General features: G+C 70.6%; 55 protein-coding genes and 1 riboswitch (1 of these 56 cut by a window edge). Of the genes, 29 read left to right on the top strand and 26 right to left on the bottom strand.

Annotation, left to right across the window (positions count from 1 at the left end):
• Positions 1-112: 112 nt before the first annotated feature.
• A riboswitch (glycine riboswitch) is annotated at positions 113-210 on the top strand.
• A 192-nt stretch (positions 211-402) separates the two neighbouring features.
• Positions 403-3288 (top strand): aminomethyl-transferring glycine dehydrogenase, encoded by a 2886-nt coding sequence (gene gcvP / locus GTY67_RS03305; RefSeq protein ID WP_161277724.1) that lies wholly within the window; start codon positions 403-405, stop codon positions 3286-3288.
• Between the two features lie 94 nt (positions 3289-3382).
• On the opposite strand, the gene GTY67_RS03300 is transcribed toward gcvP, so the two are convergent.
• A complete protein-coding gene (locus tag GTY67_RS03300) occupies positions 3383-3589 on the bottom strand; it encodes a DUF5999 family protein (protein ID WP_030567238.1) in 207 nt (68 codons plus the stop codon).
• A gap of 316 nt (positions 3590-3905) precedes the next feature.
• Positions 3906-4490 (bottom strand): hypothetical protein, encoded by a 585-nt coding sequence (locus GTY67_RS03295; protein ID WP_093694799.1) that lies wholly within the window; start codon positions 4488-4490, stop codon positions 3906-3908.
• A 497-nt stretch (positions 4491-4987) separates the two neighbouring features.
• On the opposite strand from GTY67_RS03295, the gene GTY67_RS03290 reads away from it, so the two are divergent.
• A complete protein-coding gene (locus GTY67_RS03290) occupies positions 4988-6493 on the top strand; it encodes a glutamate--cysteine ligase (protein ID WP_093694797.1) in 1506 nt (501 codons plus the stop codon).
• 232 nt (positions 6494-6725) lie between these two features.
• Here the strand turns inward: GTY67_RS03290 and GTY67_RS03285 are convergent, their stop codons facing one another.
• Positions 6726-8516, bottom strand: a complete 1791-nt coding sequence (locus GTY67_RS03285) for a substrate-binding and VWA domain-containing protein (protein ID WP_202461304.1) — start codon at positions 8514-8516, stop codon at positions 6726-6728.
• Between the two features lie 195 nt (positions 8517-8711).
• Here GTY67_RS03285 and GTY67_RS03280 point away from each other — a divergent pair, with 195 nt between their 5' ends.
• Positions 8712-9491 carry a CPBP family intramembrane glutamic endopeptidase gene (locus GTY67_RS03280; RefSeq protein WP_161277723.1) on the top strand — a complete coding sequence of 260 codons (780 nt, stop codon included), beginning with the start codon at positions 8712-8714 and terminating at the stop codon, positions 9489-9491.
• Between the two features lie 71 nt (positions 9492-9562).
• Here the strand turns inward: GTY67_RS03280 and GTY67_RS03275 are convergent, their stop codons facing one another.
• The 4 genes from GTY67_RS03275 to GTY67_RS03260 form a co-directional block, all read right to left on the bottom strand.
• Positions 9563-10384, bottom strand: a complete 822-nt coding sequence (locus GTY67_RS03275; protein ID WP_161277722.1) for a PhzF family phenazine biosynthesis protein — start codon at positions 10382-10384, stop codon at positions 9563-9565.
• Between the two features lie 86 nt (positions 10385-10470).
• Positions 10471-10707 (bottom strand): hypothetical protein, encoded by a 237-nt coding sequence (locus GTY67_RS03270; RefSeq protein ID WP_161277721.1) that lies wholly within the window; start codon positions 10705-10707, stop codon positions 10471-10473.
• On the bottom strand, positions 10691-10942 hold the full coding sequence (locus tag GTY67_RS03265; protein WP_161277720.1) for a DUF6400 family protein: 252 nt from the start codon (positions 10940-10942) through the stop codon (positions 10691-10693). The genes GTY67_RS03270 and GTY67_RS03265 overlap by 17 nt, the downstream gene beginning before the upstream one ends.
• A 351-nt stretch (positions 10943-11293) precedes the next feature.
• Entirely contained in the window at positions 11294-12028 is a 735-nt protein-coding gene (locus tag GTY67_RS03260) for an alpha/beta hydrolase (RefSeq protein WP_161277719.1), read from the bottom strand.
• 298 nt (positions 12029-12326) lie between these two features.
• Between GTY67_RS03260 and GTY67_RS03255 the strand changes: the two genes are divergently transcribed.
• Entirely contained in the window at positions 12327-13001 is a 675-nt protein-coding gene (locus GTY67_RS03255) for an SUMF1/EgtB/PvdO family nonheme iron enzyme (protein WP_161277718.1), read from the top strand.
• A gap of 678 nt (positions 13002-13679) precedes the next feature.
• Here the strand turns inward: GTY67_RS03255 and GTY67_RS03240 are convergent.
• Positions 13680-14009: a DinB family protein gene (locus GTY67_RS03240; RefSeq protein WP_161277717.1), complete on the bottom strand. Its 330-nt coding sequence runs from the start codon at positions 14007-14009 to the stop codon at positions 13680-13682.
• Positions 14010-14217: 208 nt separating this feature from the next.
• Here GTY67_RS03240 and GTY67_RS03235 point away from each other — a divergent pair, with 208 nt between their 5' ends.
• The 7 genes from GTY67_RS03235 to GTY67_RS03205 all read left to right on the top strand — a co-directional run bounded on the left by GTY67_RS03235 (position 14218) and on the right by GTY67_RS03205 (position 23142).
• Positions 14218-14913, top strand: a complete 696-nt coding sequence (locus GTY67_RS03235; protein WP_161277716.1) for a hypothetical protein — start codon at positions 14218-14220, stop codon at positions 14911-14913.
• A 23-nt stretch (positions 14914-14936) separates the two neighbouring features.
• Positions 14937-16892: a transposase gene (locus GTY67_RS03230; protein WP_343238638.1), complete on the top strand. Its 1956-nt coding sequence runs from the start codon at positions 14937-14939 to the stop codon at positions 16890-16892.
• The gene (locus GTY67_RS03225) at positions 16892-18166 is read left to right on the top strand and encodes an AAA family ATPase (protein WP_161277715.1); all 1275 of its coding nucleotides are present in this window, start codon (positions 16892-16894) and stop codon (positions 18164-18166) included. Before GTY67_RS03230 ends, GTY67_RS03225 begins: the two co-directional genes overlap by 1 nt.
• Positions 18167-18868: 702 nt before the next feature.
• Positions 18869-20119, top strand: coding sequence for a hypothetical protein (locus GTY67_RS34765; protein WP_237502547.1), 1251 nt, complete (start codon positions 18869-18871; stop codon positions 20117-20119).
• Positions 20120-20425: 306 nt separating this feature from the next.
• Positions 20426-21022: a 2'-5' RNA ligase family protein gene (locus GTY67_RS03215; protein ID WP_237502546.1), complete on the top strand. Its 597-nt coding sequence runs from the start codon at positions 20426-20428 to the stop codon at positions 21020-21022.
• 166 nt (positions 21023-21188) lie between these two features.
• A complete protein-coding gene (locus GTY67_RS03210) occupies positions 21189-22331 on the top strand; it encodes a hypothetical protein (RefSeq protein ID WP_161277712.1) in 1143 nt (380 codons plus the stop codon).
• A 127-nt stretch (positions 22332-22458) separates the two neighbouring features.
• Positions 22459-23142, top strand: a complete 684-nt coding sequence (locus tag GTY67_RS03205) for a hypothetical protein (RefSeq protein WP_161277711.1) — start codon at positions 22459-22461, stop codon at positions 23140-23142.
• Between the two features lie 34 nt (positions 23143-23176).
• On the opposite strand, the gene GTY67_RS03200 is transcribed toward GTY67_RS03205, so the two are convergent.
• Positions 23177-24187 carry a DUF3800 domain-containing protein gene (locus GTY67_RS03200; RefSeq protein ID WP_161277710.1) on the bottom strand — a complete coding sequence of 337 codons (1011 nt, stop codon included), beginning with the start codon at positions 24185-24187 and terminating at the stop codon, positions 23177-23179.
• Positions 24188-24217: 30 nt separating this feature from the next.
• Between GTY67_RS03200 and GTY67_RS03195 the strand changes: the two genes are divergently transcribed.
• Positions 24218-24679, top strand: coding sequence for a hypothetical protein (locus GTY67_RS03195; protein ID WP_161277709.1), 462 nt, complete (start codon positions 24218-24220; stop codon positions 24677-24679).
• Between the two features lie 314 nt (positions 24680-24993).
• The gene (locus GTY67_RS03190) at positions 24994-25605 is read left to right on the top strand and encodes a PadR family transcriptional regulator (protein ID WP_093694783.1); all 612 of its coding nucleotides are present in this window, start codon (positions 24994-24996) and stop codon (positions 25603-25605) included.
• Between the two features lie 61 nt (positions 25606-25666).
• Here the strand turns inward: GTY67_RS03190 and GTY67_RS03185 are convergent, their stop codons facing one another.
• Together GTY67_RS03185 and GTY67_RS03180 are read right to left on the bottom strand one after the other, a co-directional pair.
• Complete coding sequence (locus GTY67_RS03185) at positions 25667-26110, bottom strand: SRPBCC family protein (RefSeq protein WP_161277708.1); 444 nt, start codon at positions 26108-26110, stop codon at positions 25667-25669.
• 62 nt (positions 26111-26172) lie between these two features.
• Positions 26173-26385: a hypothetical protein gene (locus tag GTY67_RS03180; protein WP_093694779.1), complete on the bottom strand. Its 213-nt coding sequence runs from the start codon at positions 26383-26385 to the stop codon at positions 26173-26175.
• A gap of 257 nt (positions 26386-26642) precedes the next feature.
• Between GTY67_RS03180 and GTY67_RS03175 the strand changes: the two genes are divergently transcribed.
• The 3 genes from GTY67_RS03175 to GTY67_RS03165 all read left to right on the top strand — a co-directional run bounded on the left by GTY67_RS03175 (position 26643) and on the right by GTY67_RS03165 (position 29372).
• Positions 26643-27194: a Clp protease N-terminal domain-containing protein gene (locus GTY67_RS03175; RefSeq protein ID WP_161277707.1), complete on the top strand. Its 552-nt coding sequence runs from the start codon at positions 26643-26645 to the stop codon at positions 27192-27194.
• Positions 27195-27225: 31 nt separating this feature from the next.
• On the top strand, positions 27226-28251 hold the full coding sequence (locus GTY67_RS03170; RefSeq protein WP_161277706.1) for an EamA family transporter: 1026 nt from the start codon (positions 27226-27228) through the stop codon (positions 28249-28251).
• Between the two features lie 158 nt (positions 28252-28409).
• The gene (locus tag GTY67_RS03165; protein WP_161277705.1) at positions 28410-29372 is read left to right on the top strand and encodes an EamA family transporter; all 963 of its coding nucleotides are present in this window, start codon (positions 28410-28412) and stop codon (positions 29370-29372) included.
• 69 nt (positions 29373-29441) lie between these two features.
• On the opposite strand, the gene GTY67_RS03160 is transcribed toward GTY67_RS03165, so the two are convergent.
• Positions 29442-30137 carry a pyridoxamine 5'-phosphate oxidase family protein gene (locus tag GTY67_RS03160; protein ID WP_161277704.1) on the bottom strand — a complete coding sequence of 232 codons (696 nt, stop codon included), beginning with the start codon at positions 30135-30137 and terminating at the stop codon, positions 29442-29444.
• 48 nt (positions 30138-30185) lie between these two features.
• On the opposite strand from GTY67_RS03160, the gene GTY67_RS03155 reads away from it, so the two are divergent.
• Positions 30186-31517, top strand: a complete 1332-nt coding sequence (locus tag GTY67_RS03155) for an aminotransferase class I/II-fold pyridoxal phosphate-dependent enzyme (RefSeq protein WP_161277703.1) — start codon at positions 30186-30188, stop codon at positions 31515-31517.
• A 144-nt stretch (positions 31518-31661) separates the two neighbouring features.
• Here the strand turns inward: GTY67_RS03155 and GTY67_RS03150 are convergent, their stop codons facing one another.
• The gene (locus GTY67_RS03150) at positions 31662-32681 is read right to left on the bottom strand and encodes a DMT family transporter (protein WP_202461303.1); all 1020 of its coding nucleotides are present in this window, start codon (positions 32679-32681) and stop codon (positions 31662-31664) included.
• A gap of 113 nt (positions 32682-32794) precedes the next feature.
• Between GTY67_RS03150 and GTY67_RS03145 the strand changes: the two genes are divergently transcribed.
• The gene (locus tag GTY67_RS03145; RefSeq protein ID WP_161277702.1) at positions 32795-33742 is read left to right on the top strand and encodes a LysR family transcriptional regulator; all 948 of its coding nucleotides are present in this window, start codon (positions 32795-32797) and stop codon (positions 33740-33742) included.
• Here GTY67_RS03145 and GTY67_RS03140 read toward each other — a convergent pair whose 3' ends face one another.
• Positions 33743-34216 carry a pyridoxamine 5'-phosphate oxidase family protein gene (locus tag GTY67_RS03140; protein ID WP_161277701.1) on the bottom strand — a complete coding sequence of 158 codons (474 nt, stop codon included), beginning with the start codon at positions 34214-34216 and terminating at the stop codon, positions 33743-33745.
• A 128-nt stretch (positions 34217-34344) separates the two neighbouring features.
• Here GTY67_RS03140 and GTY67_RS03135 point away from each other — a divergent pair, with 128 nt between their 5' ends.
• Positions 34345-35013, top strand: a complete 669-nt coding sequence (locus GTY67_RS03135; RefSeq protein WP_161277700.1) for a cysteine hydrolase — start codon at positions 34345-34347, stop codon at positions 35011-35013.
• On the opposite strand, the gene GTY67_RS03130 is transcribed toward GTY67_RS03135, so the two are convergent.
• The 4 genes from GTY67_RS03130 to GTY67_RS03115 all read right to left on the bottom strand — a co-directional run bounded on the left by GTY67_RS03130 (position 35000) and on the right by GTY67_RS03115 (position 38224).
• On the bottom strand, positions 35000-35446 hold the full coding sequence (locus GTY67_RS03130; protein WP_161277699.1) for a Rieske (2Fe-2S) protein: 447 nt from the start codon (positions 35444-35446) through the stop codon (positions 35000-35002). The genes GTY67_RS03135 and GTY67_RS03130 overlap by 14 nt on opposite strands.
• Positions 35447-35584: 138 nt before the next feature.
• Positions 35585-36160 carry a snapalysin family zinc-dependent metalloprotease gene (locus tag GTY67_RS03125; RefSeq protein WP_161277698.1) on the bottom strand — a complete coding sequence of 192 codons (576 nt, stop codon included), beginning with the start codon at positions 36158-36160 and terminating at the stop codon, positions 35585-35587.
• 195 nt (positions 36161-36355) lie between these two features.
• The gene (locus tag GTY67_RS03120; RefSeq protein ID WP_161277697.1) at positions 36356-37267 is read right to left on the bottom strand and encodes a LysR family transcriptional regulator; all 912 of its coding nucleotides are present in this window, start codon (positions 37265-37267) and stop codon (positions 36356-36358) included.
• A 177-nt stretch (positions 37268-37444) separates the two neighbouring features.
• Entirely contained in the window at positions 37445-38224 is a 780-nt protein-coding gene (locus tag GTY67_RS03115; protein WP_161277696.1) for a serine protease, read from the bottom strand.
• A gap of 241 nt (positions 38225-38465) precedes the next feature.
• Between GTY67_RS03115 and GTY67_RS03110 the strand changes: the two genes are divergently transcribed.
• The 7 genes from GTY67_RS03110 to GTY67_RS03080 all read left to right on the top strand — a co-directional run bounded on the left by GTY67_RS03110 (position 38466) and on the right by GTY67_RS03080 (position 44601).
• Complete coding sequence (locus tag GTY67_RS03110) at positions 38466-39344, top strand: HipA family kinase (RefSeq protein WP_161277695.1); 879 nt, start codon at positions 38466-38468, stop codon at positions 39342-39344.
• Positions 39341-39724, top strand: coding sequence for a DUF3037 domain-containing protein (locus GTY67_RS03105; RefSeq protein ID WP_093694751.1), 384 nt, complete (start codon positions 39341-39343; stop codon positions 39722-39724). Before GTY67_RS03110 ends, GTY67_RS03105 begins: the two co-directional genes overlap by 4 nt.
• Positions 39725-39950: 226 nt before the next feature.
• Positions 39951-40712, top strand: coding sequence for a 3-oxoacyl-ACP reductase FabG (gene fabG / locus GTY67_RS03100; protein WP_161277694.1), 762 nt, complete (start codon positions 39951-39953; stop codon positions 40710-40712).
• Positions 40713-40732: 20 nt separating this feature from the next.
• Entirely contained in the window at positions 40733-41488 is a 756-nt protein-coding gene (locus GTY67_RS03095; protein ID WP_093694747.1) for an SDR family oxidoreductase, read from the top strand.
• A gap of 118 nt (positions 41489-41606) precedes the next feature.
• Positions 41607-43187, top strand: coding sequence for an ABC transporter substrate-binding protein (locus tag GTY67_RS03090; protein WP_093694745.1), 1581 nt, complete (start codon positions 41607-41609; stop codon positions 43185-43187).
• Positions 43188-43302: 115 nt separating this feature from the next.
• Positions 43303-43986 carry a uracil-DNA glycosylase gene (locus tag GTY67_RS03085; protein ID WP_093694835.1) on the top strand — a complete coding sequence of 228 codons (684 nt, stop codon included), beginning with the start codon at positions 43303-43305 and terminating at the stop codon, positions 43984-43986.
• A gap of 99 nt (positions 43987-44085) precedes the next feature.
• On the top strand, positions 44086-44601 hold the full coding sequence (locus tag GTY67_RS03080; RefSeq protein ID WP_093694743.1) for a hypothetical protein: 516 nt from the start codon (positions 44086-44088) through the stop codon (positions 44599-44601).
• A gap of 27 nt (positions 44602-44628) precedes the next feature.
• On the opposite strand, the gene GTY67_RS03075 is transcribed toward GTY67_RS03080, so the two are convergent.
• Positions 44629-45105, bottom strand: coding sequence for a hypothetical protein (locus GTY67_RS03075; RefSeq protein ID WP_161277693.1), 477 nt, complete (start codon positions 45103-45105; stop codon positions 44629-44631).
• 170 nt (positions 45106-45275) lie between these two features.
• On the bottom strand, positions 45276-45788 hold the full coding sequence (locus GTY67_RS03070) for a DinB family protein (RefSeq protein ID WP_093694739.1): 513 nt from the start codon (positions 45786-45788) through the stop codon (positions 45276-45278).
• A gap of 168 nt (positions 45789-45956) precedes the next feature.
• Between GTY67_RS03070 and GTY67_RS03065 the strand changes: the two genes are divergently transcribed.
• Positions 45957-46865 (top strand): Gfo/Idh/MocA family oxidoreductase, encoded by a 909-nt coding sequence (locus GTY67_RS03065; RefSeq protein ID WP_161277692.1) that lies wholly within the window; start codon positions 45957-45959, stop codon positions 46863-46865.
• Here the strand turns inward: GTY67_RS03065 and lnt are convergent.
• From lnt to GTY67_RS03045, 4 genes are all read right to left on the bottom strand, one after another.
• The gene (gene lnt / locus GTY67_RS03060; RefSeq protein WP_237502544.1) at positions 46786-48507 is read right to left on the bottom strand and encodes an apolipoprotein N-acyltransferase; all 1722 of its coding nucleotides are present in this window, start codon (positions 48505-48507) and stop codon (positions 46786-46788) included. The two genes, GTY67_RS03065 and lnt, sit on opposite strands and share 80 nt — an antisense overlap.
• 123 nt (positions 48508-48630) lie before the next feature.
• Positions 48631-49110, bottom strand: a complete 480-nt coding sequence (locus GTY67_RS03055; RefSeq protein ID WP_161277691.1) for a nuclear transport factor 2 family protein — start codon at positions 49108-49110, stop codon at positions 48631-48633.
• A 162-nt stretch (positions 49111-49272) separates the two neighbouring features.
• Positions 49273-50139 carry a universal stress protein gene (locus GTY67_RS03050; RefSeq protein WP_093694733.1) on the bottom strand — a complete coding sequence of 289 codons (867 nt, stop codon included), beginning with the start codon at positions 50137-50139 and terminating at the stop codon, positions 49273-49275.
• A 35-nt stretch (positions 50140-50174) separates the two neighbouring features.
• The gene (locus tag GTY67_RS03045) at positions 50175-51194 is read right to left on the bottom strand and encodes a ferric reductase-like transmembrane domain-containing protein (RefSeq protein ID WP_161277690.1); all 1020 of its coding nucleotides are present in this window, start codon (positions 51192-51194) and stop codon (positions 50175-50177) included.
• Between the two features lie 221 nt (positions 51195-51415).
• Here GTY67_RS03045 and GTY67_RS03040 point away from each other — a divergent pair, with 221 nt between their 5' ends.
• The gene (locus GTY67_RS03040; RefSeq protein ID WP_202461301.1) at positions 51416-52066 is read left to right on the top strand and encodes a hypothetical protein; all 651 of its coding nucleotides are present in this window, start codon (positions 51416-51418) and stop codon (positions 52064-52066) included.
• A gap of 182 nt (positions 52067-52248) precedes the next feature.
• Positions 52249-52905: a sigma-70 family RNA polymerase sigma factor gene (locus GTY67_RS03035; RefSeq protein ID WP_343238637.1), complete on the top strand. Its 657-nt coding sequence runs from the start codon at positions 52249-52251 to the stop codon at positions 52903-52905.
• Here the strand turns inward: GTY67_RS03035 and GTY67_RS03030 are convergent.
• On the bottom strand, positions 52894-54108 hold the full coding sequence (locus GTY67_RS03030; protein ID WP_161277688.1) for an MFS transporter: 1215 nt from the start codon (positions 54106-54108) through the stop codon (positions 52894-52896). The genes GTY67_RS03035 and GTY67_RS03030 overlap by 12 nt on opposite strands.
• Positions 54109-54115: 7 nt before the next feature.
• A protein-coding gene (locus tag GTY67_RS03025) for an ATP-grasp domain-containing protein (RefSeq protein WP_161277687.1) crosses the window boundary here: on the bottom strand, positions 54116-55081 show its 3' portion. It continues 258 nt past the right edge of the window; 966 of the gene's 1224 nt are visible here — the last part of the coding sequence; its start codon lies beyond the right edge, outside the window; the stop codon is at positions 54116-54118.

The raw sequence follows: 55081 nt of genomic DNA, 5'->3' as shown, positions 1-55081 counted from the left end.
ACCGCAAGGTGATCCCCTGTCGCTCCACCAGCACCAGACAAGTGCAGATCCGTGGCGTCGGCCACTCGAGGGCTCCACCGGGATGGCCGCTGGTAGGCTGGCAGGTGGCTGCTGACCCCGTGCGGGAGAGTCCTCCGGTGCAGAATCCGGAGGCGCCGAAGGAGCAAATCCTCCCCGGAATCTCTCAGGCCCCCGTACCGCACGGACGAGGTCACTCTGGAAAGCAGGGCGGGTTCGTGCGGCGCATGCCGGGGCGGACTCGACCCTCACCGACGGTGAAAGTCGGCACGCCCCCGGGCGGGCCGGTGAAGCTCTCAGGTTGAGATGACAGAGGGGGAGGCCGTTCGGGCACCCGCGCCGTGGTGCCCCTCGCAGGTCGTGACAGACCAGGAGGCCTCCACCATGACCCCCCGTCGCACTCCGCTCTCCCAGCTGGAGCAGGGCATTCCGTTCGAGCAGCGCCACATAGGGCCCGACGCCGAGGCCCAGGCGAAGATGCTCGCCCAGGTCGGCTACGGCTCCCTCGACGAGCTGACCGCCGCCGCGGTGCCCGACGTGATCAAGAGTGCGGAGGCCCTGAACCTTCCCTCGGCCCGCACCGAGGCAGAGGTGCTCGCCGAACTGCGGTCGCTGGCCGACCGCAACAAGGTCCTCGCCCCGATGATCGGCCTCGGCTACTACGGCACCTTCACGCCGCCCGTCATCCTGCGCAACGTCATGGAGAACCCCGCGTGGTACACGGCCTACACGCCGTACCAGCCGGAGATCTCCCAGGGCCGCCTGGAGGCCCTGCTCAACTTCCAGACGATGGTCGCCGAGCTGACCGGCCTGCCCACCTCCGGCGCCTCCCTCCTCGACGAGGGCACCGCGGCCGCCGAGGCCATGGCGCTCGCCCGGCGGGTCGGCAAGGTCAAGAACGGCGTCTTCCTGATCGACGCCGACACCCTGCCCCAGACCATCGCCGTGATCCGGACCCGCGCCGAGCCGACCGGGGTGGAGGTCGTCGTCGCGGACCTCAGCGACGGCATCCCCGCCGAGATCGCCGAGCGCGGCGTCTTCGGCGTCCTGCTCCAGTACCCGGGCGCCTCCGGGGCCGTCCGCGCCATCCAGCCCGTCATCGAGGAGGCCCACGAGCTCGGCGCGATCGTCACCGTCGCCGCCGACCTGCTGGCCCTCACGCTGCTCACCTCGCCCGGGGCCCTCGGCGCCGACATCGCGGTGGGCACCACCCAGCGCTTCGGCGTACCCATGGGCTTCGGCGGCCCGCACGCCGGCTTCATGGCCGTCCGCGAGAAGTTCGCCCGCTCCCTGCCCGGCCGCCTCGTCGGCGTCTCCGTCGACGCCGACGGCAACAAGGCCTACCGCCTCGCCCTCCAGACCCGCGAGCAGCACATCCGCCGCGAGAAGGCCACCAGCAACATCTGTACGGCACAGGTGCTGCTCGCCGTCATGGCCGGGATGTACGCCGTCTACCACGGCCCCGACGGGCTGCGTACGATCGCCCGCCGCACCCACCGCTACGCCACGATCCTCGCCGAGGGCCTGCGCGCCGCCGGCGCCGACGTCGTGCACGGCGACTTCTTCGACACCCTGACCGTCAAGGTGCCCGGCAAGGCCGCCGACATCGTCGCGGACGCCCGGGAGCGCGGGGTCAACCTCCGCCGCGTCGACGCCGACCATGTCTCCATCGCCTGCGACGAGACCACCACCCGCGCTCAGCTCTCCGCCGTCTGGGCCGCCTTCGGCGCCGACGCCGACATCGAGGCGCTGGACGGTACGGCCGCCGACGCGCTGCCCGAGGCGCTGCTGCGCTCCGACGACATCCTGACCCACCCGGTCTTCCACCAGCACCGCTCCGAGACCGCGATGCTGCGCTACCTGCGCAAGCTCGCCGACCGCGACTACGCGCTGGACCGCGGCATGATCCCGCTCGGCTCCTGCACCATGAAGCTGAACGCGACCGCCGAGATGGAGTCCATCACCTGGCCCGAGTTCGGCGCGCTGCACCCCTTCGCCCCGGCGGAGCAGGCGCAGGGCTTCCTCACGCTCATCCGCGAGCTGGAGGAGCGCCTGGCCGAGGTCACCGGTTACGACGCCGTCTCCATCCAGCCGAACGCCGGCTCCCAGGGCGAGTTCGCGGGCCTGCTGGCCGTGCGGGCGTACCACCGGGCCAACGGCGACGACCAGCGCACCGTCTGCCTGATCCCCTCCTCCGCGCACGGCACCAACGCCGCCAGCGCGGTCATGGCGGGCATGAAGGTCGTCGTGGTGAAGACCGCCGACGACGGCGAGGTCGACATCGCGGACCTGCGCGCCAAGATCCAGCAGTACCGCGACGAGCTGGCCGTCCTCATGATCACCTACCCCTCCACGCACGGGGTCTTCGAGGAGCACGTCGCCGACATCTGCGGCGAGGTGCACGACGCGGGCGGCCAGGTCTACGTCGACGGCGCCAACCTCAACGCGCTGGTCGGGCTCGCCAAGCCCGGCAAGTTCGGCGGCGACGTCTCGCACCTGAACCTGCACAAGACGTTCTGCATCCCGCACGGCGGCGGCGGCCCCGGCGTCGGCCCGGTCGGCGTCCGCGCCCACCTCGCCCCGTACCTCCCCAACCACCCGCTCCAGCCCGCCGCGGGCCCGGAGACCGGTGTGGGCCCGATCTCGGCAGCTCCGTGGGGCTCGGCGGGCATCCTGCCGATCTCGTGGGCGTACGTCCGTCTGATGGGCGGCGAGGGGCTCAAGCGCGCCACGCAGGTCGCCGTGCTGGCCGCCAACTACATCGCCAAGCGCCTGGAGCCGCACTTCCCGATCCTGTACAACGGCCCGGCCGGACTGGTCGCGCACGAGTGCATCGTCGACCTGCGGCCGATCTCCAAGGCGACCGGCGTCTCCATCGACGATGTCGCCAAGCGCCTGATCGACTACGGCTTCCACTCGCCGACCATGTCGTTCCCGGTGGCAGGCACGCTGATGATCGAGCCGACCGAGAGCGAGGACCTCGCCGAACTCGACCGGTTCTGCGACACCATGATCGCGATCCGCGCCGAGATCGAGAAGGTCGCCTCGGGGGAGTGGGCCAAGGACGACAACCCGCTGGCCAACGCCCCGCACACCGCGGCCGCGCTCGGCGGCGACTGGGACCACGGCTACAGTCGCGAGGAGGCCGTCTTCCCGGCCGGGGTGTCCGCCGCGGACAAGTACTGGCCGCCGGTCCGCCGTATCGACGGCGCCTTCGGCGACCGCAACCTGGTCTGTTCCTGCCCGCCGCTGGAGGAGTACGACAACTGACGTCCGAAGGCTGACGCCTGACATGCGTCGGGGCCGGTGCGGCGATCTCCCCGGGCCGGCCCCTTCTCCGTACAGCGTGTTCCTACGTCCGCCCTCAGGCGGCCTTCACCACGCGGCCCGCCGCCGACAGCCGGTGCGGGGCGATGATCTGCCCGTCCGGCAGCAGCTCGCCGGTGTCCTCGAAGAGCAGGACACCGTTGCACAGAAGGCTCCAGCCCTGTTCCGGGTGGTGCGCCGTCAGACGGGCCGCCTCCCGGTCGGGGGAGTCGGCGGTGGGGCAGGGTGGCTGGTGCTGGCACATGGATGCGTTCTTTCGCTGCGTCGAGTCGAGTGTCCTGCGGCTGGATGAGAGGTTCATGGCCGCCCCCGTATCAGTCGGTCCGGTCCCAGTGTTGCCCTACGGGGGTGATTCCGCAGGGATTTCGCGGCAGCTCCCGTACTCCTCTCTTGACGCATCACCCGCGCGGACGGTTCACCGCAACTGCACTGTCACTTCGGGTGGTTCGGGGTGGCCGGACCGGGCTAGTCCGAGTGGGTAAGAGGGAGCCCCCGCAGTGACCCGTCCCGCCACGGGGCGTTCGGGTCACCACGGGGGCCGGTCGCCCCTCGGCCGCCGGTCAGGCGGAGCTGAGCAGCGGGCCGGGTGCCACCCGCAGGGTCATGACGGGCAGCAGATCGGCGACCCGGTGCGGCCGGTGGGCCGCGATGCCCGGTGGCGCCGGTGCCAGGGGCACCAGGACATCGGCCGGGGCCAGTACACCGCCGGCCGCGTCGTCCTCCGTGTCGTCGTGCAGCCAGAGGGTGAGCATGTACAGCTCCGGGATGGAGAGAAGTCTCGCCTGGTACGCCGTCGGCGAGGCCTCCGCCTGGCGCACCGCGAGCTCCGTCGAGGCCAGATAGGGGCCCTCGAAGAAGTGCGAGAAGCTCCAGCCGTCCGGCGTGAGCATGGTGTCCGCGGCGGCGATCGCCCGGCCTTCGCTCCGGATCAGGAAGCGCCAGGCCGCGAGACGGGTTCGAGGTGCGGTCACGGTCGGAGCGATCCGGTCCAGGACGTGCACGGGAAGCGGTAGTTCGGGGCTGAGCGGCCCTTGGACGGACCGCAGGGCGGAGGTGCGCGCCTCGCGGACCGCGGTGGGGGAACCGAGGGCGGCGAGAACGCTGCGCAGGGCGGGCGCGGGAGCCGAGGGGACATGCAGCGGCATAGTGGGTCGCCTCTCACTTGGAGACACGGTGATGCGTGGGCGGGTGCAGACGGCGCTGTCGGCGTGCGGGGCCAGAGGAGGCCGATGACGGGCCGGACGACGGGCCGGTTGCGTCAACTCTCTGCCTCGTCAGGCGGAGTTTATACGACACGTGTTCACTCAGTGTTTCCGCTAGCTGCCGGGGATATTTCGCGCAAGGCGACATCCGGACTTCGGAATGCGGGTTTCCTGGTGATTTGATCGGCCGTTTTCGGCGCCCATCTGCGCCTCTTTCGGCGGAGCGGTAGGCCGAAACTCGTCGGTGTTTCCACCACGCACTATCCGGGCGAAAATGCCGCTCGCCGGATGCCCCGGGAATGTGCCCCCGGTCTCCGTCATACCAGCCTAGCGGGTTTCCGGTGCTCCGTGGGGCGTTACGGATCACTCCCACTGGGCATTATCGATCGTGATGCGAGCGGCCCGGTCAGCGGGCCGACCACTGGAGGAGGGACCCCTCGATGGGGGAGAAGGTCGTGGCGGGAGCCGTTGACCTGTCCGATCGGCAGGCATACCGCACCAAGCTCAACCAGTGCCTGGAAGGGCTGGGCAGACTGCTGGCGGAGCGGAGGTTCGACCGTCCCCGAAACCTGATGGGGCTGGAGATAGAGCTGAATCTCGCGGGCTCCGACGGCCTGCCACGGATGATGAATCAGGAAGTGCTCCAGCGCATCGCGAGCCGGGATTTCCAGACCGAACTCGGGATGTTCAACCTGGAAGTAAATATCGTTCCGCACCGGCTCGGCGGCCGGGTATTCGATCAGCTCTCGGAGGAGTTGCGGACCGGCCTCGCCTACGCCCACCGCAAGGCCGGCGAGGTGGACGCGGGGATCGTCATGATCGGAATCCTGCCGACGCTCGGCGAGCACGACGTGGTCTCGGCGAATCTCTCGGACGTGGACCGCTACACCCTGCTCAACGACCAAATGGCAGCCGCCCGCGGCGAGGATTTCACCCTGGATATCGAAGGCGTGGAGCACCTGGTCTGCTCCTCGCCCTCGATCGCGCCCGAATCCGCCTGCACCTCGGTCCAGTTGCACCTCCAGGTGACGCCCGGCCGGTTCGCGGATGTGTGGAACGCCGCCCAGGCGATCGCCTCCGTCCAGATCGCGCTGGGCGCCAACGCCCCGTTCCTCTTCGGCAAGGAGCTCTGGCGGGAGTCGCGGCCCCCGCTGTTCCAGCAGGCCACCGACGTACGGCCGCCGGAGCTGGCGAACCAGGGGGTGCGGCCCCGGACCTGGTTCGGGGAGCGGTGGATCTCCTCCGCCTACGAGCTGTTCGAGGAGAACCTGCGCTACTTCCCGCCGCTGCTGCCGATCTGCGAGGAGGAGGAGCCGCTGCGGGTCCTGGACGAGGGCGGGGTGCCGGAGCTGGCCGAGCTGGTCCTGCACAACGGGACGGTCTACCGCTGGAACCGCCCGGTGTACGACGTGGCCGACGGCGTCCCGCACCTGCGGGTGGAGAACCGCGTCCTGCCGGCCGGGCCGACCGTCACGGACGTGATCGCCAACGCCGCCTTCTACTACGGGCTGGTGCGGGCGCTCGCCGAGGAGTCCCGGCCGGTATGGAGCAAGCTGCCGTTCGAGGCCGCGGCGGAGAACTTCACCGAGGCCTGCCGCCACGGCATCGAGGCCGAGCTGCTCTGGCCGCGCTCCGGCCGCGCCGGCGGGCTGGCGAAGATCCCCGCCGTACAGCTCGTACGGGAGGAGCTGCTGCCGCTGGCCGCGGCCGGTCTCGACGCCTGGCACATCGAACCCGCCGACCGCGACCGCTACCTGGGGGTCATCGAGGAGCGCTGCAAGCGGCGGGTCAACGGGGCCTCCTGGCAGGTCGCCACGTACCGCCGGGCGCTGGAGGCCGGGCTCGGCCGGGAGGCGGCACTGGCGGCGACCACCCGGCGCTACGCGGAGCTGATGCACGCCGGGGAGCCGGTGCACACCTGGCCGGTGGGGTTCCCGGCGCCCTGAGGCGCGTTCGTACGGTGGCGTGAGGTGCGTTCGTACGGTGGTGGGTCTGAGGCACGTCGTACGGTGCGTGCCTCCGTACGGCGGCAGACGCTTCCGTACGGGCGGCAGGTGCTCCGTACGGAAGCGGGCGTCTCCGTACGGCGGCGGGTGTTTCCGTACGCGGACGGGGGCGGCGTTCCGGCCGGGGCGCCGCCTGTCCGGGCCGAGGGCGCCCCCGGCCCGGACGCCGCCCTCACTCCTGGGCGGCGCGGCCGTTCTGCCCGGCCGTCATGATCGCCTGGAGGATGACGGCCTGGATCTCCACCGGGTCGCTCACCTCGTACCCGTCGCCGCCGGTGACCCGCGCGATCTCGGCCACCTCTTCCCGGTCGGCGTCCGGGCCCACCGCGATGGCGATGACCGGAACGGGACGCTCGGGGTCGGCGAGCTCCTTCAGCTCGGCGATCAGCGCGCTCCGGGAGATGCCGTCGTCGTCCTGGTTGGAGCCGTCGGTGAGGATCACCAGGGCGTTGAACTTGCCCTTCACATACGTCGACCGGGCCTCCTTGTACGACGCCAGCAGGGTGTCGTACAGCCCGGTCGCCCCGCCCGGCACGGGTTGCAGCCCCGCGAACGCAGCCGAGAGCTTCTCGCGGTGGGTGGAGCCGCCCTGGGCCGGGTCGCCCAGCCGGCGGGTCTCCATGAGCTTGCGGTAGTCCTTCTCGCCGTCCAGCGTGGTGGCGAACTCCCAAAGGCCGATCTCGTCGTCCGGGGTGAACTGGGCGAGGGCCTGGATGAGCGACTCCTTGGTGACGTCCATCCGCGACTGGTCGCGGCCCGGCACCGGTGTCGACATCGAACCCGAGGCGTCGACGACCGTGGTCAGCCGGGCGCTCTGGACGGTGATCGTCCACATCCCCAGCATCTCCTGGAGCGCCTTCGCCGACGGTGCCTCCGCCGCCGAAGTGGCGTACGGCTGTGGCGACTTGCCGCCCGCCGACGCTACTACGGTCTCCTCGGCAGCTCCGTCGGCGGGGCGGAACCCGTACCGGGCGAACACGTCCCGCGAACTCTTGTCGTTGAGCAGGGTCATGAAGCGCAGGGCCGCCCGGGACTGGGCGAGGGTCAGCTTCTCCTCGTCGACCAGGGTGTACGGGTAGTCGAGGAGCGGGGTGCCGTCCTCCGGGTAGAACAGGTTCAGCCTGCCGCTGCCGGTCGCCTCCGCGTTGTGGGCGAAGGCGGCCTGCTCGGATATGAGGACCGCCTGGTTGCGTTTCGGGTTGCCGTCCTCGGCGCCTGAGCCGCTCCGTGCCAAGGTCTCCAGCACCTGCGCGTCACTGTCCGACATCCGCTCGGCCAGCACCTTCGCGGTCTCCGCCACCCTGGTGTCGCTGTCCCCGCCCTGCTGCGCCGACGAGCCGCCGATGCTGGTGAGCGCCAGCAGACCGGTGGCGCTGCGCGCCGGATCGGCCGCACCGAGGCGGATCTTGTCCGAAGTGAGGGCGGCGGTGACCACCTCGGCCCAGGAGTACGTCTTCTTCGGCCAGCCCAGTCGCTGCGACGCGGACGGCACCACGGCGAGGGCCACCGGCGAGGAGGCCACCGAGTCCGAGGGTGAGATGGGGGTGCCGGCGCCGAGCCCTTCGGCCCGGTCCAGCCAGAGGTCGGAGTCGGGCAGCCAGACCTGGAAGTCCGGGGTCTCGCCGCCGCTCGCCAGCGCGTCGGCCACCTTGTAGGAGTCGCGGGCCACCACGTCCACGTCGAGGCAGTGGCCGTCGGACCTCACCTCGTCCGCGAGGGCCTGCTCGGCGATGGTCCGGACCGCCGGTGCGATGTCCGGGGAGGCGGCCAGGGACAGACGCACGGCGGAGTCCTCGCAGGACTCCGAGAACGACAGCAGGCCGCCCTTGACCGCCACCCCTGCTCCCGTCGCCACCGCGAGGACGAGCAGCGTGGCGATGACGATGGTGCGACGCCTGCGCCGAGGAGACGCCTCCCCGCGTTCTCGCGGCGCGTAGGCGTCGGGCAAGCTGTGACGTCCCATGTCGGTGGTGCCCCCTGAAGACGAACGATGAACGGTGAACAAGGAAAAGGGGGACCTCACCACCGGCGATGGTGGTCGTCCCCCGGCCTGTCGCGCATGATCTTCGTACCCGCATTCGAGACCCTAGCGGGACGGTGGGCGGGATGAGACGCGATTGCAGAACAAAAGGCAGGTGTACCGGTGGAGGTGGGGCGCATGGCTGATTCTTATCCCCAAGAGGGCGTACCGCGAAGGATCTTGCGGTCGGAGACGATCCTGGTCCTGGCGCTCTCACTGGGCGCGAGTGCGGTCTCCGCGCTCATCAGTTTTGTCGGATCGCTGACGAAACCGGGGGGTTTGAAGGATCAGGCGGCGACCCTCAACGGTTCGTACGCCCCGGGCCGTCCATGGCTGGATCTGGCTTGGCAAATGTTCGGGATCGCAACGGCCCTGGTGCCGGTCGCCCTGGTGGCGCACCTGCTGATCAGGGAAGGGGCGGGCCTGCGGACCATCGGATTCGACCGCACCAGGCCATGGTTCGACCTCGGTCGCGGGACGCTGGTCGCGGCCGGCATCGGCAGCGCTGGGCTCGCCTTCTACCTGGTGGCCCGGGCGAGCGGCTTCAACCTCACCGTCGTACCGGAGTCGCTGCCCGACGTCTGGTGGAAGTTCCCCGTGCTGATCCTCTCCGCGGCGCAGAACTCCGTGGTCGAGGAGGTCATCGTCGTCGCCTACCTGCTGCGGAGGCTGGACCAGCTGGGCTGGACGCCGATGGCCTCGCTGGCGGCCAGCTCGGTGCTGCGAGGCTCGTACCACCTGTACCAGGGCATCGGCGGCTTCATCGGCAACATGGTGATGGGCGTCGTCTTCGTGCTGCTGTACCGGCGGTGGGGGCGGGTGGGGCCGCTGGTCGTCGCCCACACGCTGCTGGACATCGGGGCGTTCGTCGGCTACGCGCTGCTCGCGGGGAAGGTGGACTGGCTGCCGACGCCGTGAGACGGGCGGGCGGGGCGGGTGCGGATGGTTCCGTACGCCGCCCCTCCGCACGTCCAGAGTCCGGAGTCCGGTCAGAAAGAGGTCAGCAGCTCGCCGTCGATGACGGTGACCGCTGACCCCGTCAGCAGGGTGCGCTCGCCGCGCAGTGCGGTGCGTACGAGCCCCGAGCGGGCGGACGCCTGGAGCCCGGTGAGGTCGTCCCGGCCGAACCGGGCCGACCAGAACGGGGCCAGCGCGGTGTGGGCGCTGCCGGTCACCGGGTCCTCGTCGATGCCGACGCCGGGGAAGAACCCGCGCGAGACGTAGTCGTAGCCACGGGCGGGGTCCTCGGCGGCGGCCGTGGCGATGACGCCGCGCCGCGAGTGGGTCACGAGGGCGGCGAAGTCCGGGGCGAGAGCCCGTACGGTCGCCTCGTCGCGCAGCTCCACTAGCAGGTCGCCGATGTGCTCACCGGTGTCGTGGACCGAGACCGGCTCCGCCCCCAGCGCCTCGGCGAGCCCGGGAGGCACGGACTCCTCGCGCAGCTGGGCGGTGGGGAAGTCGAGGGTGAGGGGGCCGTCCGGGTGGGCGGTGGAGGTGAGGATCCCGCAGCGCGCGGTGAAGCGTACGGTGCCGGTGGCCCGCCCCGTGGTGTGCAGGACGTGTGCGGTGGCGAGCGTGGCGTGCCCGCACATGTCGACCTCGGTGGCCGGGGTGAACCAGCGCAGCGCCCAGTCGGCCTCGCCGCCCGGCGGCAGCGGGTGGGCGAAGGCGGTCTCGGAGAGGTTGACCTCGGTGGCGATCTCCTGGAGCCGTTCGGCGTCCGGGAATGCGGCGGATTCCAGCAGGAGGACCCCTGCGGGGTTGCCGGAGAAGGGGCGGTCGGTGAACGCGTCGACGATACGAATCCTCATGGGGCGACCGTAGAGCGGGCGCGCGGCCACGGGCCAAGGCCAATCGGGGGTCACTGGCCCTTGTCCGCCGGGCGCGCGTCGCCGGTTCAGGAGCAGGGGGTGCTGCCGCCGTGGCCCGGGCGGGTGTCGAGTGACCAGGTGTGGGTGCAGCCGGGGCACTGGAGGTGCAGCACCGGACCGTTGTTGGAGATCAGGTAGCGCCAGTGCTCGCCGCAGGTGCGGCGGTCCGCGCAGGTCGCGCAGTGGTGGGCGTCGTCGCAGGCGGGGCAGGTCACCCAGGCGCGTCGGGCGATGTCCGCCTGCGGATCAATGGGCAGCCGCACGGCCCTGGCCCTCGCCCGGCAGGACACCGGCGGCCACCAGCCGGTCGTAGGTGCGCTGCTGCTCGGCGTCGAGGCCCGAGTAGAGCAGGGCGTAGGCCTCGTCCTCGCCCTGGAGGGCGGCCATCGGATCCCAGTCGGGCCCGAGCGCGGAGACGACCGCGGCCCGCCGCCTGGCTTCCTCGAAGGTGAGGTCGATGGTGAAGGGGGTGAGCTCGGCGGTCCTGTCCTGATGCATGGCTGCGCTTCCGGTGGGGGCGGGGGTGAATCCTCACCATCTGTACCAGGCGTCCGCGGCGGCAGGGAAGGGTGACCTAAGTCGCCTGGCCGGTCGCCGGCTCCGCCTTCCTGGTGCCACGCTCCCGGATCGGCGGGCGAGGGCAGGCGGTTGTGGGTACGGGGTGCGGCGGGGCGGCCCCGTCCAGCGCGCGGCGCTGTGGCACAGGTCATAGCGGGAGCGTCCGCCCCAGGCGTACGAGCGGGGACGCGGCCATCACGGCCGGGGCGGCCCCCTGTGTGCACGGCGGGCGGATCCGTATCGGGGGTGTCCGGCCGTCACGGGGACAGCTGTCCCCGTGACGGCCGGGCCTCACCTCAAGTGGCGGGTGAAGAACTTGGCCGCGGCGTCCCCCGCGTGCTGCGGGACGCCGGTGTGCCCGCCCATGTTGGCGTGCAGGGTCTTCTCCTTGGAGCCGAAGGCGTCGAACAGGTCCAGGGCCGCGCCTCGGTCGTTCCCCTCGTCATCCCACTGAAGCAGGACGTGCAGCGGAATGGCGACGCGGCGGGCCTCCTCGAACATGGCGCGGGGGACGAAACTCCCGGCGAAGAGAACGGCGGCCGAGATGCGCGGGTCGACCACTGCCAGCCGGATGCCGATGGAGATCACTCCCCCCGAGTAGCCGACCGGGCCGCCGAGCTCGGGCAGTTCCAGGAGGGCGTCCAGGGCGGCCTGCCATTCCGGGACCGCCTTGTCGACCAAGGGGAGGATGAGGGCGTCGATGATCTCGTCGGTGGCCGGCTCGCCGGCCTCCATCGCCCGGCGCAGATCGGCGCGAGCCTGCTCGGCGGCGGGCCAGCGGGGGCGTTCACCGCTTCCGGGGAGTTCTATGGCGGCCGTGGCGAAGCCGTCCGCCGCTGAGTGCAGGGCGCGGGCCATCAGCCGGGGGTACATCCTGCGCAGCCCGAGGGGAGGAGGGCTGAGCAGGATCAGCGGCAACGGTACGGAAGCGGATGCGGGCGTCCACAGGATGCCGGGGATCTCACCGAGGGTGAATCCGCGCTCCAGGACGCCGTCGTCGAGGCGTTGCTCGGAAGTGACGTGCACGCTCGTGCCTTTCGGGAGTGCTCTCAGTGGCGCTCCCGGACGACCTGGCGTCCGACCGTGACCCCGGAGGGGAGCACCCATGTCAATGCTGTGTGCACGGGTACCACCTCCTCGTTCTCTCGCACGGCTCCGGAAAAGTAGCAGCGGCCGCCGTGGCCCGCCAACGGGTTTTCGGGGACAGGACACCTCTGTCCTGGTGCCGGTGATCGATGGCGGCCTTCAGACTCGTGTCAGCCAGGGACGACCGTTGGCGGCTCCGTGATCTCGCCATGGCAGGTCTCGTCAGGATCGCCTGATCATGGACGTGATGACGGGGAACGAGATGTTGGCGATCCCGCCGGGGCAGGTGACGCTGTCGGACCGGCGGACACAACGAAGTTGGTCGGTCGAACTCGCGCCCTACCAGCTCGCGGCGTCCCCGGTCACCCAGGCGCTGTTCGCACAGATCACAGGCCGGCGGCCGAGCACGACCCCTGGGGTCCAGTTGCCCGTCGAGTGCGTCTCCTGGTGGGACGCGGTGCGGTTCTGCAACGCCCTTTCCCAGCGCGCCGGCCTCACGCCCGCGTACCACTTCGGTGCCGAGGCCGAAGATATCGAGTGGGACGCGTCCGCCGACGGTTACCGGCTGCCGACCGAAGCCGAGTGGGAGCACGCCTGCCGTGCCGGGACGACCGGGCCGCGGTACGGGGAACTCGACGAGATCGGCTGGTACCGCGGCAACTCGCACGAGCGCCTCCACGAGGTGGGCGGCAAACGCCCCAACCCGTGGGGGCTCTACGACATGCTCGGCAACGTCTGGGACTGGTGCTGGGACGTCTACGACGCCGAGGTCTACGGCACCTACCGGGTGCTCCGTGGCGGCGGTTGGTTCGACGAGCACTGGAGCTGCCGGGCCTCCGCGCGGCGCCGCAGCCACCCGACTTTCCAGGTCGACGACGTGGGGTTCCGCGTCGCGCGTTCCGTCGTGCGCTGATCCACGTCGTGTGCAGCCCGGCCCGCGCGCAAGGGCTCGCCCTTCGAGAAGGAGCGCATCGAGAAGAGACTGGGCTCCGCCGCAACGATGTTCGCCAGTTCCTCCCCGGCTACACGGCCGCAACACCGACCGCCGCGGGCTCTGGGAGGTTCACCGCGACCCCTACGGCATGTCCCGGGTCCGGGTACGTAATCACCGCGGCGACGGTGAATGGGTCCAGGCGGCCTGGAAGTACCGGAACCGTGCTCCGGTCCCCTTCGGCGACCTGGCCTGGGACCACGTCAGCCACCAACTGCCCAAGGCCACCGAGGAAGAACTCGCCGAAGCGGTGGCCGCCCCCTGCTCACCCGCGCACACGCCGCCCCCCTGCCGACGGCGAAGAAGGGCCGGAAGACCGCAACGGCCAAGAAGGACCGCCGCGTCGCGGCCCGCACCAAGGCCGCCACGCCGACGATGCCCGGCAGTGGCTTGCACGACGACTTCGGCCAGCACTTGATCGTCCTGCCGGCTGGCAGCAGTTCGTAGCGTCGACGACCAGCATCACGATGAGCGTGCTGACGAAGAGCGAATACGACGCCCTGAGTGAAGAGGAGAGTCCTATCGGCGGCGGCAACCGTGGAGCGTCACGGACTCCACGTAAGTCCCGAAGCGCGATCGCCGGTTGCCGGTTGCCGAAGGTCATATGCGGTGCGGTCCGGCTCCATCCTGTCGGCGATAGAGGTGGCGCAGCAGGGAGATCTCGGCGCCGTGATGGATCAGCTCCCTGTTGACGTGCAGGACCCTGTTCTCCATGGGGAACGGCTCAGGATCCACCGCGGGCGGATTGTCCAGGTCAGCGTCCGAGAGTCGGCGGACCCCCGCGTGCCATCTCCCGTACATCTCATCAAGCTGTTTCAGCGCCTCGTCAGCGGTCCCCGCGTAGGCGAATGTCTCGGAGTCGACATTCTGGCCGCCGAAATACCGCACCGGCTCCCAGAAGTAAGCCTCGTCGGTAAGCCGTCCCGTCATCGTCCACTGGCACGGTCACTCTCGGTGAGACTTCCAGTGGAAGTTGACACTGATCGGTGTGGCTGAGCTGGGGCGAGGGCCTGAGATTTCAGCCGTGGTTGACACCGTGTTTCAGTGAGGGGTGGCACGGTAGCGCGCTGTCAGCCTTGTTGTCACCGAAATCAGGTGATTCTGCCGCGGAGAGTGGTACTGCCTGTTCCCTATCGATATGGAATCGATCCACAGCACTGCCCAGTCGAAACTCTCGACGCCGCGCGCCATCGACGGTGTGATTGCCAGCCCACTCTGGTCGCATGCGTGCAGTTGGGACCAACTCGCCGTAACGTGCGATGCCTTCGGTACACGCCGGGCGGTCCTCGATCTGGAGCGGGGGTGGTCGGATCGGTGGACGACATCTTGGCGGTTCGGCAAGGAGGAGATTGTCCGGTCGGTCGCTGACCTGGGTGCGCTGCCTTTGGCGGGGTGCCGGCCGTGGAGGCCGTTCGGCTGGCGGACCAAGCAGCGGCATCGACCCGGTCTGGAGTCCTTGATCGGTACGGGACGGCTGCACGCATTCGAGTCGCTGGAGGAGGACCGGTTCCTGGTAGCGCTGGACTTCGCCGGTGGTCTGTTGGAGCTCTTGCCCCAGCCTTTCCTGCTGCGTTTCCGGGCGGAAGGCCGGTGGCGCGAGCACACGCCGGACTTTCTTGCGGTGACCAGGGGTGGCCGCTGGCTGATCGATGTTCGCCCCGCGGGGCGGATGGACCAGGACGACTTGATGCGCTTCGCTGCGTCGCAGGAAGCCGCACTCGCAGTGGGCTGGCGGTACACGGTAGTGACCGGGTGGCGCCCGCACGTGGCCACGAATGACGGGGCCGTCAGCCGAAGACCACGAGTGACCTGGAGCCCGAACGCCTCAAGTTGATGCGCATCCGCCGGGCGCATCTCTTGGAGATCGAGACCGGCTACCGAAGCGGGGACGCGCTGCGGGCCGCTCCGGGGGAGCCTCGGCCGCAATACGATCCGGACCGCACCACGGTCACCGAGCGCCGCCGGGCGAAGGCAGCCGAGTTGAAGGCCCTGGACCCGGCCCATGCACAGGCGCTGGCCCTGGACCAGGTCAGCTACCGCACCCTCATCCGGTGGGAGGCCAGGCGCCGGGCCGATCTCGAAATGGGGTGCGCGGACAACCGCTGGACGCCGGCTACCCGGGGGCATCCCAGCGTGACCGAACCGGTCCGCGAGGCCATCCTCGCGGTCCGCGCGGACACCTTGCACCGTTCGAAGGTCAACATGCGGGTGCGGGTCGGCCTGATTCACCAGTACGTCCGCGAGAAGTTCGGTGAGGAGGCTGTCGAGAAGATTCCCAGCTACGGGACTCTGCGGGTGGTCTGGCGGGAATGGTTCGGCAGCGGGCGGGCCCGGCAGAAGTACGCCCGTTCCGCCGAGTTGGAGACCAGCGGTGAACACGTGGTGATCCAGAGACCGGGCCAGGTCGTCGCCCTGGACACCACCATCCTGCCGGTGATGGTCCGCGAGTCGGTGTTCGATGACCCGGTCGCGGTCCATCTCAGCCTGGCGATGGACGTCTACACGCACTCGCTCGTCGCCTTCCGGCTCACACTCGTTTCAGATACCTCCACAGACATCGCGATGATGCTGCGGGACGTGATGTCGCCGCTGCCGATGCGTCCGGACTGGGACCAGGACATGGAATGGCCCTACCCAGGGGTCCCGGCCGCGCTGGTTGCCGAGTTCGCCGGTCACAAGGTTGCTGCGCTGCCCTTCTTCGCCCCGGAGACTGTGACCACCGATCACGGCAGCGTCTACCGCAACCATCACCTGGTCGATGTCCAGCAGGCGCTTCAGGTGCGGATCTTGCCGGCGCGTGTCCTGAGGCCTACCGACAAGGCTGCCTGCGAGAGAGCGTTTGGGGCAATTCGATCTCTACTGTTCGAGTATCTGCCCGGTTACACCGGGGTGGACGTTGCTGACCGGGGGGCAGATCCCGAAGCAGATACCACCTTGACAGTGGATCAGATGGAACACCTGCTGGCCACCTGGATCGTCCGGATCTGGCAGAACAGGCGCTTGGGCGAGCACGCGCCGTGCTGGGATCCGGTCGGCGACCACAGCCCCAACACGCTGTTCGCCGCGGCGATGGCGCAAGGCGGCTGGGCGTTGGAGATTCCCTCGCCGAATCTGTACTACCGCGCCCTTCCGAGGCATGTCGTTGCCATTCACGGCAAGCGCGGAGTGAAGATCGGCGGACTTTGGTACGACGGCCACGCCTTGGACGCCTACCGGGACCAGCCGTCCGGCCAGGGCGGGCGACGTAAGGACCGTTGGCATGTGCACCGTGATCCCCGAGACGCCCGTGCGGTCTTTTTCCAGGACCCGCGAACCCACGCCTGGCACACCCTGCGCTGGACCGGGCTGCCTCCAGAGGGGAAAGTCCCCTCTTTCAACGGCGCGCGCGTACGGGAACTCCTCATTGCCGCAAAGCAGGCAGGGCTGAAGCCGCAGTCCGACCGCGAACTGCTTCCCCTACTCCTGGACCTGGTCGCTGCTCACACGCCTGTCGACCAGTGGCCCAGCCGGATGACGAAGGCCCAGCGCACTGAGCGCTCCCGCGAGATCGCGCAGGGCCGGGCTGCCGCTCTCGACCGCCCGGCCCCCGCGGTACCCCCGCCGCCCGCGCGGTGGACCGACCGGATGCGGGAGACCGACATGGCCATCGACAACGAACGACGTCAGCGGCGCGAGGAGGCCGTGCCGGTAGCACCGGCCCCCGCACCGCGCCTGGGTGATGCAGCCCGCCAGCGGGCACGCGCTCTCCTGCCGGCTGACGAAGGTATGTCGCATGCCGCTTCCCCCGTCCCCGACACAGCGAAGGAAAAGTGATGGATGCCAAGCACTCTGACGCCACTCCGGAACCGGCCCGGTTCGTGCTGCCTGGCGACCCACCGGAGCGAGAGACCGCCGAGGGCTGGTCGGCCTGGCGGCTGACCAGGAATGACTTCCTCCCCGCCCCGGTGGTGGACCTGAAGACCTACCGCACATGGAGTCCGCTCGGCCGCAGTCTCAACGACCTTCACCGCCGCGCGACCCACGCGAACCTGCCGATGCAGGACACCCCGATGAGCTTGGCGGTCTCGCGCCTGATGCACTCACGCATGCTGGCCAACTCCCTCAACGCACGGCCCACCACCCGCCCCGGCATCATGGTCAACGGAGGCGGAAACCAGGGGAAGACCGAGACCGCCGCCGAAGCAGCTGCGGCCTTCGAGGACCTGTGGCTGAGTCTGAGCCAGCGCTTCGACCCGAAACCCCTGCCTGGAACCCGGGACATCCGCTGCACAGTCGCCTACGTACAGACGCCCGTCAAAGCCACGCCGAAGTCGACCTGCGAGGCGATCCTGGAATTCTTCGGCAACGAGGTCAGCAGGAACCCCACACTCACGCGACTGGTTCGACGGGTCCGTACCTCACTCCGGGACCACCGAACGCGCGTACTCATCCTGGACGACATCACCCGGCTGAAGCTGCACCGGATCGACGATCAGGACACCCTTGACCTCCTGCGAGCCCTGATGAGCATGCACGTGACCCTCGTTCTGATCGGTGTCGGAATCCCCTTGTCCGGACTCCTACGCGAGGGACGGCAGGACCCCAAGACCAAACAGTGGCATTTCCCTCCTCCCACACCGGAACTGACCTGGGCCGATGAGGCGGCAACCCAGACAGAACGCCGCTTCGACCTGGTCGACCTCGAGCCTTTCCGCTACGGGGCACCCGAGGAGATCGCGGACTTCCTCACCCACCTCGCCGGACTGGAAGACCAACTGCGACTACTGAAGGCCCGCCCGCACATGCTCACCAGCGGCACGATGCCCGAGTACATCTTCCGGCGGACCAGCGGAGTTGTTGGCTACATCGAACGGCTCATCGCGGACGGCGCCGCACTCGCGATGGACAACGAGGTGGAGGAACTCACCGAGGACCTCCTGGACGAGGTCGTCATTCGTGTCCGTGACCCAAAACGCGATGCGGAGGCTGGTGAAGAGGGGACCGTTCCGCCCCAGCCGGCGCGGACCGAGCCCAAGGCGGGCTCCAGGCCGAGGAACACGACCTTCGACGACAAAGGAATCCCGGCTACCAGTTCCTCCGTCGTGTGACCAGGAGACGCGATGATCCCGATCAGGCCTCTGCCACGCAGCCTTCCACCGCTGCCTGACGAATCGCTCCCCGGCTTCCTGATGAGGCTCTCCTACCGGATCGAGGCGTCGCCAGCCGATCTCGCATATGCAACAGGGCTGACCCGCTCAGCGAGTGCGAACGGTTCGGTATTGCACATCATTCACATGCCAGAGGACGTACGGACAAGGTTCGCGCGAACGGTCAAGACCAGTGAGGACGAGGTCACGGGCATGCTCCTGAGCCCTCTCGGGCTCCGCTACCCGCCAGCCTCCAACATTCCCACCTCGTACCGTCAGAAGCTTTCGAGCCGTCACAACCGTTGGATCTTCCTCCATACGACACGTTTTTGCCCTGATTGCCTGGCCGGCGGGGACACGCCGATCGAGCAGGAATTCGGAGGTGCCTGGCGCCGGCTCTGGAGGCTGCCCCCGGTCTTCGCCTGTCCCACCCACAACCGGTTCCTCGAACACCGGTGTCCCGACTGCGGCCGGCCAGCGCTCTGTACCGTCACCAGGACCACCTACCGGGCGCTGCCCCGCTGGCGCGACACAGGGCTGCACCCCGCCCAGTGCCGGTCCCCGCTGTCGGCCACGGGGCCCGCCGGGCACGGCCCCGAAATCGGCTGCCAGGGCCGACTCGACCGCTGTCCTGCCTCCGCGCCCGCCCCTAGTGAACAGGTCATGGCTTTCCAACGGCACACGCTTGACCTGCTGTCGGCTGCTGGCCCGGCGACCACCGAGGTGCTCGGCAGCGAGGCCGCAGTCGGCAACTACTTCACTGACCTCCGTGTTCTTTGCCAGCTGATCAAGGCCAGCTGGCCTCGGGCCCGCGACATCCTCCCCGACCCGGGGCTTGCCGAAGCACTCGATGCTGACCAAGCAGCCCCGCGCGAAGAGCAGCCGTTCGCCGACCGGCCCCAGAGCCTCATCGATGCTCCCGCGCTGGCTTCCGCTCCCTGTGCGGCCCTTCTGGCTGCTGCCGACCGGCTACTTCGACTGGAAAATTCCCGTGACCTGGGCGAGCACGTCCGCTCGCTGGTAGTGCACGACCCACGCCGTCGAAGCAGCGGCGAATGGCGCAGGGACTTCCTGGACACCAGACCCGACTGTTCCCAAGGCTTCCTGCAAGCCGTCGCCCCCGTGCTGCAGACCTATGCCCGGGAACTACGGCCCCGCGCATTGAAACGACCCATCCGCAGGACACGTTTCGGCCCCCAGCACATCCCCCATTTCCTCGAAGACGACTGGTACAAAAGGTACTTTGCGCACATGGATGGAATCCCGGCGTCCAGCATCCGGCGAACAGCTGTGCTCCACCTGTGCCAGATCGCAGTCGGTGGCTCGCTCTTCAAGGCCGGGACGCTCCTGGGACTGCCGCTTAACCCCGCCGGCACCCACCGGGCCTCCGACAACGCGAAGGCCGTCCACAACTGGGCACGGACACGGCCTGACCCGCAGGAGTTCGAATTCGCCGTCCACGCCCTGGCCGACGAACTTGACAGCCGAGACGATCTGGTCGACTACCGTCGCCGGCGCGATGCTCTGCGCTACTGGTGCATTGACCCGGCGACCTGGAACGAGATCACCGACAGGATCCCCATCCCGACCGGACGGGGTGGACGCCCCGACTTCAGCGACCGTAAGCGCCGGACCGCGTCCATCATCATGTGGACCACCTTGACTCAAGGCGAGCATGTGTACGCTGCGCACCCCATCCGCGACCAGCAGCCCCGCGGAACCCACCAACTCTGGCGGACAAGCGACAGCGCGTTCTGGGCACGCATTCAGCACGGAACCACAGGCACCACCGACAACAACTGGCTCTCCCTGCTCTCCCATTACGCCGCGTTCCTCGCCCCGATCATCGACAAGGACGGCACCGTCCCGCCCGGCATCTCGCCGTGGACGCCGGGCATCGGGGCGGTACGGTGAACCGCGCGGGCAACACCTGCGGCTCATCCCCGACGTTCCGCCGAGCTCTACGCGACCGCCGCGGCCTGGAACCGATGAGACGGGCGGATATCGCCGACCGTTAAGCTCCGTGACGCAGCGCCCCACTGCGGGCGAGACTTTGGACAGCGACGCAGACGGCCCGAACGCCGTCCGGCCGAGGGGGTACGAATGAGCCCGGTTCTTCGTCGGGACCGGCGGGCATTCCCAGCCGACCCTCCGCGTGCCCTCGCTGACCCCCACGCGATTGCCGCGCACGACTGGGCGGCCTTCCAAGCCGTATCGCACATGTCCAACCACTGGGACCGTCCCGGTTGGAGCGGAGGCCGGGCCTACTACTGGATGCTCACTTTCCCCAATGAGCGCGCGCTGATCAACGATGCTCGCGCCTGTCAGGACGCCGTTACCAACCCGGCGCTGGACCTGGTGCCAGCCGATGGCCTTCACATCACGTTGAACAAGGTCGGCGACAGTGCGGCCATGGGTGAAATGGACCTGGCGCGAGTCGTGCAAGTGGCCCAGGACACGGCGCCCAAAGCCTTCGATCTGCAGGTCGGCCCGTTGGCGGGGTCACGCGGTGCCCTGCGCTACAGCGTTGCCCCGTGGAACCCACTGATCAGCCTTCACTCGATACTCGCTCGTGCGGGGACGTTGGTTGGAGCACCCGGAGGAAGATCCACCGAATCTTTCCGTCCACATCTTGGAATCGCCTACAGCAACACGACCCGCCCTGCAGATTCAGTGATCAGCCAGGTAGCCGAACTCCGAGGCCGACCGACTCTCTCGGTTCACGTCTCGCACGCGGACCTTGTGGAACTGCGTCGAGAAAACGCTACTTACAGGTGGGACGTCATCTCTGCGATTACCTTGCCCGCCGGGAGCTGATGTCGGCCTCAGTGCCAGCGAGCCCAGCAACGTGCAGGTCGACGGTACACGGGCCTCCCGTTGCTGAACATCAGGACGAACTGGCCTGCGCAGTACGAGGACCTGGCCCAACTAGCTGACAGCGGATGGACCTTGGAATGTCTGAGGTCTCCAGTAGCCTGACGTCATGAAGGCGAGCGACTTCCTGATCTCGGTGCAGCAAGACTTCCTCGGGACACCGTGGGTGCGGCAGGTCCTGGACACCGACCGCGTTGCAGCACTGAGGTCCGGCCCGCTCGGAGACGTGCCGGACCTGGAGGCCGCCCAAGCGATCGTCCGCTTCGTTTGCGCCGAACTGGAAGCCTTCGGCACCGGCGGCGGTGAACACGTCGACGATGAAGGAAGCGAGGAACTCCTGCGCTGCCTCAAGGCGGTGCTGCGGAGGCACAGCATCGACTTCAACCCGCCTTTTCGTAGCCATGGGGGATTCCGCCGGTACTGGATCGAGAAAGGCATGGACGGCGGAGGCGGCTACGCGAAGCGCCGCAGTTACCTAGCAGAGATATTCGATCCGATCCGGGCTCGGCTGGACGAATTGGAGGTTGCCAGCGAGCGGTTGGAAGGCCTGCGCGGTGTCGACGGCACTCTGAAGAACATCGTGTTCGCTTCCACTGGCTACAAGCCCGAGATCATCATGAGCGAGATGATCGACGGTGCGATTGAGATCGTCGAGCACGCGGACACCTGCCTCGTCTACAACCGCCCGCTGACCGACGCTGGACTCACCTGGGGCGAACTCGTCGACTGGTGGCGCGAGCAGAACAACATGGCGGACGCTGACGATCGCACTGTCGCCCTGTCGCTGCACGAAAGACTGAAGAGGTCTCTCGGCTCAGAGGCCGAGCGCTACCTCTTCTACGCCTTCGTCAGTCGCTACGCTGAGCCGGACGCAATGTCGCAGCCCGCGCTTCTCCCTCAGGTCTATGTGCATTTCGACCCGCTTACCGAGCGCCAGCGACAGTTTCTCAAGAAACCCCGCCGACTCGCTCGGGAGCGCATGGACTTCCTTTTGCTGCTGCCCGGCGGAGTGCGGATCGTGATCGAGGTGGACGGCAAGCACCACTATGCGCGAGAAGTGCCGAGGGGGTCAGATAACTGGGAGGTCGCAGCCGACCTCTACTCAGAGATGGTTGCAGAGGACCGTGCGCTACGACTCAAGGGTTACGAGGTTTTCCGATTCGGCGGGAAGGAGATACTTGCGGCTCGCGAAAACCTGGCGTTTATACGCCAGTTCTTCCTTGACCTGGAAGCGCGCTTCTGGTGCAGATGAGTGTCGCGGTGGATTTTTTATCACTGCCGCAAAATAGAGAAAACGCCGAACCGTTCGAAGAGAGAACATCGATATGGCATCTGATTCAAGTCAGCTAAATGATAAAGTTCTCGCAGGACTTGAAGCGTTGACCAACTTGCTGAAGGACGGAGGTGCCGCTGACCACGCGCCCTCTCCGCTGGAGCGTCGGCCCTTCATGATTGGCTGGGGCTTGGTGGCCGCGCTGCATCGGCAAGCGTGTGCAGTGCTGCTTCTGCATAGATCGAATCTCGGACACGAAGCCGCCCCCAATCGGCGGCTGATGATCGAGTACATGAGCCAGTTGCAATGGCTCGCTCGCGACGGCGAAGCCGCGGCTGACTCCATGAACAAGCACTTCCAGTACTCCCACGGCAAGCTTCGGAAGGCCGTGGACGAGGGAGGAATTTTCGCCTACGACGACGAGGTCGCCGCAGCTGCGGACAGCGTTGCGACGGCGTCACTCCCAAGTTCGCCAACGGACACCTTTAATGGAACGGCCCATTTGCTCGGTAGCCTCGGCAACGGTATCCAAGAGGCCTGGATCAGTGAGACTCAGCTGTCGCACTCGGGCATCGCAGCCGCGCGGGCATTCTTCGACGACTCGGCGTCAGACGTCATTCACCTATTCGATGCTCCGCGATACGGCTCGGCCCCAAACCCAGCTGAGCAATCGCCTTTTATGGCATTCATGCTGCTGTACTTCGGAATTCAGGCGTTCAACGAGCTGATGGTCGACCAGCCGTGGACGGCTGAGCTCGACCGTATTGGTCAGATGGGCGGACTAGCCTAGCGCGTTTGTGGCGGAATCCGCTACAGCGAAGTAACTACCCGAGGCGTCGGGGATTCTCGACACAAGACAGGTCAGGCCAGATTCCTCCGTGAAGCCACGGCTCTACAACCGTCTTGAGCTTCTCTGCAAACGGATCGGGCAGCTTCGTGACCAGATTGGTCGCCCATTGCCTTGTAGCGCCGGCTACCCAGTCGGCGATCTGGAGTTGGGGCACAGTGCTGCTGTCGGAGAAAGTGATGCTAGTTATGGCCAAACGCGGCATCAGATGTCCGGGTCGTGCAGGATCGGGCAGCTCGTGCAAGGCAAGGAGTGTGTCAGCGTGGCGCGAGATGGTCTTCGACTCATCGTGAACCAAAGCGAAATCGCCGAGTATCTGACCCATCTCGTGGCAGAGCGGAACCAGGCAAGGCACAGCCGAGTCCAACGCGTCCAGAAGTTCGCCTGAGGCGATCGTCGCAATGATGTCGTCTGCTTGCGCCCGCGTGTAACCCAGAATCTCAGACACATCGGAGAATTCGGGGTGCGTGGTGATCTGATAGGCGGAAATCGCAGCGAACAAGTCGTCGGCGCTAGCACGGCTACGTCGGCGAGCGGCGCCAACGAATGTGTAGAGCATGTGGTCGTAGGCGTCAGCATCACCCATCAGCCTGCCACCCGCATGCAGCAGGTTCGCCAGGGCGACGGCAGCGCCGTCGGCGTACATGTTGTATCCGGTCTCGTATGCCAGCTGTTCGACCAGCAGGTCAACCATCTTTGTTGTCACCATGAATTGTTTGTCCGCGACATACGCCAAGATCGTTGCGTCGGCCATGGACTCGAAAGCGGTCAGCAGTGCTGATCGCCCCTTGTCCGTCTTGGACAACGAGGTGTACTTCGGTTCACCATGTCCCTGGGGAAGCTGTGCCTTGACTTCGTCCACGACCTGGCGAGCCACGTGATCGTCGATGTGTATGACTGCGGCGCAGAAGACGGGTTGAGCCGGATCGAGTAGATTTTCCCCGGTTGAGTTCGATTCGTCCGCGTAGACGGTGGGTGTGGCTGACATAGGGGCAAGCATCCCCCTCCCGTCGTGATGATGTCGACGTCTTTCCTGGTGCCCGGAGCGCGTCCGGCACAGGGTGACGCCCCGCCGCCGGGCCCGCTCCTGAGGCCGGTGCACATCCCGCTCCTCGCCCGCGCCCTGGGCGGCTACAGCAGCGGCGAGCTGTACTGGTCGCTGGTCGACACCGTCGATGCGATCTCCCCGGGTGTCTACCTCGTGACCGACCCCCAGGGCCGCATCGTCTGGCTCGGCAAGGCGGCCGGCGGCCGCGGAGTGGCCGGACGGATCAGGAAGCACCTGGCCGAGTCGTGGAAGCGCGCCGTCTTCCATCGGGTCTGGGTCGCCCCCGCCTGCGACCAGATCTCCCGTTCCGCTCTGGAAGCCGCCGAAGGGTGGGCTGCCGACGCACTGGCTATGCGTACCCGGATGCCACACCGCGCCTGGCCCCTCTCCACCAACTGGCTGTCCCTCATCGGCCTTCAGTCGGTGGCCTGACCCCCTTGCGTGTGGGCCCGGGACCGCTTCGGCGCGGGTCTACGCCCGACCGAGCCGTCTATCGGCACCGTGGTGCGGACTCTGAAGCACCTCGCCTTCGACGTGGACCGCACCTGTAGCCGTGTTCGGGTAGCCGGGTCACGGCAACGTGGTCCGGCTACCCGAACGTAATTCGGCAGTGTCAGATCCTGCTGAAAAGTGCCATCTCTCGCTGACATTCTCACTCGGTCCATCCCGGCAGCGCCTTGCCAGGCGATAGTTTCCGATATATCGTTGACGCATCGCGACAGATCGACGATGGAAGGAGCGTAGCGATGCGTTCACACGGATACGAGCACGAACAAGAGCACGGGCCGGGGCACTACGGGCCCGGTCATCACGGTCGAGGCGGTCATGGTGGCCGCCGCGCCGCCTTCGGGCCGTTCGGGCCGCCCTTCGGTGGTGGGCCCTTCGGTGGCGGGCGCGGGCGGGGTGGAGGTCGGGGCAGGGCGCGGCGCGGTGATGTGCGCGCGTCGATCCTGGCCCTGCTGAAGGACCGGCCGATGCACGGTTACGAGATGATCCAGGAGATCGGCGAGCGCAGCGGCGGGGCGTGGAAGCCCAGCCCCGGCTCGGTCTACCCGACGCTCCAGTTGCTGGAGGACGAAGGGCTGATCGTCAGCGCGAGCGAGGGCGGCAAGAAGCTGTTCACGCTCACGGACTCCGGGCGCGGTGAGGCCGAGTCCGGGCCCGAGGCTCCCTGGGAGGAGGCCGGGCGCGGTGCGGACTGGGAAGGCGTGAACGAGATCCGTCAGGCTGGATTCGGTCTGATGGAGGCGTTCGGGCAGGTCTGGAAGACCGGCTCGGCCGATCAGCGGCAGAAGGCGCTGGCCGTCATCAACGACGCCCGTAAGAAGCTGTACCTGATTCTCGCCGACGAGCACTGAGCAGGTGTTCCCGGCGCCGACGCAGCAGGGGCCCGCGGGTAGCGGGCCCCTGCTGCGCTCGTCAGGGCGTGACCAGGCCGTCCAGTTTGCGCAGGGACTCCTGGAGCGCCGCCGTCGCGGAGTCCTTGAGCTTGCCGCCCATCAGAGAGACCGCCGCGCCGGTGAACTCGCCCTCGATGCGGACGGTGGTGGCGCCCCCGCCCGGGGACGGGGACGGGGCCAGGGTGTAGCGCATGACCAGGTTGACCCCCATCGGGCCCGTGCCCCGGGTCGTCAGCAGCCGGCCGTCCTCCAGCTCGTCGACCGTCCACGCCACTTCGGCGGGGAAGCCCATGAGCTTCATGTTCTCCTCATAGGTGGCCCCGAGCTCCAGAGGGGCCGGGCCGCCCTTGGGGAAGCTGGTGTGGGTGGCGTTCCACTCGCCGTACGACGAGAAGTCCGTCAGCTGCGCCCAGACCTTCTCGGCGGGTGCTTCGATACGTGCCTCCGCGCTGACTCCGGCCATGCGACCACCCCTGGTTCGTCCGGTTACGGTGCCGCGGAACGTAACGGCAGCGGCTCCAACATTCAATGCTGATGCGCCGTCAGATTCGCTGGGGCCGCCGGGTTCCGCCAGATCTCCGCCGCGTCGAAACGGTCCGACGCGCGCGGGTGCGGGCCTTCGTCGTGGCAGTGGAACGCGGCCCAGAACAGATCGGCGGGCAGCGCGTCGTCCGGTGCGTACACGCGGTAGACGTACTGCATTCCGTCCTGGGCGAGCAGAGCGACCATCCAGAACACCCGTGGTTCCCTCCGCCCGGAGTCGATGTGCGCGGTTACGTGCCGTGTGCCATGAGTGACGTGCGCGCGGGGGGTGGTGGTTGCCCGGGGGAGCGCGGCGCAAGGCGGCGCGCCCCCCTGAGAGCGATGGTTGTACGCCGTGGCGCGATCTCATCCGCAGGGATGAGAGGGCGCTCCGGTGTGCCCAACTTGGGTGGGACGCGTGAATGGGCCGCTCCGCCGATGCTTCGCGGGCCGGGGACTGATGGGGTGGAGTAGTGCAAAACCGGACGCCGCGGATCCCCGAACAGCCCGCCCCGAACCCCGTCGGAGCCGACGCCGGACTCACCGTAGAGCTGGCCTCGGTGGTGACGGGCGCGCGCAGGCGTGCGTTGCGGGACGGCGACCGGCAGATCGACACCGCCCATCTTCTGCACTCCCTCATCGAGAGCGACCCCGAGGTCCGCGAGGCCTTCGACGGCGGACCCCGGCTGGCGAAGGTGCTCGGCTATCTCGTGCAGCGCAGCATCGGTTACGGGCTCCGCTGGCAGGGGTCGGTGGAGGACTCCGGGGCCGTCCCCGTCGTACGGGACCCGGCCGCGGAGGGCTGGTCGCCGTCGGCCGCCACCGCGATGGAGGCGGCTCTGCACCGTGCCGGGCTGCGTGGCGAGTCGCGCGCCCGGGGGCTGGATCTCCTTGCCGCACTGGCCGACGACGGGGAGTCCCGTGCGGTGGAGGTGCTGGGCCGGGCGGGCGTGGACGCGCGGTGGCTGTCGGGGCGTGCGGTGGAGCGTACGGCTGAGGCGTCTCGACAGGTGTCACGGAGGTGACGGTGCTGTCGGCTGCTGTCATGATGTGCCGATGCACGCGTCTCGGGGTACTCAGAAACGAAGCGCCGGCCTGGGGCTCGCCCTGCTCTCGGCCTTCGCTTTCGGCGGCTCGGGGGTCGCCGCCAAGCCGCTGATCGAAGCGGGCCTCGACCCGCTGCACGTGGTGTGGCTCCGGGTGGCGGGCGCCGCCGTGATCATGCTGCCGGTCGCCTGGCGCCACCGGAATCTGGTACGTGAACGGCCCGCCCTGCTCGCCGGGTTCGGGCTCTTCGCCGTGGCCGGGGTACAGGCCTGCTACTTCGCCGCGATCTCCCGTATCCCGGTCGGGGTGGCGCTCCTCGTCGAGTATCTGGCCCCCGCGCTCGTCCTCGGCTGGGTCCGGTTCGTCCAGCGCAGGCCCGTCACCCGGGCCGCCGCCGTCGGCGTGGTCCTGGCCGTCGGCGGCCTCGCCTGCGTCGTCGAGGTCTGGGCCGGGCTCAGCTTCGACGCCCTCGGGCTGCTCCTCGCCCTCGGTGCCGCCTGCTGCCAGGTCGGCTACTTCGTCCTCTCCGACCACGGCGGCCAGGAGGCCAAGGGCGGTGACGGGCGGCGCGCCGAGCCTCCGCACCCGCTCGGCGTCATCGCGTACGGGCTGATCGTCGGCGCCCTCGTCCTCACCGTCGTGGCCCGCCCGTGGGGCATGGACTGGTCGCTCCTCGGCGGAACCGCGGGCATGAACGGCAACGGGGTCCCCGCCTGGCTGCTTCTCGGCTGGATCGTGCTGATCGCCACCGTGCTCGCGTACGCCAGTGGCGTCGTCTCCGTCCGGATGCTCTCGCCGCAGGTCGCCGGGGTCGTCGCCTGCCTGGAGGCGGTCATCGCGACCGTGCTGGCCTGGGTCCTCCTCGGCGAGCACCTCTCCGCCCCGCAGCTCATCGGCGGCTTCGTCGTCCTGGCCGGTGCGTTCATCGCTCAGTCGGCCGCCCCGAAACCGCCGTCGGGGCCCGTCGCCGCAGGGGCGGGGGCGGCGGCCGCCGCCACCGAGAGCGAGTTGTCCGCCGGGCGGGCCCCGCATTAGTGTGCCGATCATGCATCTGACTGTGCTGCCGCCGCCTGCCGCCTAGCGCGGGCGGCCACTCCTGACGAAGACCGGGCTCGGGCAGTCCCCGAGCGGTTCGTCGCTGCCCGCGTGCGGAGTAGAGCGACCACCACCCTGTCCTTCTCAGGAGCAGTCATATGTCCCTTCCCGCTGTTTCCGCGCTGCCCGTCGGGCGGAGCCTGCTGTATCTCGTCGTCGCCGGAGTCGCCTGGGGCACCGCCGGTGCGGCCGCCTCCCTGATCTTCCGGGTCAGCGATCTCGGCCCCCTCGCCCTGTCCTTCTGGCGCTGCGCCGGCGGTCTCGTCCTGCTGGCCGGAGCGCTCGCCCTGCGCCCCCGCCGCGCACCCCGGCGACCCGAGCCCCGCCGCCGACTGCTGCGCTTCCTCGGTACGGGCATCGGTCTCACCGTGTTCCAGAGCGCGTACTTCGCGGCCGTCGAGGTCACGGGCCTCGCCGTCGGTACCGTCGTCACGCTCGGCGCCGGGCCCGTCCTGATCGCCGTCGGCGCACGGCTGATGCTGGGCGAACGCCTCGGCAAGGGCGGCCTGGCCGCCGTGACCGGGGCCCTGACGGGCCTGGCCGTGCTGGTCCTGGGCGGCGAGGGCGGCGATGTCGTCCCGGCCGGGGTGCTGCTCGCGCTCCTGTCCGCCTCCGGATACGCGGCGATCACCCTGCTCACCCGATGGCTGGGGCGGGACGGTGGCGGTGGTGACGCGCTGACCACCAGCGCCTGGGCGTTCGGCATCGGAGCGGTCGGGCTGCTGCCCATGGCGGCGGTCGAGGGCCTCGTACCGCACACCGCCCAGACGGGGCAGGTGCTGTGGCTGCTCGTCTACGTCGCGGCCGTACCCACCGCGCTCGCGTACGCGCTGTACTTCGCCGGGGCCGCCGCCGTCCGCTCGGCCACCGTCTCCGTGATCATGCTCCTGGAGCCGGTGAGCGCCGCGCTCATCGCGGTGACCGTGCTGCGGGAGCGGCTGACGGCGGCCACCGTTGTCGGCACCCTGCTCCTGCTGGCCGCCGTGGCCGGGCTGGCCCTGGCCGAGGCGCGGGGCGCCGCGGTCACGCGCCGGCGGGAGGCCGAGGCGGTGGCGGTGTAGCGGGGGAGGGCCTGGAGCCGGGTGTCGAGGCTCCGGGCCCCGCCTTCCCTTCCCTCTGGGTGGCCGGGCTCAGAGCGCGCGGAGGTAGTCCGGTACGTCGACGGCCGGGTCCAGGTCTTCCGCCGGGACCGGCTCCGCGTAGCCCCGGGTGACCGGCACGATCCCGGTCCAGTGGGGGAGGGTGAGGTCCTCCGGTTCGTCGGTGGGGCCCCCGGTGCGGGCCTTCGCCGAGACCTCGTCCAGGTCCAGCCGGATCACCGCCGTGGCGGCCAGCTCCTTGGCGTTGGCCGGGCGCGCGTCCCGGGAGCGGCCCAGGACGGCCTGGTCGACGATCGCGTCGAGGGCGATGCGCCGCTCCTCGGGGTCGGTCACGGCGGTGGCGGTGCCGTGGACCACCACGGAGCGGTAGTTCAGCGAGTGGTGGAAGGCGGACCGGGCCAGCACCAGGGCGTCGACATGGGTGACGGTCAGGCAGACCGGCAGCCCGGGGTCCGCCGCCCGGGTGTTCCGCAGCGGGCGGGAGCCGGTCGACCCGTGGACGTACAGACGCTCGCCGACCCGGCCGTACATGGTCGGCAGTACGACCGGTGCCCCGTCCCGGACGAAGCCGAGGTGGCAGAGGTAGGTCGCGTCGAGTATCGAGTGGACCAGCTCGCGGTCGTACGAGGCGCGTTCCTTGGCCCGGGTGGGGACCGTGCGGTCGGTGGGCGTGTACGGGGCGGCGACGCCGGGGCCCGTGGCGGTGGCCGGTGCGGTGTCCTGCATGGCGTACTCCATTGGGCGGTCTCATTGCACTAGTGCATACTGTTGTTTGTGCTAGGAGAGTATCGGATCAGTGGGCGGCGCGCATCGGAAATCGCCGCTAGTGTGGAGCGCGGGGTCGGTTCCGGAGAGCTCCCGCCCGGTCATGTGCTGCCCCCGATGCGGGAGTTGGCCGCGCGTCTGGAGGTCAACCCGAACACGGTGGCCGCCGCCTACCGGACGCTGCGCGAGCGCGGGGTCATCGAGACGGCGGGCCGCCGGGGGAGCCGGGTGCGGCCGCGTCCGGCCAGCACTTCGCGCGGCTCCTTGCGCATCGAGGCGCCGCCGGGCGTACGTGACCTCGGCGAGGGCAACCCCGATCCGGCCCTGCTGCCCGCGCTCGGCCTGGCGCTCGCCGTGGCCGCAGCGGTCGACGCCGAGCACCCCGGGCTGTACGGGGAGGCGCCCGTGGTCCCGGAGTTCGCCGCGTACGCGCGTAACGCGATGGACGCCGACGGGGTGCCCGAGGGGCCCATCGCGGTGACCTCGGGCTCCCTCGACGCCATCGAGAGGGTGCTCGCGGCGCACCTGAGGCCCGGCGACGCGGTGGCGGTGGAGGACCCGGGGTGGGGCAGCGTCCTCGACCTCGTACCGGCACTCGGGCTGCACGCCGTACCGGTCGGGCTGGACGACGACGGTCCTCTCGTAGCGGATGTGGAGCGGGTGCTGCGGGCCGGGGCGCGGGCGCTCGTCGTCACCGACCGGGCGCAGAACCCGACCGGCGCCTCGGTCAGCGCCGACCGCGCCCGGGAGCTGAAAGCCGTGCTCGCCCGCCACCCCGACGTGCTGCTGATCGAGGACGACCACGGCCACGCCATCGTCGACCTGCCGCTGCACCCGCTGGCCGGAACCACGGACCACTGGGCCTTCGTCCGCTCGGCGGCCAAGGCGTACGGGCCCGACCTGCGGGTCGCCGTGCTCACCGGCGACGCGGTCACGGTCGACCGGGTCGCGGGCCGCCAGCGGCTGGGGCCCGGCTGGGTCAGCCGGCTGCTCCAGCGCACCGTGCTCCACCTGTGGACCACGGACGCCGTCGACACCGCCGCCGTCGCCCGGTCGTACGGGGAGCGGCGCGACGCCCTCGTACACGCCTTGGCGGAGCGCGGGGTGACGGCTTACGGGCGCAGCGGGATGAACGTGTGGGTGCCCGTCAGCGACGAGACCGGGGCCATCGCCCGGCTGCTCCACGCGGGGTGGGCGGTGGCGCCTGGGGCGCGCTTCCGGGTGCGCACGCCCCAGGCGGTGCGCCTCACCGTGTCTCCGCTGACCGCGTCGGACATCGTGCCGCTGGCGGATGCGGTGGCAGCGGCGGCCGGACCCGCGCGGCCGGTCACGTACGGCTGAGGCGTCCGGGACGTCCGGGGCAGGGCCCGGTGGTCACGTACGGGTGAGGCGCTTCGTGCGGTGCCTGCTGGTCGGGTACGGCTGAAGCGCCGTGCCCGGGCGTCTGGCGTACGCGCCGTGCCCGGGCGTCTGGCGTACGCACGGTTACGTACGGCTGAGGCGCTTTGCATGGCCTGCCTCCGTGCGGGGTCGTGTGCGGGGCCGCGCGCCCGCCGACGGCCGGCTCTGGGTGAGGGCCGCCCCGGCCAGCACGATCACCGCGCCCACCGGGGTGTTCCAGCTCAGCTGCTCGCCGAGCAGGGCGACGCCCGCCGCCGTGGCGATCACCGGGATGAAGTACGTGACCATCTGGCCGGTCGTCGGGCCGACCTCCTGGACCAGCCCGTACTGGAGCAGCACGGCCAACCCCGTACCGAGCGCGCCGAGCGCCAGGACCGACAGCGTGGGCAGCAGCGGGAACGAGTCCGGGGCCGAGGTGAACATCGGTGTCACCACCGCCAGTTGCAGCGTCCCGATGAAGAGCTGGCTGCCGGTGAGCGTCAGTGTCGAGGAGCCGGTCCCGGCCAGCGTACGGCGGACGTAGATCCAGCCGACCGCGTAGCTGAACGAGGCCAGCAGCGCCATCGCCGTGCCCGGCAGGTCCAGGCCGGAGAAGCCCTGCCAGGCGCCCAGGACCGTCAGCACCCCCAGGAACCCGATGCCCAGGCCCGCGACCCGGCGGCGGGTCGGGCGGTCCTCGGAGAGGGCGACCACCGAGAGGGCCATGCCCCACAGTGGTGAGGTCGCGTTGCAGATCCCGGCGAGGGTGGAGGGGATCGTCAGCTCGGCGTAGGAGAAGAGAGAGAACGGCAGCGCGTTGAGGAAGAACGCCGCCACGGTGATGTGCCCCCAGGTCCGGGCCGAGCGCGGCAGCCGCTCCCGGCGCACCGCCATCGCGACGGCCAGGACGGCGGTCCCGGCCAGCAGTCGGCCGAGCGTGACCTGGAACGGTGCGAACCCCTGGGTGCCCACCTTGATGAGCAGGAAGCTGAACCCCCAGATCAGGGAGAGCGCGGCGAACCGGATCCGCCAGTCCACGGCCGGGCGCCGGGTGGCAGGAGCAGGTGGGAGAGGCGGAACGGAGGCGGCCGGAGGGGCGGCGGGCTGCTGGCAGGGGGCGCTCATGGCTCAACGATGACGAACAGCACTGCTTAGAACAAGCGAGAGTTTCTGTGCTTGTTCGCGTAGCATCGCTTACATGTCGAACGTGGAGCGGGCATGCTGAGCCTGGAGCGGACATGTTGAATCTGGAGCGGTTGCGCACCCTCGACGCCCTCGCCCGGCACGGCTCGGTGAGCGGAGCCGCCGGGGGGCTGCATGTCACCACCTCGGCGGTCTCGCAGCAGATGGCCAAGCTGGAGCGCGAGGTCGGGCAGCAGCTGCTCGCCAGGAACGGGCGCGGCGTCCGCCTCACCGACGCGGGCCGGCTGCTCGCGGGCCACGCCGCGCGCATCCTGTCGCAGGTGGAGCTGGCCCAGTCCGACATCGAGGCCCAGCGCGGCGAGGTGGTCGGCGAGGTGACGCTCTCCGCGTTCCCCACGGCCGCGCGCGGACTGCTGCCCGCCACCCTCACGTCCCTGCGCGCCGACCATCCGGAACTGAAAGTACGTACGCGGGAGTTGGAGCCCGAGCAAGGGCTGCAAGCGGTGCTGCGGGGCGATGTCGACGTGGCCGTGGCCCTCGACTGGAGCAACAAGCGGCTGCCCGTCCCCGGCGGGCTGACCAAGGCCGAACTCCTCGACGACGCACCGGACATCGCCATGCCGGCCGGCCATCCGCTGGCCGGCCGGGCCGAAGTGGAGCTGGAGGACTTCGCGCAGGACGAGTGGGTCTCCTGGCCCGAGGGTGAATTCTGTTACGAGTGGCTCATGTTCACCCTGCGCTCCCGGGGCATCGAACCGCGCATCTCCCACCTGGCCGGTGAGCACCATACGCAACTCGCCCTGATCGCCGCAGGGTTCGGCGTCTGCGTCGCGCCGAGGCTGGGGCGTGGCCCCGTTCCCGAGGGGGTCGCCCTGGTGCCGGTGCGCCAGACCATGCGCCGCCACATCCACGCCGTCTGGCGCACGGACGCCGACCGCCGCCCTTCCGTACGGGCCGCGGTCGACGCGCTGCGGGCGGCGGGGGAGCGGGTGGTGGCCGGAGCCTCCGCCGAGGTGACCACCGGGGCTTTCGCCGCCGGGTGACTACCGGGCCAGGTCCGCCAGTTTGCGGAAGTCCCACGAGGTGATGGTGTCCGGAGTGAGCCGCAGCCAGGCGTGCCGCCCGTCGTGCGGCATCTCCTCCATCCCGAAGTATTTCGCGGGGAACAGCCGTTCCGGTACGTCGAGTTCGGCGCACGGCTCACCCGTGCGCGGAGCCTCGCCGACGAACTCCGCCGTGCCGGACAGCTCCACGCCGCGCAGCTCGTCGTACTCCACCCCGTCGTCGACCACGACCGCGATCCGCGGGTCCTTGCGCAGCTGGGACCAGCGCAGGCTGCGGGTGATGGAGTACAGCCAGAGCGAGGTGCCGTCCCAGACGAACCAGAGCGCGCCGATGTGCGGCGGGCCGTCGGCGGCGAGGGTGGCGACCCGGCAGGTGCGCTGCTCGCCGAGGTAGGCGTCCCGCTCCTCGGGGGTCATCATGATCCGGCGACCGCGGCGCTGGGTGTCGGTCATGCGGGTTCCTCCCCTTGTCATCTGACGGACTGTCAGAAAGCATGGGGGCTCTTTCCGCGCGGCGCAATGCCATCCGCCTCCGCGTGGCAGGCACCAAGACCCGGAGAAGGACCAGAAGGAGGAGCGCCGTGGCGTCCAGGGAATCCCAGGAACGGCTCGCCGCGCTGCTGGCCCCCGACACCACCGTACTGCTGACCGTCGAATGCCAGCAGGGTGTCGTGGGGCCGGACAGCGCCCTGCCCGAACTCGCCGCGGCCGCCCGCTCCTCGGGCGCCCTCGACAACATCGCCCGGCTGGTCGCCGCCGCCCACGAGGGCGGGGTCCAGGTCATGCACGCCATCGCCGAGAGCCGCCCCGACGGACGCGGCGCCAATCGCAACGCCCGGCTCTTCCGCGCCGCCGCCCGGCTCCCCGTCCAGCAGCACACCGGCACCACCGCCGTACGGGTCGCGGCACCCATCCAGGTCGCGGACGAGGACCTCGTCGTACGACGGCTGCACGGGCTCTCGCCGCTCGCCGGTACCGACGTGGACGCCCTGCTGCGCAACCTCGGCTGCCGCACGCTCGTCGTCACCGGGGTCTCGGCCAACGTCGCGATCCCCAACGCCGTCTTCGACGCCGTGAACCTCGGCTACACGGCCGTCGTCCCCTCCGACGCGATCGCGGGGGTGCCCGCCGAGTACACCCCCGCCATGATCCGCAACACCCTCGCCCTGGTCGCCACCATCGCCACCACCGACGACATCCTGGGCCGCTGGAAGGCGCCCCGCAGGCGGTCCGGCGCTACGCCAAGGTGATCGAGTCGCCCGCCACCGAGATCTCCCGCGCGGGCAGCGCCTGGGTGGCGGGCCCGCCCGTGGGGCTGCCGGTCGCCGCGTCGAACGTGGAATTGTGGCAGGGGCAGGTGATGACGTTGTCCACGACATCCTTCACCGCACAGCCCTGGTGGGTGCACGTGGCCGAGAACGCCTTGAACTCACCGGCGCTCGGCTGGGTCACCACGACCTTCTGCGCGGCGAAGACGACTCCACCGCCCTCGGGGATGTCCGCCGTTTTCGCCAGGACGGCCCCGTCCGCCCCGCCGCTCCCCGGCTGTTCGACCGACTCCCCGCCGCCCGACCCGTCCGAACCCCCGCACGCGGTGAGTGCGGCGGACGCCCCGGCTGCCCCTACGGCCAGGACGACGGTGCGGCGTTCGAGGAGGGTCCGGCGCTCCTGGGCTGCGCTCATCGTGGCAATTCCCTTCATCGGTATCCATGAATGTGTCTTCGGCCATGGGTACGGAGAGCGGGGCGCGGGTGTTCAGCTGACGGGCACGGGGGCCGGGGCCGGGTGCGGGAGGGGCGGGCGGCCGCCCCTCCCGCCGGGTCAGTGCGCGTCGACCAGTACGCGTCCGTCGGCCGGGGTGCGCGTGGCGGCGCGGCCGGCGTAGGCGGACTCGACCCGGGACCGCTCGGTCGCGTTGGGGACGGAGTTCTTGCAGCTGGTGCCCGCGCTGGAGCCGGACATCAGCTGGGAGCACGGGCCGGGCTTGGTGTCCGGCAGGCCCAGGTTGTGGCCGATCTCGTGGGCGGCGATGCGGGTCTTGTCGTGCCCTTCGGTGACCGCGAGGCTGCCGAGCTCCACCCGGGCCTGGCCGCCCGGACGGACCGGGCCGAGCGTGGCCTGCGGCCAGCCGTTGGTGGCGATGATCTGGATCTCGGCGCGGGTGCCGGGCTGGGCCTTCGCCAGCTTCACGTTGCCGACGTTCGCGTTCCACGCGGCGACACCGGCGGTGACGGCCGCCTCCCAGCCGGTGGCCCGGGTGGCGTCGTAGTAGAGGGTGGTCACCGCTGCGGCGCGGGCCGGTGCGGCCGGTGCGGACGCGGCGTGCGCCGCCGGGGCCATGATCATGGTGATGGCCGCGGCGGTACCGGCTGCCGCGAACCACTTGGAGTGGGGCATGACTTGGTCCTTTCGCTGGGCTGGTCCTTGCAGGGGGCCGGTGCTTGCGGGGAGGCGAGCCGGCCCGGGCCGAATCAGGGATTGTCGGTGGTCTGTCAAGTTGTCGCGGTCGGAAGTATGCGCGCGTTCCACCGGTCCTGACCCATGCCGATCGGCCATAACGTGAACGGATGTGGCCAGAAGCCTGCGGGCCGGTCAGCCCGACGTGACGCAGCGGGCCTGGAAGGCGTCCCGGACGAGGCCGAGCAGCAGGGGGCGCGCGCTGAAGAGGGGGGATTCGCGGTGCAGGGTCAGCAGATGTCTCCCGAGCAGGGGGTCGCCCGTGAGTCTTCGCATGACCACGCCCTCGCGCGCCCGGGCCGACCCCTGCGCGAGGGTGAGGCCGACGCCCTGCGCGACCAGGTCGCACAGGATGCTCAGATCGCCGATCCGGTGCGGTGACAGGCGCGGTACGAATCCGGCCGCCGCGCAGGCGTCGACCAGGGCCCCGTAGTCGTCGCAGCCCGGATCGTTCGGCGGCAGGAGCCAGGTCTCGTCGGCGAGGTCCGAGAGGTCGATCCGGCCCTCTCCGGCGCGGGGGTGTCCGGCCGGGAGGATCACGACGACGGGTTCGAGTCCGATGACGTCGACCACGACCCCGTCGCCCGGCGTCGTGCCGAACCCGTCCAGGTCGACCAGGCACGCCGCGTCGACGGACCGGTTCCCGACCTGGTCCATGGCATCCCCCGTGGTGGCGAACTGGACGAAGCTCACGGGGTTGCTCAGCACCGCGGGCAGGTGGAGCGTCAGATGGCCCAGCATCGGTCCGGAGCTGCCGCCGACCGTCACCGGCTCCGGACCGGCGGCCGGCCGTAGCCGGTAGCTGCGGATGCGGTCGGCGCTGGTCACCGCGGACCGGGCGTGCGCGATAACGAGTTCCCCGACCCGGGTGGGCACCACTCCACGGGCCGAACGTTCGAAGAGCGGCTGGCCGAACGAGGCCTCGATCCGCCGCAGTTGGGTGGTCATGGCCGGCTGGGAGAGCATCAGGGCGGCGGCCGCCCTGGTCAGGCTGCCCGCTTCGGCGATCGCCAGCAGAATGCGGAGGTGCCGCAGTTCCAGGTCCATGGCTGATTGAGGCTAGTTCACTCACGTATGTCATGTCCATGAGCGCGACATGGGGTCGGAGGCGGTGGGGCGGCGGCCGGCGGGTGGATCGGGGCCGGGCCGAGGCGGCGCGCGCCCGGCCCGGCCCTGGCTCGGCACCCCGGACCTCTTCGGCCCGGGGCGCCGGGTGACCGGGGCTCAGAGCGCCCCGGTGTACTGCTGGATCCAGGACCGCCAGGCGGCCAGGTCCGTGTAGACGGCACCGCCGACGCCGCAGGTGCTGCTGTTGGAGCCGCTGCGGCTGGTGGCACCGGCCAGTTCGAGACGGCCGTTCCGGTTGACCAGGGCCGGGCCGCCGGAGTCGCCGTAGCAGGCGGTGTTGGACGTGGTGCCCGCGATGCACAGCTCACGGCTGTTCACCATGCCGGTGCAGGAGCTGTCGGGCAGCACCTTGGTGTCCAGCTGCTTGAGGTAGCGCGGTGCGCCGGTGGAGCAGCCGCGCTGCGGGCAGGTCTGGCCCCAGCCCAGCAGCCGGGTAGCGGAGTTGTCGGGCGGGGTGGAGGCGGTGATCGGTACGGGGGTGTTGGCGACCTGGCTGCTGAGGCGGAGCAGGGCTATGTCCTGGCCGGGCATGCTCTGGCTGCTGGAGGGGCGGACGATCTGCGAGACACCGGTCAGGGTGCCGCCGCTGAGGTGGTCGTTGGAGCCGATCCGGACGCGCAGCGCCGAGGCCGGGAGGGCGCCGTTGCCGTACGTACAGTGCAGGGCCGTGACCATCCATCCCGGTGAGATGAGCGAGGCGCCGCAGTAGTGGCCGCCGTTGACCTGGATGGATCCCATGAACGAGTAGGCGGAGGTGGCCTGTTCGCCGCCGACGATGGGGTTCGGGGCGGCGGTCGCGGTGGAGGTGAAGGCCGGTGCGGCGATGGCCAGGCCGAGGGCGGTGCCCGCGGCGAGCAGGGGCCGGGAAAGGGGCATGGGAGGTCCTTCGCGTGGGAGGTGTGGGAGGTGCGGAGGGGAGCGGGCCACCGGACCGGCCGGGTGATCACGCGTTGTTCGTGGCCCGTCAACCTGCCGTCCACAGGAGTATGGGAGGGGCCCGTAGCGGTCCGCCAATGTCAGCGGCCCATAACATCCGCGAGTACCGGGGGGTAGTTCCGGCGGGGGTACGGCGATATCGGCGGGGCGGTGCGGAGGCGGCGGCCGATAGCCTGGCCGCATGCTCACCGAAGTCACCGCGACCCGCTACGTCACGCCCCTGCGTGAGGGCGGCTCGCTCCCGGGGATCGTCGAGGCCGACGATCTCGGTACGTACGTCATGAAGTTCACCGGAGCCGGCCAGGGCCGCAAGACACTCGTCGCGGAGGTCGTCTGCGGGGAGCTGGGGCGGCGGCTGGGGCTGCGGGTGCCGGAGCTGGTGACCATCGAACTCGACCCGGTCATCGGTCTCGCCGAGCCCGACCAGGAGGTGCAGGAGCTGCTCAAGGCCAGCGGCGGGCTGAACCTCGGCATGGACTACCTGCCGGGCTCGCTCGGCTTCGACCCGCTCGCGTACGAGGTGAGCGCGGCCGAGGCGGGGCGCATCGTCTGGTTCGACGCGCTGATCAACAACGTCGACCGCTCGTGGCGCAACCCCAACATGCTGGTCTGGCACGGCGACCTCTGGCTCATCGACCACGGCGCCACCATGATCTGGCACCACAACTGGCCGGGCGCCGAGGCCTCGGCGGCGAAGCCGTACAACGCCTCCGACCATGTGCTGGCCCCCTTCGCCCCGGACATCGCGGCCGCGGCCGCCGAGCTGGCCCCGCTCGTCACCGAGGAGCTGCTCACCGAGGTGGCCGCCGACGTCCCGGACGCCTGGCTGGCCGACGAGCCCGGGTTCTCCTCCACCGACGAGCTGCGCCGGGCCTATGTGGCGCCGCTGCTGGCGCGGGCCGCCACCATCCACGAGCGGATCACCCTGGACGCGCCGTCCGTGGACCGGCCCTCCCAGGCGCCGGGCTGGCTCACCGACCGGCTGCCACCCCGGCCTCAGCCCGCGGGTGAGGCCCCCGCCACGGCAGCCGCCCGTACCGGCCGGGAGGCCGGCCGATGACGCGCCGCGATGTCTTCGAGTACGCGCTCCTGCGGGTCGTCCCCCGGGTGGAGCGCGGGGAGTGCTTCAACGCGGGAGTGCTCGTCTACTGCCGGGCCCACTCGTTCGTCGCCGCCCGTACGCACCTGGACGAGGCGAAGCTGAAGGCGCTGGACCCCGACGCCGACGTGGTGGGCGTACGGGCCGCCCTCCGCGCGGTCGAAGGGGTCTGCGGCGGCGGGGACGGGGCCGGTCAGGCGGCCGGGGACGACGCCGGGCGGCGCTTCCGCTGGCTGATCGCCCCGCGCTCCACGGTCGTCCAGCCCGGGGCCGTGCACAGCGGGCTCACCACCGACCCGGCCGCCGAGGTGGAGCGGCTTCTCGACCTGCTGGTGCGCTGAGCGTCCTGGGCGTGGAGCCGCTCGGTGCGCCGAGTCCGGTACGAGGGGGCCGCCGCCCGGTGTGACGTGCGGCCCCTGGAGCCGTGCGCCGTTGACACCGGGTGCCAGGGCTTCTAGCGTCTCGACTGCTGAAGGTACTAAGCGGTTGCTCAGCCATCGGGTCTCTCTGTCAGGGAACGGCCTCGACGTCCGCTGAGCCGCTATCCAAGGGCGAGGAGAACCAAGCATGTCCACCACCGAGCAGCGCGTCGCCATCGTGACGGGAGCGGCGCGGGGCATCGGCGCCGCCACCGCCGTACGCCTGGCGGCCGAGGGCCGCGCCGTCGCCGTACTCGACCTCGACGAGGCGGCCTGCAAGGACACCGTCGAGAAGATCACCGCTGCCGGGGGCCGCGCGCTCGCCGTCGGCTGCGACGTGTCGGACAGCGCCCAGGTGGAAGCCGCCGTCGCGCGGGTCGCCGCAGAGCTGGGTGCCCCGACGATCCTCGTGAACAACGCGGGCGTCCTCCGCGACAACCTGCTGTTCAAGATGAGCGAGTCCGACTGGGACACCGTGATGAACGTCCACCTCAAGGGCGCGTTCCTGATGGCGAAGGCCGTCCAGGCGCACATGGTGGAGGCCAAGTTCGGCCGGATCGTCTCGCTGTCCTCCTCCTCGGCCCTCGGCAACCGCGGCCAGGCCAACTACTCCGCCGTCAAGGCCGGGCTCCAGGGCCTCACCAAGACCCTCGCCAAGGAGCTCGGCAAGTTCGGCGTCACCGCCAACGCCGTCGCCCCCGGCTTCATCGTCACCGAGATGACCGCGCAGACCGCCGCCCGCGTCGGCATGGGCTTCGAGGAGTTCCAGGCGGCCGCCGCCACCCAGATCCCGGTCCAGCGCGTCGGCCGCCCCGAGGACGTCGCGAACGCGATCGCCTTCTTCGCCGGTGACGACGCCGGCTTCGTCTCCGGCCAGGTCATCTACGTGGCCGGCGGCCCCCTCAACTGACCCGAAGGGCAGCGAACGACATGACGGTGCAGGACAGCGGAAAAGTCGCCCTCATCACGGGCGCGAGCCGGGGCATCGGCTACGGGGTCGCCGAGGCGTTCGTCGCGCGCGGCGACCGGGTGGCCATCACCGGGCGGGGCGAGGACGCCCTCAAGGAGGCCGTGGAGCGGCTCGGCGCCGACCGGGTCATCGCCATCCCCGGCAAGGCCCACGACGAGGCCCACCAGGCGGCGGCGGTCGCGCGGACCATGGAGGCGTTCGGCCGGGTCGACTACCTGGTGAACAACGCGGGGACCAACCCGGTCTTCGGCCCCATGGCCGAGCTGGACCTCAATGTGGCCCGCAAGGTCTACGAGACCAATGTGATCTCGGCGCTCGGCTTCGCCCAGCAGACCTGGAAGGCCTGGCAGAAGGAGAACGGCGGGGCGATCGTCAACATCGCCTCCGTCGCCGGCGTCGCCCCCTCGCCGTTCATCGGCGCGTACGGGATGTCGAAGGCGGCCATGATCAACCTGACCGCCCAGCTGGCGCACGAGTTCGCGCCGGTCGTCCGGGTCAACGCGATCGCCCCCGCCGTGGTCAAGACGAAGTTCGCCGAGGCGCTCTACGAGGGCCGGGAAGCGGAGGCGGCCGCCGCCTATCCGCTCGGCAGGCTCGGCGTGCCCGAGGACATCGGGGGTGCCGCGGCCTTCCTGACCTCGGCACAGTCCGACTGGATCACCGGGCAGACCCTGGTGGTCGACGGAGGAATTTTCCTCAACGCCGGCGTCGGCTGAGAGTGGCCTGAACCGGTTTGGCCCTGATTGGGTCAAGTGCCCCGCTGGACCGACGGATTGTTCCGGCGGGGCGCTGCGGTATGGTCTGCCGACCCATGGCTGATCGAGGAGCGTGCACGTGTTCTACCGGGCCAGTCTGCAGGCCGCTGCAGCCCTAGCATCCCTTTCTCTGCTGGCAGGCTGCGGTCTTCTTTCCGACAGCGGATCGGAAGAGAACCAGAAGATAACCGTCGGGACGACGAGCTCCCCGTCGACCCTGGACCCCGCGGCGGCCTGGGACGGCTCCTGGGAACTGATGCGGAACATTTACCAGACCCTGGTGAGCTTCCCCACCGGCAGTACGAGCCCCGAGCCGGACGCGGCCGACACCTGCACGTTCACCGACGCCACGAGCATGGCCTACCGGTGCACGCTCAAGAAGAACCTGAAGTTCTCCAACGGCGAGAAGCTCGACGCCCAGGCCGTGAAGCACTCCATCGACCGCGTCGTGAACATCCACTTCAAGGGCGGCCCGGCCGGCATGCTCGGCTCCCTGGACCGGATCGAGACCAAGGGTGACGACACCGTCATCTTCCACCTCAACAAGTCCGACGCCACCTTCCCGTTCATCCTGGCCACGCCCGCCATGTCGCTCGTCGCCCCCGGCGACTACCCCAAGGACAAGATCCGGGACGACGGCAAGATCACCGGCTCCGGGCCCTACCTCCTGGACTCCTACGAGGCCGGGGTCGCCGCCGAGCTGACGAAGAACCCCGACTACAAGGGCTTCGCCAACCGGAAGAACAACGCGGTCACCATCCGGTACTTCGAGAAGTCCGGCGAGATGGTGAACGCGCTCAAGTCCAAGGACATCGACGCCACCTACCGCGGTCTGACCGCCGAGGAGGTCGTCGGCCTGGAGGACAAGAAGGAGGGCGACGACGGCCTCCAGATCATCGAGACCACCGGCGCCGACATCCGCTTCCTCGTCTTCAACCCGAAGGACCCGGCCGCCGCCAAGCCCGCCGTCCGCAAGGCCATCGCCCACATCGTGGACCGGGACGCCCTGGTCGCCAAGGTCTACCGGGGCACCGCCGAACCCCTCTACTCGATGATCCCCAAGGGCATCTCCGGGCACACCACGAGCTTCTTCGACACCTTCGGCGACCCGGACGTGAAGAAGGCGAAGGAGATCCTGACCGAGGCCGGGATCACCGAGCCGGTGAAGATGACCTTCTGGTACACCACCGACCGGTACGGCTCCTCCACGCAGCCCGAGTTCGAGGAGCTGGAGCGGCAGCTGGAGAAGACGGGGCTCTTCGAGATCACGCTGGAGAGCGCCCCCTGGAAGACCTTCCAGGAGGGCTTCACCCAGGGCGAGTACCCGGTCTTCGGCCGAGGCTGGTTCCCGGACTTCCCGGACCCGGACAACTTCATCGCCCCGTTCGTCGGCGAGGAGAGCGTCACCGGAACCCCGTACCGCAACAAGGAGATCACCCAGCAGCTCATCCCGGCCACGCGTCAGGAGAGCGACCGGGGCGCGGTCAGCAAGCAGTTCGAGCGGGCCCAGCAGATCCTCGTCGACGACGTCCGGCTGCTGCCCCTGTGGCAGGGCAAGCTGTACGTCGCCTCCGGCGAGGACATCGGCGGCGGCGAGCGCGCACTCGACCCGCAGACCGTCATGCAGATGTGGGAGCTGTACCGCAAGGCCAGCTGGTAGCAGACAGCTGGCAGCAGGTGTGCGGGCCCGGGGAGCAGGTCTCCCCGGGCCCGTTGTCAGTGGCGGGCGGTAGGTTCTGGGATCAAGAACCTGTTGCTCACCGGAGGTTGTGGACGTGACCGATATCGACCTGCTGCCCGAGTCCTGGCGCGGCGTCCTCGGCGAAGAACTGCAGAAGCCGTACGTCAAGGAGCTGGCGGACTTCGTCGAGGAGGAGCGGTCCAAGGGGCCCGTCCATCCGCCGCGCGAGCAGGTCTTCGCCGCCCTGGACGCCACGCCGTACGACAAGGTCAAGGTCCTCATCCTGGGCCAGGACCCCTATCACGGCGAGGGCCAGGGGCACGGGCTCTGCTTCTCCGTGCGGCCCGGCGTGAAGACGCCGCCCTCCCTGCGCAACATCTACAAGGAGATGCAGCAGGAGCTGGGCCTGCCCATCCCCGACAACGGCTATCTGATGCCCTGGGCGGAGCAGGGCGTCCTCCTGCTGAACGCGGTGCTCACCGTGCGCGGCGGCGAGGCCAACTCCCACAAGGGCAAGGGCTGGGAGAAGATCACCGACGCCGTGATCCGTGCCGTCGCCGAGCGGCCCGACCCGGCCGTCTTCGTCCTCTGGGGGAACTACGCCCAGAAGAAGCTCCCCCTGATCGACGAGGAGCGGCACGTCGTGGTGAAGGGCGCCCACCCCTCCCCGCTCTCCGCGAAGAAGTTCTTCGGCTCCCGGCCCTTCACCCAGATCAACGAGGCCGTCGCGGCACAGGGCCACCAGCCGATCGACTGGCGCATCCCGGACCTCGGCTGAGAGCGACCGGGCCGCCGCCCGTGCCTGAGCGGGATTGCGGACCACCGGCGCTAGCGTCGGAGGGACCGCGACCGGCTTGACGGGCAAGAGGAGACCGCAGTGGTGGAGCAGCAGGAGGCGTCGTCCGAGGACGCCGTCATGACCAGGATCGGCCAGGCGGTCATGCTGCTCCACGGCGGTGACCGGGAGGAGGCCCGCAACCGCTTCGGCCTCCTCTGGTCGGAGCTGGGCGCCGACGGTGACGGCCTGCACCGCTGCACCCTCGCGCACTACATGGCGGACACCCAGGACGACCCCGGCGACGAGCTGGCGTGGGACCTGCGGGCCCTGACGGCCGCCGAGGGGCTGATGGGCGGCGAGCGGCCGGCCGAGCACCGGGACTCCTTGGCGGTCCAGGCGCTCTATCCCTCGCTCCACCTCAACCTGGCGGCGGACTACCTCAAGCTCCAGCGCCCCGACGCGGCCCGCATCCACCTGCGCCAGGCCCGCGACGCGGCGGACGCGCTGGAGGACGGCGACCGTGGGGCGTACGGCGGACACAGCGGTTACGCCGGTTACGACGGGGGAGTGCGGGCCGCGATCGAGCGGCTGGAGCTGCGGATGCGGGGGATGTGAGCCCGTACGGCCGTTGTACGGGAGCCGTCAGCGCCCGTACGCCTGATCGCAGATCCGGGCCTCCCTGCTGCCCGCGGGCCAGCGGCCGTACCCCCGGCCGAGCGCGCACACGTCGTGCAGGCCTCCGCCCCGGGCCTGCGGCAGGGCCGGCAGCACGCCGGGAGGGACGACCGGGACCTGCCGGGGCGGTGTCCGGCGCTGCGGTGGCGCGGCCCGCTCCGACGGCTTGGGCGCCGGTGGAGGTCCGGCCCGCCGGGCTTCCGAAGGGGGAGGCGGCGCGGGAGAGGCGGGCCTGCCCGGCGACGGGCTCGGCTCCACGATGATCTCCAGCGCCTCGCGCCCGGGCGGCTGCACGACCTGCGGGAACACATCCTGGGCCGGTCTGCTGCTCTCCGCCGCCGGAAGCTGCCGCGGGCCCGCCTGCGGATCGACGGACACGCACCCGGAGACGGCGGTGACGGCCACCCCGACCAGGAGTTTCGTGGTGAATCTGGTTCGCTGCACGCGGGTAACTCTGCGGTGCGGACGGCCCCTCGGGCAGCCCGTGGGCGAGGAATGGCCCGCACGAGTGACCCGGTCAGCACAGCGCCACGGCCCGGCGTAACGCTCCGGCGCCCACGGCCCCCCGCCACGGCCCGGCGTCGCCGCCTGGTGCCAGTGGACAGCAGGGCCGGTCAGTCGCCCGTCGCGCCGTCGACGCGTTCCCGCACCAGGTCGGCGTGGCCGTTGTGCCGGGCGTACTCCTCGATCAGGTGCGTATAGATCCAGCGCAGGCTGAACGGCTTGCCCGCCGAGCCGACGCCCTGCGAGAAGTCGTCCAAGTCGTACGCGGCGGCGCTCTTGCGGGCCGCCGCTATCTCCGCCCGCCACACGGACTCCGTCCCGGCCCAGGTGGTGGACTCCGTCACCTTGAAGTCCCCGTCCGGGTCCTCCTCGGTGGAGTAGAGGTCCGGCAGCTCCTCGCCGGCCAGGATCTCGCGGAACCAGAAGCGCTCCACCTCCGCCAGGTGCTGGACGAGGCCGAGCAGGGTGAACGCGGAGGGCGGCACGGACGCCTCGCGCAGCTGCGCGTCGGTGAGGCCCGCGCACTTCATGGCGAGCGTCTCGCGGTGGTAGTCCAGCCAGCCCTCCAGCATGGGACGTTCGGCTGCGTCGAGGGCGGGTTCGGAGCGCTCTGCGGAAGTCATCCGGTCATCCTGGACCAAGATCACGGCCCTGGCCAGGCATTTCTTTCCGGGCGGCCGGAAGCTGGGCGACCACGGCCCCGTATGCTGCCCGCACCGGAACACCAGCACGGCACGACAGCACGGCACGGCGATCCGGACACCCCACGGCACGGCGAGAGGGAGACCCCTGTGAAGGTCGGTTGCATCGGGCTCGGCGACATCGCGCAGAAGGCGTACCTGCCGGTGCTGAGCGCCGTACCGGGGGTCGAACTGCACCTCCAGACCCGTACGCCCGCCACGCTCGAAACGGTCGGCGACACCCACCGCATCCCGGCCGGGGCCCGGCACACCACCCTGGACTCGCTGCTCGCCGAAGGACTCGACGCGGCCTTCGTGCACGCCCCGACCGCCGTCCACCCGGAGATCGTGGGACGGCTCCTCGAAGCCGGGGTCGCCACCTATGTCGACAAGCCGATCGCGTACGAGTACGCGGAGTCCGAGCGGCTGGTGAACCTCGCCGAGGAGCGGGGTGTCAGCCTCGCCGTCGGTTTCAACCGCCGCTTCGCGCCGAGCTACGCCCAGTGCGCCGAGCACCCGCGCGAGCTGATCCTGATGCAGAAGAACCGCGTCGGCCTCCCCGAGGACCCCCGCGCCCTGGTGCTGGACGACTTCATCCATGTCGTCGACACCCTGCGCTTCCTGGTTCCCGGGCCCGTCGACCACACCACTGTGCGCGCCCGGATCGTGGACGGCCTGATGCACCACGTGGTGCTCCAGCTCTCGGGCGACGGCTTCACCGCGATCGGGATGATGAACCGGCTGAACGGGTCGACCGAGGAGATCCTCGAAGTCTCCGGCCGGGACACCAAGCGCCAGGTCCTCAACCTCGCCGACATCGTCGACCACAAGGGCCAGCCCAGCATCCGCCGGCGCGGCGACTGGGTGCCGGTGGCCCGGCAGCGCGGGATCGAGGCGTGCGTCCACGCGTTCCTGGACGCGGTCCGCGCGGGCAAGGTGCTCAGCGCTCAGGACGCTCTGGCGACCCATGAGCTGTGCGAGCGGATCGTCCGGGAGTCCCTGGAGCAGGCCTCCTCCTGAGCGCCCGCAGCCCCTCGGCCGCGCACAGGGCGGCCAGCGCCGCCAGGGCCCCGTACACCGCCCAGTCGCCGAAGCGGCCGTAGAGCGTGGTGCCGCGCGTCAGCGGTACGTCGTACACGGCGGCCGCGCTCTCGTCCGTACCGAGCGGCTTCCCGATCCGCTCGCCGCGCGGCCCGTGGACGGCGCTGATCCCGGTGAGCGTCGCGTGCACCATGGGGCGGCCGTTCTCGGCGGCCCGCAGCGCTCCCAGGGACGCGTGCTGGGCCGGTGCCCAGCTCTCCTGGAAGGTGGAGGTGGCGGACTGGGCGACGAGCACCTGGGCGCCGTCCCGGGTCAGCCGTCGGCTCATGTCGGGGAACGCGGACTCGAAGCAGACCAGCGGGCCGATCCGCAGCCTCCGGTCGCTGTCGGGCAGTGTCATCACCACCTGCCGGTCGCCGCGCAGCCGGTCCTCGCCCGCCGCCTTGCCGACGGAGGTCGCCCACCCGAGGAGGGAGCGCGCCGGGATGTACTCACCGAACGGCACCAGGCGCATCTTGTCGTACCGGTCCCCGGTCGGCCCGTCAGGACCCACGAGCACCGCCGACTTGAAGATCCCGCTCCGGCCCGACCCGTCCGTCTGCCGGGCGTCCACATTGACCAGCAGATCGGCCCCGGTCTCCCGGGAGAGCGCCGCGAGCCGCCGGGCGGTCTCGGGGGCGTGCCAGGCGCCCGCCCCGATGCTGCTCTCGCCCCACACCACGAGGTCGACGTCCCGCCCCGCCACCGTACGGGTCAGCTCCTCGCCCCGGGCCAGCCGCCGCTCCACGCTGCCGGGGCCCGCGACGACACCCGGCTGTACGACGGCGATCCTGGCCGTCCCCGCGTTCCCCGGCTGCGGCGCCCAGGCCCACGTGGCGGTCACGGCCAGGGCACACACCACCAGCAGCACCCCGCCCGTCGTCCGGGCCCCGGTCCGGGCGATCGTCACCAGGACCAGCGCCGTGTTGACCGCCACCACCAGCAGGCTCACCAGCCACACCCCGCCCACCGACGCCACCCGCAGCGCCGGGGCCACCTCCCACTGGCTCGCGCCGAGCAGCCCCCAGGGCCCGCCGAGCCCCTCCCAGGAACGGACCAACTCGATCACCAGCCACCCCGACGGCACGGCCACCACCGCGGCGGCGGCCCGCAGCGCGGACGGCACGCCGCCGAGCAGCCGCTGCACCAGCACGCCCCAGGGCGCCCACAGCAGGCCCAGCAGCGCGGCCAGCAGCACGATGAAGATGTGCAGGCTCGGCATCAGCCAGTGGTGGACGGCGATGACGAAGCCGGTTCCGCCGATCCAGCCGTCCAGCGCCGCCCGCCGCGTCGTCTCCGCCGAGCGGATCAGCAGCAGCCAGGGGACGAGCGCGACATAGGCCAGCCACCAGAGGGACGGCGCGGGGAACGCGAGGGCGGGCAGCGCCCCGGCGAGGAGCGCCAAGGCTGCCCGGCCCCAGCCGGAGGCGGGAAGCGACCGACGGACGGGCTGCCCGTCGGCCGGCGGCTCTTCCTGGGCGGACGGCTTGCGCTCGGCCGACGGCTTCCCTTCGGCCGACGGTTTGCCCTCGGCCTGCGGCTCCCCGCCGGGCGCCGGAACCTTTCCGCCCCGCATCCGCATGCCGTGCCCTCCTCGTCCCGCGCGGGTGAGCAGCCGCGTGATCTGCCAGGTCAGCTCTGTGTACCCAGTGTGGGGGAGGTGATCCCCACCGGACACAGGACACCCCCGGCCGAAGAGTGCGGTTCAGGCCGTCTCGGGGGCGCGGCGCCACTTCTCGTGGACAGTGACCGTACGTATCCGCCAGCCCGGGTCCGTACGGTGCAGCTCGAAGGTGTACCGCCCGCCGGAGACGAAGTCCGGGGCGGTGTCACCGGCCGGGTCCGCCCCATGCTCCCGCGCCAGGCGCATCGGGTTGAGGTAGTCGGCCCGCACCTGCGCCCGGTCGCCCGGGTAGCCGCCCAGGTCCTGGAGGCCGATGCGCCGGTTGACGATCAGGTGCTGGCGGATCGTGAAGAGGCGCATCGTCCCGGTGAGCCAGCGCGCGATCTCGTCCGCCGGGCCCTCCACCCCGCCCGCGCCCGTGTAGTCGGCGCGGCCGTCCGGGGTGAACAGGGCTTCGTACGCGGGCCAGTCGCCGTCGTCCACGGTCATGGCGTAACCGGTGATCACATCATCGATGGCGAGCCGGTCCATCACGGTCGCGAGTGCCACACGCTGTGTCATCGGTCAAGTCTCGGTCAAGCGGCCCACCACGCCAAGGGGCCTGCGCCCTCGGGAAGGCGGCAAGGCGAAGCCGCCCCGAAGAGGCTTCCGCCGCCCGGAAGCCGACAGGCCGACCGGTCACAGGGCAGGCCGTCCCGGTCAGCAGCGCACGACCGCGACCGGTCAGCAGGGCACGACCGCGACCGGTCCCAGCGCGTGCGTGACCGTCGTCTGGGCCACCGGGGAGAGGCCGAGACCGAGCGCCTCCCCGCCCTTGCGGCGCCCGATCACGGTCAGGGCGGCCGTGGCGGAGGCCGTGACCAGGGTGCGCGAGGCGGAGCCGTTGACCGGCTCCCGTACGACCTCGACCTGCGGGTACCGCTCCTGCCAGCCCGAGGTCACCTCGGCCAGGCTCCGCGCGGCCGAGCCCGACGCCGTCTCCCGGTCGAAGACCGGCCCGCCCGCGAGCATCGAGGAGAACATCGTCCAGCCGTGCACGATCCGCAGCCGTGCGCCGGGCCGGGTGGCGGCGGTGGCGAAGGCGAACTCCAGGACCGCCTCGCTGCTCTCGTCGGCGGCGACCCCCGCCACGATGTCGGAGTGGGCCTCCTCGTCCTCGGGCCGGTCGTCCTCGTCCGAGCGGCCGTCCTGCACGATGACGACCGGGCAGCTCGCCATCGACGCGGTGGCCAGGCTGTTGGAGCCGATCATCAGCGACCGGAAACCGCCGAGCCCCCGCGAGCCGACGACGACCATCGACGCGTCACGGCCGAGCGAGACCAGGGCGGCCGCCGGGAAGTCCAGCGGGGCCAGCGTCGAGGGGTGCGACGCCGGTGCGACCAGCTCGCTCCGGCGTACGGCCTCGGCGAGCAGCTCGTCCGCCTCGCGCCGCCCGGTCTCCTCGTCGACGTTCCGGGTGAGCGGCCGGACATGGACGATCAGCAGCGGCAGGTGGCGCCGCGCGGCCTCCCGCGCGGCCCAGTCCAGCGCCTGCCAGCTGTGGGTGGAACCGTCGACGGCGGCGATCACGGGAAGATCATGAGTGGTCATGGGCCCGAGCGTACGTGGCCTGGCGGACGCGCCGGTCAGTCGTGGTTGTGGGTGGAGGAGGTGTCGTCCGGCGGTACGGTCCGTCCGCCGTCGCTCCCGCTGGCCACCACCACGACCAGCGCCACCATGACCCCCACCACCGCGAGCCGGCCGCCCAGGCGCAGCGCCCAGCCGGTCCGGGAGGCGGCGGCACCGGGCGCGAGGGGCAGCTTCTCGGAGCGGCGGGCCGGGCGCAGCAGGCGGACGAGCAGCAGGGCGGCGATCGGCAGCTGGAGGAGCCAGACGCTGGTGCGGAACCAGCCGTCGTACCAGACGTTCGTCCCGTACAGCAGGGTGTGCCAGACGCTCAGCACGTAGACCACGATCACGAACCGGTGCAGGACGCGCCAGGTCTTCGGGCCGATGCGGTGGCGTACGTAGAAGAGCAGGCCGAGCGGGATCGCCAGGTACAGCGCCGCCTGGCCGATCGGGATGGCGATCTGGCCGGTCCCCGAGGTGTAGCCGCCCGGGACGAACGTCTCGACGAACGAGGTGGCCAGTGCGGAGTTCCAGGCGTCGGTGGAGTGCCGGAACAACTCGGCGCCGAACAGCAGCGCATGGGCGGTGATCAGCGCGATGGTGTTGAGGCTCGTGGTGCGGTGCAGGCGCTCCAGGCGGGGGCCCGAGAGCGGCAGGCGCGACGGGCGCTGCCCGGAGAGCAGGAGGCCGAGGACGACCGTTCCCCAGGCCCAGAGCAGCGCGGACCAGCCGAACGCCTGGCTGAGGAAGTACATCCAGAAGCCGCCCGCGTCGGCCATGAACGGCATCACGGAGACCGTGGAGGAGGTCTTGTTGCGGATGCGTATGTAGAGCAGGACGAAGACGGCCGCCGTCACCAGGAGCGCCACGAGCCCGTCGGGCCACGAGGCGCGCAGATCGGAGCGGAGGGTGGTGCGCTGTGCGGTACGGGGCTGGCGCGGGCCGGGTAGTTGAGTCTCCGGCGACGTGATCTCGGGGGAGTCGGTGGGGAGTTCGGCGGCCGCTGCCGGTTCGGGTACGGGGGGCTGGTTCGTCATGCGGCCTCTTCGGGGACGTCGGCGGGCGGGGCGGATGCACCGGCCCCGGGCCACGAGGCGTGTGCAGGCGCGTTGTTGGAGCAGTCGGCGGGGGAGAGGTGAAAGTTCCCCCGAGGGTCATGTGACATGAATCACACCTGTGACGCCTGGGGCAAACGGGGTGAACTCCCGTTGTTTCCGCATCTGCTGGTCTTCTCCGCGAGGCGGGTGCGGCTGGCACGATGGTCGCCATGGGAGCCGGAACCGCACTCCGCCTCGCCCGCACCGCGCTGTTCGCGGTCGTGTGCGTCGCCGTGTCCGGGCTCGGCCATGCCCTGATGTCCGGCGGACCGCTGCCCTTACCGTCCCTGGCGGCCGTCCTCGTACCGGTCGCCCCCGCAGGCTGGTGGCTCGCCCGCCGTGAACGGAACGCCCCGGTCACCGTCTCGGCCCATGTCCTGGGCCAGTTGGGGCTGCACGCCTACTTCACCGCCTCCGCCACGGGCGGCGCGCACCACGCGCACGGGGCGATGTCCCACGCCTCCCATACGGGCCCGGCCGGGGACGTCTCGCACCGGATGGAGCTGCTGGCGGCCTTCGACGCCTCCGTCTTCACCACCGGCATGGCCGCCTCCCACGCGGTCGCCGGGCTGGTCTGCGGCTGGTGGCTGTGGCGCGGCGAGGTGGCGCTCGCCCGGCTGGGCCGCTGCCTGGCCCTCTTCGTCCAGGCCCCGCTGCGGACGGCCTGGCGCCTCTGGTCGGCGACGCCCTTCGCCGGTGTTTCGCCCGTCCGGCCGCGCGCCCGCCGCCGCCCGGGCCGCCGCGCCCAGGACCTCCTCGCCCTGCACGCCATCTCCCGGCGCGGTCCACCGCTTCCCGTCCCCTCCCTGTGAGCTCCAACCGCCCGCCCGGTCCCGTGTGACCCGGCGGCGGTACGGGTGTGCGCTCGGCGCCCACACCCGTAACAGGCATGCCGGTACCGCCGGACCCGCCCCCAGGGCCGTCCGCGCGGCCCGGCCCCGCGGAGCCGGGCCGACGACCACGCCAGGGCTCCGCCAGGATGCGAAGGACTGCTGTGACCCTTACTGCCACCCCCCTCCCCGCCGGGCCGCCCGTCACCCCGGTGCCCCGGCCCCGGGTGTACGCCACCCGCCAGAACGACGTACAGATCACCGACTGGGCCCTGGCCGCGGGCGGCGGCGACCGGGAGGCCGCCGACCGCTTCGTCAGGGCGACCTACGAGGACGTCCGCCGGTTCGTCGCCTACCTCAGCGCCGACGTCCCCGGCGCCGACGACCTCGCCCAGGAGACCTACCTGCGGGCGATGAGCGGACTGGCCCGCTTCGCCGGACGCTCCTGCGCCCGCACCTGGCTCCTCTCCATCGCCCGGCGCGTCGTCATCGACCGCCACCGCACGGCCGCCGTACGCCCCCGGACCGCCGACACCGCCGACTGGCAGGGCGCGGCGGAACGGGCCCAGCCGCGCCACCTCCCCGGCTTCGACGAGTCCGTCGCGGTCTTCGACGCCCTCGGCCACCTGGACCCGGCGCGCCGCCAGGCCTTCGTCCTGACCCAGGTGCTGGGCCTCTCCTACGAGGAGGCGGCGGACGCGGCGGGCTGCCCCGTCGGTACGGTGCGCTCCCGCGTGGCGCGCGCCCGCCGGGAGCTGGCCGGGCAGTGGCGTACGGAACCGGGGGAGCGGGTGACGGTGTCCGCCGGTTCAGCCACGTAGTTCGGATGCCGTCTCCGCCCGGGGCTCCGACCGGCCCCGGGCGGTACGGCGGCCCAGCAGGAACACCGGCAGCAGCAGGCACTGGAGGGCGACCGCCACCCAGAACGCCCGCGCCGAGCCGGCCGACTCCGCCGCCGCGTACAGCTGCCCGCCCACCACCCCGCTGGCGAACGCCCCGATGCCCGCCGCGAGCCGCTGCCGTCCGAACACGGTGGCCGGAGGCGCGGACGAACGGGCCAGCGCCTCCAGGTCGTTCTTCAGGAACAGCACGATCTCGCCCAGGCAGAGCAGCGCCCCGCCCACCGCGATGCCGACGTGCCCGCCCCCGGCGATGGCCGCCATCCCCGCCGCCATGGCCCCGAACCCCCACCGCAGCGCCGCCGGATAGCTCAGGGCGGCGATCCACTCCGCCAGTAGCGGCTGGCCGACGACGAGGAGGGCCGCGTACCCCATCAGGACCATGCCGTAGAAACCCGCCGACGTCCGGGGGACCGCGTACAGCGCCAGGTAGTGCTGGAAGAACATGAACGCGTAGACGCTCACCACCGTGACCAGGAACGGTGAGAGCCCGGAGCGTGGTTCGCGGGACGGGGGCTCCTGGGATGCGACCGCCCCCGGACGCACCTCCTCGCGCGGCAGGAACGCGTGCCCCACCCCGACCAGCGCGAACAGCCCGGCGACGCACGAGAAGAGCACCCCGGGGGAGCCCATCACCAGCGGAGCCGCCGCCGGTGGGCCGAGCGCCATCCCCGCGTTGAACGCCGAACTGCTCGCCGACAGGAGCCGAGGCCGGTCCTCATCCGGTGAACCGGCCACCAGATAGGCCTTGTTGGCGGGGAGGTAGAGCGCCGCACCCGCCGACACCAGCAGCAGCGCGCCGATCGCCAGTACGGGACTGGTCAACCCCGGTACGAACGCGGCGAATCCGGCCGTACGCAGCGCCAGCGCCAGCAGCATCGACCGCCGCAGCCCGATCCGCGCGGCGACCGGCCCCGCCACCACACCCCCGGCGAACTGGATCAGCGAGGCCACCGCCAGCACGAAACCGACCGTGCCGAGACCCAGGCCGAGCCGCTGGTGCAGCAGCACCGACATGTACGGCAGCACCGCGAAGCTGCCCAGCGTGATCAGGAACGAGCCCGCCAGCAGGAAGGCCTGCGGCCCGCTGAACCGCCTTTGTCGCCAGGTGCGTTCAGCGCTCACCCCGCCCTCACGGCGTGTCCGCGATCACCGGGCGCACCCGGACCGCCGCACTCCACGCCCGGTGCTGGGCCAGCTCCGCCGTCGGCGCCTCGGCCAGCACCATGCCCGTGCACCCCCGCTGGTCGCCCACATGGGCCAGGGCCTCGCCGGGTTCGCGTACGGGGTACCACTCCACGGACCCGGGAAAGGCGGCGAGTTCGCCCAGGCCGTGCCAGCCCTTCAGCACGCCGGGCCGGTCCGCGTAGACGAGGACGAAGCCGTACGCGGGGCCCTGTCCGTCGAGTGGGGTGTCCAGCAGCCGGGGGCGGCGGCCGAGCGCCTCGTCCATCATCGCCGTGTACACATTGGTGCCCAGCGTCCGGCAGAGCACCTCGCCGACCAGCGCACCGCCGATCCTCCGGTTGATCTCCACCAACTCCGGCCCCTCGGCGGTGAGGATGAACTCCACATGGGCGAACCCCCGCCGGTGCCCGGCCACTTCGAGCACCTGCCCCACCCACGCCTCGATCCCGTCCCGCTCCCCGTCCGGCAGCGCCACCGGGAAGGCCGCGACCTCCTCCCGTACCACCGCCGACCGGGACGTCTGGCGGCTCAGCACCCCCAGCAGCCGGGTGGTCCCCTCCCAGCTCAGGGTCTCCGCGCTGTAGAGCGGCCCGGCGAGGAAGGACTCCGCGAACAGGCCGCCCTTCAGCGGCTGTTGCCCGGCCTCCGCCAGCGTCCGGTGCAGCGCCTCCTCGTCGTGCACGATCCACACCCCGCGTGAGGAGGTGCCCGCCGAGTCCTTCAGTACGGCGGGGAGTCCGACCGTACGCAGGACCGCCTCCGCACCCTCCGGCCCGGGCTCCACGGCCACAGCCGTCGACCGGCTCAGCCCCCGCGCGTGCAGCGCCTCCCGGACCCGGCGCTTGTCCCGCAGCAGCCGCACCGCCTCCGGATCCGGTCCCGGGAGCCTCAACTCGGCGGCCAGCTCGGC

The sequence above is a fragment of the Streptomyces sp. SID8374 genome (assembly GCF_009865135.1).
Classification (GTDB): Bacteria; Actinomycetota; Actinomycetes; order Streptomycetales; family Streptomycetaceae; genus Streptomyces.
The sequence above is the reverse complement of the archived record's forward strand: the minus strand, read 5'-3'. Positions and strand labels throughout refer to the sequence as shown.

Coding starts and splice junctions, on each gene's coding strand:
- GTY67_RS03105 (WP_093694751.1), top strand. CDS start 39,341: ATGACGCGCCGCGATGTCTTCGAGTACGCGCTCCTGCGGGTCGTCCCC.
- GTY67_RS03055 (WP_161277691.1), bottom strand. CDS start 49,110: ATGACACAGCGTGTGGCACTCGCGACCGTGATGGACCGGCTCGCCATC.
- GTY67_RS03295 (WP_093694799.1), bottom strand. CDS start 4,490: ATGCCGCTGCATGTCCCCTCGGCTCCCGCGCCCGCCCTGCGCAGCGTT.
- GTY67_RS03130 (WP_161277699.1), bottom strand. CDS start 35,446: ATGAGCGCAGCCCAGGAGCGCCGGACCCTCCTCGAACGCCGCACCGTC.
- GTY67_RS03040 (WP_202461301.1), top strand. CDS start 51,416: ATGGTCGCCATGGGAGCCGGAACCGCACTCCGCCTCGCCCGCACCGCG.
- GTY67_RS03095 (WP_093694747.1), top strand. CDS start 40,733: ATGACGGTGCAGGACAGCGGAAAAGTCGCCCTCATCACGGGCGCGAGC.
- GTY67_RS03190 (WP_093694783.1), top strand. CDS start 24,994: ATGCGTTCACACGGATACGAGCACGAACAAGAGCACGGGCCGGGGCAC.
- GTY67_RS03215 (WP_237502546.1), top strand. CDS start 20,426: ATGTCCAACCACTGGGACCGTCCCGGTTGGAGCGGAGGCCGGGCCTAC.
- GTY67_RS03160 (WP_161277704.1), bottom strand. CDS start 30,137: ATGCAGGACACCGCACCGGCCACCGCCACGGGCCCCGGCGTCGCCGCC.
- fabG (WP_161277694.1), top strand. CDS start 39,951: ATGTCCACCACCGAGCAGCGCGTCGCCATCGTGACGGGAGCGGCGCGG.
- gcvP (WP_161277724.1), top strand. CDS start 403: ATGACCCCCCGTCGCACTCCGCTCTCCCAGCTGGAGCAGGGCATTCCG.
- GTY67_RS03280 (WP_161277723.1), top strand. CDS start 8,712: ATGGCTGATTCTTATCCCCAAGAGGGCGTACCGCGAAGGATCTTGCGG.
- GTY67_RS03145 (WP_161277702.1), top strand. CDS start 32,795: ATGTTGAATCTGGAGCGGTTGCGCACCCTCGACGCCCTCGCCCGGCAC.
- GTY67_RS03275 (WP_161277722.1), bottom strand. CDS start 10,384: ATGAGGATTCGTATCGTCGACGCGTTCACCGACCGCCCCTTCTCCGGC.
- GTY67_RS03140 (WP_161277701.1), bottom strand. CDS start 34,216: ATGACCGACACCCAGCGCCGCGGTCGCCGGATCATGATGACCCCCGAG.
- GTY67_RS03300 (WP_030567238.1), bottom strand. CDS start 3,589: ATGTGCCAGCACCAGCCACCCTGCCCCACCGCCGACTCCCCCGACCGG.
- GTY67_RS03225 (WP_161277715.1), top strand. CDS start 16,892: ATGGATGCCAAGCACTCTGACGCCACTCCGGAACCGGCCCGGTTCGTG.
- GTY67_RS03210 (WP_161277712.1), top strand. CDS start 21,189: ATGAAGGCGAGCGACTTCCTGATCTCGGTGCAGCAAGACTTCCTCGGG.
- GTY67_RS03110 (WP_161277695.1), top strand. CDS start 38,466: ATGCTCACCGAAGTCACCGCGACCCGCTACGTCACGCCCCTGCGTGAG.
- GTY67_RS03235 (WP_161277716.1), top strand. CDS start 14,218: ATGGAATCGATCCACAGCACTGCCCAGTCGAAACTCTCGACGCCGCGC.
- GTY67_RS03255 (WP_161277718.1), top strand. CDS start 12,327: ATGGACGTGATGACGGGGAACGAGATGTTGGCGATCCCGCCGGGGCAG.
- GTY67_RS34765 (WP_237502547.1), top strand. CDS start 18,869: ATGGCTTTCCAACGGCACACGCTTGACCTGCTGTCGGCTGCTGGCCCG.
- GTY67_RS03195 (WP_161277709.1), top strand. CDS start 24,218: ATGTCGACGTCTTTCCTGGTGCCCGGAGCGCGTCCGGCACAGGGTGAC.
- GTY67_RS03170 (WP_161277706.1), top strand. CDS start 27,226: ATGCACGCGTCTCGGGGTACTCAGAAACGAAGCGCCGGCCTGGGGCTC.
- GTY67_RS03200 (WP_161277710.1), bottom strand. CDS start 24,187: ATGTCAGCCACACCCACCGTCTACGCGGACGAATCGAACTCAACCGGG.
- GTY67_RS03125 (WP_161277698.1), bottom strand. CDS start 36,160: ATGCCCCACTCCAAGTGGTTCGCGGCAGCCGGTACCGCCGCGGCCATC.
- GTY67_RS03290 (WP_093694797.1), top strand. CDS start 4,988: ATGGGGGAGAAGGTCGTGGCGGGAGCCGTTGACCTGTCCGATCGGCAG.
- GTY67_RS03165 (WP_161277705.1), top strand. CDS start 28,410: ATGTCCCTTCCCGCTGTTTCCGCGCTGCCCGTCGGGCGGAGCCTGCTG.
- lnt (WP_237502544.1), bottom strand. CDS start 48,507: ATGCGGATGCGGGGCGGAAAGGTTCCGGCGCCCGGCGGGGAGCCGCAG.
- GTY67_RS03150 (WP_202461303.1), bottom strand. CDS start 32,681: ATGAGCGCCCCCTGCCAGCAGCCCGCCGCCCCTCCGGCCGCCTCCGTT.
- GTY67_RS03240 (WP_161277717.1), bottom strand. CDS start 14,009: ATGACGGGACGGCTTACCGACGAGGCTTACTTCTGGGAGCCGGTGCGG.
- GTY67_RS03265 (WP_161277720.1), bottom strand. CDS start 10,942: ATGCATCAGGACAGGACCGCCGAGCTCACCCCCTTCACCATCGACCTC.
- GTY67_RS03285 (WP_202461304.1), bottom strand. CDS start 8,516: ATGGGACGTCACAGCTTGCCCGACGCCTACGCGCCGCGAGAACGCGGG.
- GTY67_RS03185 (WP_161277708.1), bottom strand. CDS start 26,110: ATGGCCGGAGTCAGCGCGGAGGCACGTATCGAAGCACCCGCCGAGAAG.
- GTY67_RS03120 (WP_161277697.1), bottom strand. CDS start 37,267: ATGGACCTGGAACTGCGGCACCTCCGCATTCTGCTGGCGATCGCCGAA.
- GTY67_RS03045 (WP_161277690.1), bottom strand. CDS start 51,194: ATGACGAACCAGCCCCCCGTACCCGAACCGGCAGCGGCCGCCGAACTC.
- GTY67_RS03050 (WP_093694733.1), bottom strand. CDS start 50,139: ATGACCACTCATGATCTTCCCGTGATCGCCGCCGTCGACGGTTCCACC.
- GTY67_RS03070 (WP_093694739.1), bottom strand. CDS start 45,788: ATGACTTCCGCAGAGCGCTCCGAACCCGCCCTCGACGCAGCCGAACGT.
- GTY67_RS03115 (WP_161277696.1), bottom strand. CDS start 38,224: ATGCCCCTTTCCCGGCCCCTGCTCGCCGCGGGCACCGCCCTCGGCCTG.